Origin of the sequence: Bacillus sp. 37MA (assembly GCF_000372765.1) — a bacterium.
Taxonomy (GTDB): Bacteria; Bacillota; Bacilli; order Bacillales; family Domibacillaceae; genus Domibacillus; species Domibacillus aminovorans.
In genome coordinates this window covers 2891470-2949140 of the sequence record NZ_KB889752.1, presented here as the reverse complement: position 1 = coordinate 2949140, position 57671 = coordinate 2891470, and the positions used below count along the sequence as shown (strand labels likewise).

Sequence of the window (57671 nt, the reverse complement as noted above, 5' to 3'; positions counted from 1 at the left end):
CGTAGCTGAATGGCAATAAAGCGGTATATAGATCTTTAATGAGCGAAGGAGCGCGGACAGATAGGTCATCTTCATCGATTAAACGAATGAACTGGCGCACGAATAAACGACGACTGTACTCATCTTGAATGATTAAAATACCGTCACTGGCGAGAGCCGCTGATGCTTTTAATAGAGGAATCAATCGATCTGAACGTTTTGCATCTTGAAGCCAGTGAGTAAAATATAAGAAGAGTTCAGCCGGACCAGTGACAGCTACGTCTACAAATTTATCCATCTCGCCGAGCAAATACAGTTGATGCATGTGGGCGGCTGTCTGAATCGTTTTGCTGCCGGACACAGGAACAGTTCGTTCTAATTCTTCACGCCGCCAGTCCATTTTTGTGAATAGGGAGCCCCAAAGGAGACGGTACAGATCAAGACGTGCAGCGGGAAAATGCTCGTATGGAAAAGACAACAGTCTTCCGGTATCTGTTCGGATCAGGTCAATATATGGCTCGAAAGCAAATGGCATTGCGCCACCAGTCAGTTTCACTGCATCAAACGTTTCATCAGCTAAGTAAAACAGGATATCATATCCGGCGCGTTCTGCTATGTCATCGTCTAGTTCAGCTTCATCTAAACGTTCAGCCAAGCTAGAAAATGAATAAAAAGCCGCAAACATACGAAATAAAACTGCCCATTCTCGGTCAGCGGGTGCTTTTTTCAACAATGTCTTATACACATCTTTAGCAGCGTATTCAGTACTGTACGGCCGTTCTTTAATATCTTCAACTGTGAGCCGTTTATAAATGGCCGAGGTAATAGTTTCTTTCCATTGCTCTGGTGAAGGCCCGATCTCTTGCACAGGGCGTAAGTCAGATGCACGCATAACACCAGGAATGGAAAAAAGGTCCGCTCGATTAAAAGAAGATCGATCTGGAAAAAGCGTTTTCGCCTTCGTCAAAGTAGATGGCACCCTTTCAATTCTGTAAGATTTCTTCATTATAGCATGAATTGAACTACCCTCCACTTAACCCTCTTGCGAGTTGTTTGAAGTGGGGGATTCCTACGATCACCCGCGTATTCGCCGGTTATTTAGTAGGCGAGCCCCACAGTTCCTGCGGTTAGAAGTCGAATGGCTTCGTTTTGCTTGTTAAAAAAGCGATCAAACGAATCGGCAAGATGTTTTAAGGATGACTGCAAAGCGTGTGCGTCTACTTCTTTCAGCCAAGTTAATTCTTTCTTTAACTTAGGCAGTTGGGAAGAGCAAGCGCTATATGTTAAGCCTTTTCCTGTTCTCTCGTACGTTTCATTCCACAGGGAGAGGAAATGGTTAAAGACAAAGCAGGAGCAGCCAACGGTTTCCCCAATCAGCATTTCTTGTTCTTTATTTGGATATAAGCAAAACTTATAGGCTTTATGGATGACCATTCTTTTCACCTCATTCCTAAAAAACAAACATTTGTTCCTTTTGGATAATTATATCAAAAGCGCCATAAAAATCAAAGTCTTTTGCTTTGCAAAGCCGAAATTCACGCACTGCTTATCGTTGGGCTGTGCTCTTCACATGATTGAAGCAGGGGCACTCTTTCGGCAAAATCTGATAGGCCCGAATACGCAACGAAAAGGAACTATGTTCCTTTATTTCGTGATAATGACATGTGTTACAAAACTATTACATTTTTAGGGAAAATCTAACAAAATAGTAGTTTATTCGATAAATACAAAAAAAGAGAGGTGTTTAGATTAATATTTATATGCTAGACTAGAGTGGTAAATTTTAAGAAAGGAGGCAGAATGGTGAAAAAAAGGTTTTTCTTTGTCGTAATGGCATTTTTATTGACGGTTCCCCTATTCGGTTTTGGACAGAATGCTAGTGCAGCAGGCTTTGTCGACGTACCTAACCGTGCAGCGAAAGAAGTCAACTATCTGGCGGAAGGAGGAATTGCTAACGGATCGTCAGCGACTATTTTTGGCGCGGACAAAACGGTTACACGTATGGAAGCAGCGGCATTCATCGGACGTGCACTTCAGCTTGATGGCACGCAGCGTGTAACTAATTTTAAAGACGTCGGTTCTGGCAGTTTTGCATCAGGCTACATACAGTCTGCAGTTGAAAAAGGGATTCTCTCTGGCTACGAAGGTGGACGGTTTTTACCATATAATGAAGTATCACGCGGTGAAATGGCCGTAATGCTTTCAAAAGCATTTGATTATAAATTTGGCGGAACGTTATCCGGTGCTGCAAATGCATTAACATCACGTGGGATTGCGAGCGGTTTAGAAGATGGTTCCTTTGGCGCAGATCAGATCATTAAACGTGCTGACTTCGCGGTTTTCCTTGCCCGTGCGATTAATCCAGCGTTTCGCACAAAGGCGTTTTCAAGTTTTACAAAAACATTATGGACAAATGTCGGTGACTTAAATATCCGTTCAGGTCCATCTACATCATATGCTTCTGTAGGAAAGCTGGCGAAAGATATAAAAATTATTGGTGCGCATGAAATTGCGGGCTGGACGTATGTGAAATCTGGTAGCACAACTGGTTTTGTCAGTACATACTATCTTCGTAATACAGAACAGCAGACTGTAAAACCACCAATAGATAATCCGATTCAAGGAGCCGATTCACGTCTTTCCAGTCAAACGATCATTCTTGATCCAGGTCATGGCGGCACAGATCCAGGAGCGATTGGAAACGGGCTGAGAGAAAAAGATGTTGTGCTGAAAACGGGACTTCAAGTGAATAACTTATTGAAACAAACGCCATTTAATGTGAAAATGACTCGTTCTACTGATACGTTTATTCCATTGAAAGACCGGTCTACTTTTGCCAAAAACAATGGCGGTAATATTTTCGTCAGCATCCATGTGAATTCTGCATCAGCCAGTGCAAGTGGGACGGAAACGTATTATTATGCAGCAGGAAATCCGTATGTGGCAGACAGCAAATTGCTCGCGGCGAAAATTCAGGCACGAATGTTGGCCGCATGGAATTTAAATGATCGTGGAGTAAAACCAGGCGACTTATCTGTTCTTCGTGAAAATAATATGCCAGCAGCACTAGCCGAGCTTGGGTTCATTTCCAATGCAGGAGATGCAGCCAAAATGAAGTCGGATTATTCGATGAAGATCATGTCAAATGCGATTTACTACGGTATTTTGGACTATTATGATGCCAAAGGATATGAAGTATCACCGCTTTATGATGTTGCAAAATAGGTAAATATATAAATAGAATATTCATCGTGTAAACGGTACAATAAAGAGGGGCATACGGCCTCTCTTTATTTTTATTTAGAAGAAAGAGGTGATCGACATAGGTAATTCAAAATATCTACCTGCGCTGCTTTTCGCCGTTTTTTTCTTCTTCATTGAAACCCCTGCAATGTTCGAAGCAGACACAATTGACGGTAGACAGGCGGTAATTATGTTTGATGAGAAAGTGGACAATGAATTGCTTGAGCAATATTCGGAATCAATTGAGTACATATTTCAAGAAATTCCAGCTGCATCGATTACAGTAACAGATGTACAAAAAAAAGCATTGGAGATGTCACCGGATGTCGTCTCCATTACGTATGATATGCCGATTAAATCATCGGCACAGGCTATTCCGTACGGATACAAAATGGTTGGGACGCAAAGTCTTGTACCCGCCACATTGACTGGATCCGGCGTGAAAATTGGTGTGCTTGACTCCGGTATCGATGCAAGTCATCCTGATTTGCAAAATCGGATTGCCGGTGGCGCGTGTATGATGACAATCGTCGACAAAAGTGGCTGTCCTGACTCGTACAATGATGATTCGGGTCACGGTACACACGTAGCGGGCATTATCGCAGCGAATAACAATACATTCGGAACGATCGGTGTTGCGCCATCATCTAAACTTTATGCGATTAAAGTGCTTGATGAATACGGATATGGTACGACGAGTACGATGATTGCTGGCGTTGAATGGGCAATAAAACAAAAAATGGACATTTTAAATGTCAGTATTACAACGCCGGTGAACGAAATAGCGTTGCAGGAAGTAATGCAAAAAGCATATAACTCAGGCGTATTAATTGTAGCGGCGGCAGGTAATACAGGAGCACCTGTAAGCGGCTCTACATCATCAGTTGAATACCCGGCGAAATTTGAAAGTGTTATTGCAGTTTCATCTATTGATCAATATAAAAAGATTGACCCGCTATCATCACTCGGGAAAGAAGTCGAGTTAACAGCTCCAGGCGTGAAGATTTACAGCACTTATCCGCAGTCCATTCATGCATCCGGTTATCAATATTTAAGCGGAACTTCAATGGCGGCACCTTACGTAACAGGCCTTGCAGCACTTTATAAAGAAAAGTATCCTGAAATGACAAACGTTCAAATTCGATCACTTTTGCAAAAAAATGCGGTTGATTTAGGCGCGGCAGGCCGTGATGCTTATTTTGGCTTCGGTCTTGTACAGGTTGATAAAAATCCGATTAATCATGAAATTAATGTACCATATACAACGGATGCAAAAGGAAAAGTGATATTTGATACGAGCGTTCTTTCTGCTCGATTCGGCACTTTTAACGTATACCGTGGCGAAACGCTCGTCGGGAAAAACGAAACAGGAGACAAATGGATTGATTACGCATCGCAAGGAACGGTGACATATTATTTCCATCCGGTTGTCAATGGGATAGAGGACGAAGTATCGTTTATTACATTAAAAGCAACGATTGAGGAACCAAAAATAAGTGATTTACGCGCAACAAAATGGTATGACCGCTACATAATGTATTTATATCATGAAAAGATCATGACAGGTTTTAACGACGGCACCGTTCGTCCAGAAGCAGGTATTACACGCGGAGAAGCATCTGTGCTGATTGGACAGTCACTCGGTTTTGACGGCGCAGTGCGCGACACATCCTTTAAAGATGTGACCGCAAACGTTGCGTCTTCCGGCTACGTGCAAAGTTTGCTTGATGCCGGTATTGTTACGGGCTTCAGCGACGGCACATTCCGTCCGGGCACGCCTGTGACACGTTCTGAAATGGCGATCTTGATTGCCCGTGCCTATAAAGTAGCACCGGTGGAATCAGGAACAGTGAAAGACATCACGGCGAAAGTGACAGGTTATCAGTATATTAATGGCATCATTGCTGCGAATATAGCGGGTGGATACGCGGATGGCACATTCCGTCCGTCAGCCCACATAAACCGTGCAGAGTTCTCAGCATTCCTTGCTCGTGCCATAAATGAAGAAATACGCTAATAAAAAACAAGACCCGATTCGTGAGATATACGAATCGGGTCTTTTATAATGTGAATTTTCAGTTTTATTTCAGTTTTATTTCAATGTTACATAAATATGGAGAAAGACGAGGAAACGACATAATAAATGAACGGGAAAATGAAAATTTCATAGAAAAATGCTAGGGAATGCTGTCAAATCAGCGTAATATATCGATATTTGAATGTAATAGAAACGTAAAACTATTTAAAGTTTAAATTTGCTACAATTACGTCAGTGAGAAAATATGGAGAACGAAAGAGAAACTGGGAGGTTTATGGTGAACAGTTGTAAAAAAGTAATAACTGCTATAATGGCCGTAATCATGCTTTTCACTCTGTCCCCGTTGGCATCTGTTAAAACAGAAGCAGCGTCTGTCGGAGAATCAATCGTGACGTACGGTAAAAAATTTATGGGTGTCCCTTATGTCTTTGGTGGAACAACGCCAAATGGATTTGATTGTTCCGGATTTACACAATATATATATAAACATGCAGCAGGTGTTTCTCTGCCGCGTACAACAGATCAACAATATAAAGTAGGTACTTCAGTAGCAAAAAGTGATTTACAACCAGGCGATCTTGTTTTCTTCGCCAATACATATCGCCAAGGTATTTCACACGTTGGTGTATATGCAGGCGGTAATATGGTATTGAATGCGACATCTAGTGATGGTATTGCTCTAGTTTCATTGAACAACTCGTACTGGGGACCAAAATATGCAGGTGCGAAACGCATTGTAAACGAACCTGAATGGTTTACAGACGTAGCAAAAACAGAAACAACATACGAAGCAATTAAAACGTTAACAGATAAAGAAGTCATTACAGGTTTCGAAGATTACACGTTCCGTCCAGAAGCGAAAGTAACGCGTGGACAAGCAGCAGCAATCATCAACCGTGTTTTGAATATTAAACCAGAAGTGATGAGCCACTTTAAAGATGTACCAAAATCATATCGTTTCGCTTATGATATCGCAGCAATGCGTGAAGCAGGGATCATTACAGGATTTGCTGATAAAACATACCGTCCTGATGAAGAAATGACACGTAACGAAATGGCTTCAATCATCCAGCGTGCATTTGAACTAAAAATGTCACAAACAGCAGCAGCAAGCGTTACATACAAAGACATCAGTTCAAGTCATTGGGCATATGAAGGCGTCGTTACAATGGCATCCATCGATAAAACAGGCCTTTTCAAAGGTGAAAAATTCTACGGTACACACAATGCAACACGTGAAGCATTTACAGTTGCGATCTATAATGCTATGAATGCACAATAAGAAATATAAAAAAGCGGTCCCGGCTCTTACACCGGGGCTGTTTTTTTCATATAATAATAGCATCACCAAAAATAGGCCACCACCTTGAAGGGAGTTCCAATCTACGATGAAAAAAGCATTTTCAATTGTGATGGCGCTTGTTTTATTATTCCCAATCTTGCCATCATTAAACATGAAAGTACAGGCTGATGATGTAACCGGTATTAAACTTGAAGCAGAACTAAGGTCCATTATTGAAGCAGGCATTATGAGTGGATATGAGGACGGAACATTTCGACCGGGGAATAATGTGACTCGTGAAGAATTCGCGACGTTTTTAGCACGCGCACTTGAACTTCCGTCCGGCCCAGCTGTGTTCAAAGATGTATCGCCGGCTGGTAAACTAGCACCGTACATAAATGCAGCGGCAGCAGCGGGCATTATTAAGGGCGGTTCGGATGGGAATTTTCATCCGAAAGCGACAATTGTCCGCAAAGATATGGCGCTAATGATTGACAATGCACTCGCGTATTTGAACAAGACAGCAGAATACGTTGCACCAACGTTTTCGGATATGGATGGCTTGAGTTCAACGCATAAAATTGCGATTGGCAAGAGCGTTAACTTAGGGATTATTTCAGGATTCCCAGATAATACATTCCGCCCGGATGCGAATGCTCAACGTGATCAGGCAGCGGCGTTTATTTACCGGCTTCTTGAAGGTGATTTACCGGAGCCGCCGCCGGCGAAATTGTATCAAACAGCAAATATTGATGCAGCTGGCAATGTAACACGTTCTGCCGTATCCTATGAATCGTTTGATCTAGCAAAACAGGCGATGAACACGAGTGGCTCTGAGCTTGTGACAAAAGACGGGAAAATTATTTATATGAAATACAATGGCGGGATGGTATTTGCTAAACCGGCCAGCGGAGCGACGGTGAATCTGTACACGGATCCTGCGTTAAAAACAGCGAAAACATACGTGTCAGCAAATCCGAAAAATGCATCAAAGATCGTGTACACAACGACTGAATTGAAATATGTCACATCTACCGATCAATATGTGCAAGTATATATTGGTGGAGAAGATTACTATATGAAACCGGACGATGCAATGCTCGTTCCATTTGAAGGGGCGAAAGGACGCGGTTACTATCAAAATGTAAACGGGTCGCTCGTTCATTCCATTTATGGAATTGAAAACAATACGTACTCGTCTTATAATGCCGGTATTGCGCCATCATTTATGAGAAGCGGTCAAAAATATTATAGCTGGGATGGATTTAGTTTTTACAATGCGTCCGGTCATATCGTTGGACGGGAATATCAATATTTTCAATACTTAACGGCACGTACAACGACAAATTACACAGCAGCTGAACTGGATGCGTATATTAAGAAAGCGGTCGCTGAACGGGAAGCAATGGGCTATGCAAAATATAAAGATGCTTCAAAGAAAAGCAAAATTCTTGGTATTGGTGCTGCACTGAAAAAAGTAGAACGAGAGAAGCACGTTAATGCTTTAATGGTGCTGGCAATGGCTATTCATGAAAGTGATTACGGCACGAGCGATCATGCGTATAACAACAATAATATATTCGGCATTCAAGTGTATGACAACAATCCTGAAAAAGGAAAATCATTTGAAACAGTAGAAGAAGGCATCAACCATCTGGCAGATGAATATTTCACAGGTGCGGACGGAGATTGGAGAGGCGGTTACCTCACACCTGGCGACTGGCGTTCCTACGGGGCTGCACCGGGAACGAAATCAAACGGCATCAATGTGAAGTATGCATCAGATCCATTCTGGGGAGCGAAAGTCGGCGGTCATATGAGAACGATCGACAAAGAACTCGGATTAAAAGATTTTGGCCAATACACATTAGGCTTTACGAACACAACGGACTTAAATGTGCGTACAAGTGCGAATGGAAGCCTTCTATACACATACAATTTAAGTAGAATGCCAGTTGCAATCTTGCAGCAAGGCGAATGGACAAAAGTTGTATCAGACATTCCAACGAGTGTAGAAGGCTATATTTATAGCGATTATATTAATATTTTGCCTGTTGCAGGTAAAGAATAGAAACGGAGTCCCGCCTAGCAAACACGCTACGGCGGGATTACTGTATTTACGACGGGATGATCAATGACTGCAGCGAGATTCGCCCATTGTGAGTAGTTATTCCACTGTGCCGTCCGGCTCTCGCATGATAATTGAGAATAAGGTAAAATAAGTAGGGGAATTTAAGAGATATGGGGGTGTATATATATTATGTCATTGAAAAAAACAGCGCTCTGGCTCGGATTGCTGGCGCTCATTGTCAAATTGTCAGGCTTTTTGCGTGAAAGTATTATAGCCTATCAATTTGGTGTCAGCAGTTACACAGATGGCTATTTGCTAGCGTTTTCATTTATTACATTGGTGATCGCTATGATTGCAGGTGGATTCAATAATGTATTTTTGCCGATGTATGTAAAGAAACGAAAAGAAAATCCAGAACAAACAGACCGCAGTGCGAACGGAATTATGAATGTTACGTTCTTTTTGTTTATCGGTATTTCAATGATCGGCTTCTTTTTAGCACCGTGGTTCGTGCCGCTCATTTTCAGAAATATGCCATTATTGACAGAAGAAACGGCCGTTTCGATTACGCAGTTTTTTTTCGTGTTCATGTCATTTATTGCGTTAACAAGTATTTTAGATTCTTATTTGCAAGGAAGACGCGTTTTCGTTCCTTCACAGATTGCAAAGCTGCTTCAAACGATTGTCGGTGTCGCATTCGCTCTCCTTTTCTCAGAGCAGTGGGGCATTGCGAGCCTCGCTTACGGCTTTATCGTCGGTACGATTCTCGGCATTTGTATTCAATTTTTTTACCTATACAAAACGGACTATAGATGGAAGCCGGTTTTATCGGTCGATAAAGAGTTTCAGCACTCCTTCCTCGTACTGTTAGCGCCGGCACTCCTTAGCTCTGTCGTCGGTCAAATCAATGTGTTTGTTAATAAAGGTTTCGCAGCTGGGATAGGAGAAGGGCCTGTTTCATACTTGAATTACGCGCAGCTTTTATCGTCTATTCCGCATACGATTTATGCGACGACGATTGCCGTTATTATTTTCACTCTTTTAGCCGAACAAGTGAATGATCGCAAAAGCTTTCAAAATACGTTTTTCAGCGGTATGCAAATTTCATTGCTAACGCTCTCACCAATTGCAGCTGGTCTTTACGTCGTTGGAGAACCCGCATTGTCATTCATTTATGAGCGGGGTAAATTTACAGCTGAAGATACACATTATACATACATTGCACTCGTTTTTTACTTGCCAATGATTGTAACACAGGGGATGCAATACATCGTTGCAAAAGCGATGTATGCGCAAGGGAAAACGAAAATCGTCTTCCGGATCAGCGTGTTTACGATCGCCATTAATGTGCTTTTGAACTGGCTTTTCATCGGTCCATTCGGCTATCCGGGGCTCGCGCTCACAAGCTCACTCGTTTCGCTTTATTATTTAACGGCCTGCACCATTTTTGTTTATAAAGATTTCGATAAGTCAGAGCCTGCGAGACTTATTGGATTACTGGCCCGTACGGCGATTGTGACTGCGTTTATGGTTGTGCCCCTTTATTTCATCCGTCCACTCATTGATGAATGGTATTCATTATGGCAACTTGCTATTCTCGTTCCAATTGGCGTCATTTTATACGTAGTTGGACTGTTTTTCTTCTATAAAGAAGGATTCCGTAAATTGCTCAGTATGATTAGGCGAAACCGGAGCAGTATATCGTGAGAAAATGGTACTTCATCTTAGCTGTGTTGATACTGGCAGGCTGCAAGGCAAGTTCGGAAGCAGCACCTATTACGGAATCGCAAATTATTTCGATTGGTAACAAATCACTCCTTCTTGAAGCAGATCATTTATCTTTGAAAAAAGAATCGAATCCAGAAGGACTCGATTTTATTTATAAAGATACAAACTATCGTTATAACGTCGGAAACAAGGCTGCATTAACAGTGAAAGTCCGGAAAATGAACAATGGCGATCGGTTCGTTATGCTGCGTATGAGCGGTGAAGGGACCGTAACAGGCAAGGTGCAAATTCCATCTGCCGATGACTATTATTTTGTTGATTGGACGAAAAACATTCCGGAACGGGTACACGACGATGTTACCGGTGTGGATGAAACGAAGCCGCCGGCCGGTCTGTTCCGCTACACGAACAATCGTGAATTTATTAACGAGCTGGTCATGAGCCACACGTTTACGTCGCGTGAATTGAATGAGTTGTACGGAAGCGGCCGTGAAAGTACGGTGCGCGAGCTGCTGACGGAAAAAAATACATTGCAGCATTCAAAAGAAGGTGTTGAATTTACGATGACTGCCGGCCGTGGTGAAATAAGCGAGCAATGGTTTTTACTCGCAGAAGCACCGCTGTTTGAACGAACCGATAACTTGAATGACTGGATTACATTCCAGCAGACAAATTATAAGGAAGTAAACAACTGGTTTACAGTGGATGGCTCATTGAAAAAACTGCCGTGGTCTGTGGAGCCGTTTGCAAAAGATGGATACGGCCGTCATATGGGTACACTCATTGAAAAAGAAGCCATCGATCGCTATTTTAAATACAAAGAACGCTATTTTTACAATTTAACCGTTCAATCAGCAGCGAATGTATGGTCATACCGTGAATCAAAAAAAGATGTAATCTGGAAAACAGAATATACGAGCACGTGGCTAAAGAAAAAGTATAATATTACAGCGCCATATGTGGATACGCGTCATAATGAGTTAATCGTGATTTATTTGCACCGGATCGGCAAAGAACTCGGTGTGCCAGAGCTTGAAAAAGCATTACCTGAATACAGCGATTATCTGCTTAATTTAATTAGCATTGACAACGTTGTACGGGCTGAAAAAGGATACTTGCCCGCTGATTATTATTCGCCGCAGCAAGGCAAACAGCGCATTCATGCGTCCCTTAACCACGCGCTAGGTGAAGCAAATATGCTTATCGACGCGTATCATGCGACCGGTCATAAAAAGTACTTGCTTGCTGTCCGTGAAATCCGCGGGGGCATTGAATCCGTTGGTAGTGATTGGATCCGGCCGAACGGCGATCTCTGGTACCAGATTAATCGCGATGGAACGTTTGATGGCAATGATTATGAATATTTGACGCTGAACGATTTAGAAGGACATGAAAAAAAATGGGCGGCACTTGGTGGAAATCCAAGTCCGGTGCTTCAAAAATTGATCAAAAGTAAAAAAGCATATTTAAAATCACGATAATATTGACATAAATCGATATATTTTTTGAAAATTGACATAAATCGATATATTTTTTGCAGGAAAACAAATAAGGTTTGGCGAAATAATAGTGAAGTAGAAAAATGACGAAAGAACGGAAGTTGCCCTATATTCAAAGGCATGCTTTATCAGAAGTTTTAGATAAGTCGAAAAGCAGGCAGGAAGTTCATTCGTAACATCTGCTTTAAAAAAAATCAACGGGAGTGGAAAGGAAGGAAATTCGTATGACGAAACAACAATTTGGCGTAGTCGGCCTTGCTGTAATGGGGAAAAATCTGGCATTAAACATTGAAAGCAGAGGATACTCTGTTGCTGTTTATAACCGCTCAGCTGATAAAACGACTGCATTTCTTCAACAAGAAGCAGAAGGAAAGAATTTCAAAGGTACGTACAGCGCAGAAGAATTTGTGGCCTCTCTTGAGAAGCCGCGTAAAATTTTACTTATGGTTAAAGCAGGTGGCGCAACAGATGCAACAATCGATTCATTAAAGCCGTATCTGGATAAAGGGGACATTTTGATCGACGGTGGAAACACATTTTTCGAAGATACGGTCCGCCGCAATAAAGAACTTGCAGGACTTGGCCTTCATTTCGTTGGAACAGGAGTATCAGGCGGAGAAGAAGGAGCACTGAAAGGTCCTTCCATTATGCCAGGCGGTCAGCGTGAGGCGTTTGAACTTGTCCGTCCGATTTTAGAAGCCATTTCCGCAAAAGTAGGCGATGACGCATGCTGCACATACATCGGTCCGGATGGTGCTGGTCATTACGTAAAAATGGTGCATAACGGCATCGAGTACGGTGACATGCAGCTGATTTCAGAAGCATACTTCATCATGAAGCATATGCTCGATCTTTCAACAGACGAACTGCATGAAGTATTCGCAGAATGGAATCAAGGCGAACTTGATAGCTATTTAGTCGAAATTACAGCCGACATTTTCAAGAAAAAAGACGATGAAACAGGTCAACCGCTTATCGATGTCATTTTAGATGCTGCTGGCCAAAAAGGCACAGGTAAGTGGACAAGTCAAAATGCGCTTGATCTAGGCGTACCGCTTTCTATTATTACGGAGTCTGTATTTGCTCGCTTTATTTCTGCGTTAAAAGACGAACGTGTACAAGCAAGCAAACAATTAACAGGCCCTGAAGTCACACCGTTTGACGGTGATAAGAAAGAAATGATCGAAGCAGTCCGTGAGGCGCTTTACATGAGTAAAATTTGCTCATATGCGCAAGGATTTGCTCAAATGAAAGCTGCCTCAGAAGAATATGGATGGGATCTTCACTACGGTGACATCGCCATGATTTTCCGCGGAGGCTGCATCATCCGTGCGCAATTCCTGCAAAAAATCAAAGAAGCATTCGACCGCGATCCGAACCTTGCGAACTTGCTTCTTGATGAATATTTCCAAGATATCGTGCAAAACTATCAATCAGCGCTTCGCCGCGTCGTGACAATGGCTGTGGAACGTGGTATTCCGGTACCGTCATTCTCAAGCGCAATTATTTATTTCGACAGCTACCGTACAGAAACACTGCCTGCGAACTTGATTCAAGCGCAACGTGATTACTTCGGTGCTCATACGTATAAACGAATTGATAAAGAAGGCACATTCCATACAGAGTGGATGAGTAAATAACATGCAAAGAGCCGTCTCTAATATAGAGATGGCTCTTTCATTTTATTGATTTTGTATCCTTTCGCTAACTGTTACATCGGCGCTCGTTTCACTTTTAATAAGTGATAGATTCATAGACGGTACATCCCAAAAATGTTTAATACCAAGCGCACAGGCTCCTAAGACACAGGCCTTTGTACCAAGCTTTGAAATAGATAATTCTCGGTATTGACTGATAGTGGACTTTAAATTGCATTCAATTTGTTCAATGGATTGAGGATTGAGCTGAAGTAGTTCACTGCTTAAAACGATGACTTCCGGATTATATGCATTAATCAAATTATTTAAGCCGATCGTCAAAAAATAAATGAATTGTTCCATCATTTCGACGACGACTTTATCTCCTGATTGCATCCATTGGTGCACGTCTTCATAAGAAATAGTTGATTGCCCCTTCTTTTCCGACAACTCTCTGAAAAAAGAGGATTCCGATGCATATTGTTCCCAGCAGCCATAGTTGCCGCAATTACACGGTTTTCCATCCGGCATAATGATTGTATGACCGACTTCACCCGCAAAGCCATCATGCCCTTTGAAAAATTCTTCGTTCATCATCACACCGAGTCCGATTCCAGAATAAAGGCTTGCGCATAATAAGTTTTCAGTTTCATGGTGCTCATAAACGCGTTCTGCGAAAGAACACAAATTAGCGTTGTTCTCGATGCAAATAGGAAGTCCAGTCGCTTTTTCTAGGTCATTTTTTATATGAATATCCCGCCACCCGAAACGGGGGACATAATGAATGATTTCATCTTTTGTCACCAAACCGTGAATCCCAATGACGACACCGACTAAACCGTAGCGGCTTTGCGCACATTCTTTTTCGAAAAGTTGAATGTGTTTCACTAAAAGATGGAGAATCGTTTCGTACTCAGTCGCTTCTATCTTTACTGTACGGGTCGACACCGGCTGACCGAGCAAGTCAGATAAAGCAAACGTTAACAGCCCATAATCGAGATCAATGCCAAGCGTGTAACCGGCTGATCGGTTTACAGATAGCATAATTGGACGTCTTCCAACACCGTGGTGTTCAAGATGCGTTTCCACAATAAGTTCATCTTCAAGCAAATCCGCTGCTTGAGCAGAAATAGTCGCTCTTGTTAAAGAGGTTAGTTTTGATAAATCAGCACGAGAAATCATCTTTCTTTCGATAATTTTTTGAACAATAAGTGAACGATTTATTTTTTTAATGTAAGCAGCATCACCGGCAGCCATGTATAATCCTCCTTTATAGGTACATTCTTTTATTATACTTTTATTATATAGGTTTTTTTCTCTGAGCAAGGTTTATTGACGTATAATACAGAGACATGATAAATTAAATATCATAGTTAATTTGTTTAGTAAACAAATTAACAAGATGAGTTTTTTAAATAAATTATGTTGCTTTGAAAAGGTTTACAATTTTTTACTTCAAAAATACACTATCATAAAATCGGAGGGGACACAACATGAAAAAATTTTTACAGGATGATTTTCTTTTAAATAATGAGACAGCTGTACACTTGTATGAAAAAGCGGCAAAAGATACGCCGATTTTCGACTTCCACTGTCACCTCAGTCCGAAAGAAGTGTGGGAAAATAAACCGTTTGAAAACATTACGCAGCTCTGGCTTGCAGGTGATCATTATAAGTGGCGATTGATGCGTATGCACGGCGTGAGCGAGTCACTTATTACGGGTGATGCAAGTGATTGGGAAAAATTTCAGGCGTGGGCAGATACAGTGCCACATTTAATTGGCAATCCACTTTTCCACTGGACGCATATGGAATTAAAAAAATACTTTGGCATCGACAAATTGCTTACACCGGAAACGGCGAAAGAAATTTGGGATGAATGTAATGAAAAGCTTCAGTCACCTGGGTATGATCCAAGATCGTTTATTGAAAAATCAAACGTGTTATTCATCGGCACAACAGATGATCCAGCATCGGATCTTCGTTATCATAAGCTGCTGAAAGAAGACGATTCATTTAAAGCAACCATTGCGCCGACATTCCGTCCAGACGGAGCGCTTTTTATTGATCGCCCTGCATTTGCAGACTGGCTTGGCAAATTGGCTGGCGTTTCCGGCTTGAAAGTGGAATCATTCGACGATCTTTTGGCAGGACTTCAAAACCGGGTTGATTTCTTCCATGAAAATGGCGGACGTGCCTCGGATCATGATATGCCGAAAATGGTGTATAAAGAAACAACGAAAGACGAAGCGGAAGCGGTCTTTAACAAACGGATCAGCGGAGAAGAGCTGACGGGTGAGGACTTGCTTGCTTACCGTTCATTCCTTTTAAAAGAACTCGGCAAGATGTACGCTGACAAAGAGTGGGTTATGCAGCTTCATATGGGTGCGATCCGGAATAATAATACGGCGATGAAAGAAAAAATCGGCCCGGATACAGGATTTGATTCGATCGGTGATGGTGATGTAGCAGAAGGATTGTCTTATTTCCTTGATGCACTCGAACAAGAAGGTGCTTTGCCAAGAACAGTTCTCTTTAACTTAAATCGCAAAGACAACGATGTGCTTGCGACGATGATGGGGAACTTTTTTGAAGAAGGGACTCCGGGGAAAGTTCAATTAGGTTCTGCCTGGTGGTTTAATGACCATATTGATGGAATGGAACAGCAAATGAAGACATTTGCAAGTGTCGGTTTGCTTAGTCATTTCATTGGAATGTTGACGGATTCCCGCAGTTTTATATCGTATACGCGACATGATTATTTCCGCCGCATTTTATGCAACATTCTCGGGGAATGGGTTGAACAAGGAAAAGCACCAGATAACTCTGCATTCCTTGAGCAGATGGTACGCAATATCGGGTATGATAATGCTAAGAATTACTTTTTGGAGCGAAAAGGAGGAAGATAACAATGGGGATCATTCAAGATCTTGTTAAAGACATTCCTGTACCCAAAATGGTGAAAGTGAGACAAAAGTTTGATAATCAAAAAATCGATGATCTGGCTGCTGTTTTTAAAAAAGAATTTGAGCGCGAGGTTATCCGCCAAAAAATCAAACCAGGCATGTCGATTGCCATTGCAGTCGGAAGCCGCGGGGTAGACCGGATTGTTGAAATTACAGCGATGACTGTTGCCTTTTTAAAAGAAATGGGCGCAAATCCGTTTATCGTACCGAGCATGGGCAGCCACGGCGGTGCAACAGCGGAAGGGCAAATTGACGTGTTGAAACACCTTGGTGTAACCGAAGAAAGTACCGGTGCTGAAATTCGTTCTTCAATGGAAGTTATTAAAGTCGGCGAGCTGCCAAATGGCCTGCCGGTTTACGTAGATAAATACGCATCTGAAGCGGATGGCATTGTCGTTATTAACCGCATTAAGCCGCATACCGCTTTTCGCGGACCGGTTGAAAGTGGCATTATGAAAATGATCAGTATCGGTCTCGGTAAGCAAAAAGGAGCGGAAGCGTGCCACCAGCTTGGCTTTAAACATATGGCTGTGCACGTGCCGGCGATGGCGAAAATGATTATGGAGCATCTGCCTGTGTTGTTCGGTGTTGCAACGGTCGAAAATGCCTTTGATAAAGTTGCGGTCGTTGAAGTGCTAGCAGCAGAAGAAATTGAAGAAAAAGAAGTGGGGCTTCAAGTGAAAGCAAAAGAGCTGCTGCCAAAACTGTTTTTTGAGCAGCTTGATGTACTTGTTATTGATCAGATTGGCAAAAATATCAGCGGTGATGGCATGGATCCGAATATTACGGGCCGTTATCCGACACCATATGCGCACGGTGGGCCGGATGTGAATAAAATGCTCGTGCTTGACTTGACAGACGAGACAGAAGGAAATGCGAACGGTGTCGGCACAGCCGATTTTACGACACAGCGCCTTGTCGACAAAATGGATCGCGAAGTAACGTATGCGAATGGGTTGACATCAACAGTTGTTGCGCCAACAAAAATTGCGACTACACTTGCGAATGACAAAGAAGCCATTCAAGCGGCTATTAAAACGAGCAACATCCTTGATTTTACAAAAGTAAAAATGGTTCGCATAAAAAATACACTTGAAGTAAGTGAAATTGAAGTATCCGAAGCACTCCTTCCCTACGTGCAGGAACATGCACAGCTTGAAGCGATGACAGAAGCGGAAGAACTTTCATTTGATCAAAAAGGAAATTTAGTTTAAAAAATATATAGGAAACAGGGAGGATCTACTGTGAATACATTATTTGATTTAACTGGAAAAACAGCCGTCGCAATTGGAGGGAACAGTGTTCTTGGTTCTTCCATGGCAAAAGGGCTTGCCAATCATGGCGCAAAAGTGGCGATTGTTGGCCGCAACCTTGATAAAGCGAACGAAGTCGTTAAAGAAATTGAAGCATTAGGTGGTATAGCGAAAGCATTTCAGGCAGATGTCATCTCGAAAGAATCGCTTGAAGCATCGGCAGCAGCTATTGAAGAATGGTCTGGTGGATGGGATATTTTGTTAAATGCACCTGGTACAAATAGCGCAACACCGTTTTTTGACCTTGACATGGACGAATGGGACAAGATCATGGACGTAAACTTAAAAGGTATTGTTGTAACATGCCAGGTTTTCGCTAAAAAAATGATCGAGCAGGGCAGACAGGGAAGCATTATTAATATTTCATCTGTTTCATCGACAACACCGTTGTCAAAAGTGTTCACGTATTCCGTTTCAAAAGCAGGATTAAACAGCGTAACGCAATTTTTAGCACGTGAATTTGCGCAAGATGGAATCCGTGTGAACGCGATTATTCCAGGCTTTTTCCCGGCTGAACAAAACCGAAAGATTTTAAGTGAAGAACGTATTGCTTCTATTATGAATCACACACCGATGAACCGTTTCGGCGATCCGGATGAATTGCAGGGAGCAACCGTGTGGCTCGCATCTGATAAAGCATCAAGTTTTGTGACGGGTACGCTGATCCGCGTTGATGGCGGATTTGGCAGCATGACGATTTAACAGAAAGGATGAACCGTAATGGTAAATGAAAAATACGGGAAACTGCAGTCGATTCTCCGCGAGATGGAATCTGTTGTTGTCGCGTTTTCAGGTGGAGTGGACAGCACATTTTTGCTAAAAGCAGCTGTCGATACACTTGGTCCAGAGCGGGTACTCGCCGTTACAGCGGATTCCGAAACATATCCGTCCACTGAACTGGAAGAAGCAAAGAAGCTGGCTAAACATATTGGCGTGAAGCACACAGTCATTGAAACGTCGGAATTAGCGATTCCAGGATATACAGAAAACGATAAGAACCGATGCTATTTTTGCAAAAGCAGCTTGTTTGATCATCTTATTCCGATTTTGAACAAGCAAGGGTATAATAATATCGTGTATGGCGTGATTGCGGACGACATGAATGAATTCCGTCCGGGGATGAAAGCGGCGAAAGAAAAAAATATTCGTGGTCCGCTGCAGGAAGCGAACTTATTTAAGGAAGAAATAAGAGAGCTGTCCCGTAATTTTGATTTACCGACGTGGGATAAACCATCTTTTGCCTGCTTGTCTTCCCGCATTGCCTATGGTGAAACGATCACAAAAGAAAAGCTGACAAAAGTGGAAAAGGCAGAGGCTTATATAAAATCGTTATCAATTCGGCAAGTACGAGTACGGACGCATGGAGATACAGCCCGTATTGAAGTGGAGCCTGGGGATATGCTACGTGTACTTGAGTATCACGCGGCCATAGCCAAAAGACTGCAGCAATTCGGCTATAAATATGTGTCACTCGATCTTGTCGGTTATATAAGTGGCAGTATGAACAAAGCACTAGAAAAGGATGAACAACATGTCTAAAGAATACGTTATAGGACTGGATATCGGCACGACCAGTGTCAAAGCAGTCGTCTTTGACCGATGCGGAAAAGTGACTGTCGAATCCGAACAGTTAACTAAATCATTTTATCCGCAGCCAAACCACGTTGAGCAGGATCCAGAAGCACTTACATCCGCTTCTGTTTTCGTTTTAAAAGATGCGATTCAAAAAGCGGGTGTGACGCCAGATCAAGTGGCGGGTATCGGCTTTTCATGCGCGATGCATTCCCTTATTTGTGTCGATGAAAACGGCCGGGCGCTATCACGTGCCATTATTTGGGCGGACGGACGCGGCAGTGATCAAGCAGAACGTCTAATGAGTGAGAATGGGTTGGCACTATATGAAAAAACAGGTACGCCCATTCATCCGATGTCTCCCCTTGTCAAGCTTCTGTGGATGAATGAAACGGGTTACGAACCGTTCCAGGGAGCGACTTATTTTATGTCTGTAAAAGAATATTTGCTTTTACAATGGTTTGGCAAGCGCATTGTCGATTATTCGATGGCTTCTGCTACTGGTTTGTTCAATGGTGAAACACTCGATTGGGACATGGAAATTCTTGAATTAGTGAACGTGAAAAAAGAGCAGTTGTCACGTCCTGTGCCTCCGACAGAAATATTGACAGGCTTAAATAAAATCATTGCCGACTATATCGGCATACCTGAAGATATTCCATTTGTCATTGGTGCAGCAGACGGACAGCTTGCCAATCTCGGCAGCGGCGCCATTTTGCCAGGCGAGGTGGCGATCACCGCCGGCACAAGTGGAGCAGTCCGTCAGTGGGCGAATGGGTTCCGTGCAAATGAAAAACATGAAACGTTTTGCTACATGTTTACAGAAGAAACATCGATTATTGGCGGTCCGACAAATAACGGCGGAATCGCGCTTGAATGGCTAAAAAACTTGTTAAACTATCAAGGAACGTACGAAGAGTTTACGAAAGAAGCGGGACGCGTCGGACCGGGTGCAGATGGTATTCTATTCCTGCCATACATTAATGGTGAGCGGGCACCACTTTGGAATCAGCACGCACGTGGGAACTTTTTCGGAATGTCTATTACGCATCAGAAAGAACATTTCGTTCGCGCGGTACTAGAAGGAATTACATTTAATTTATATCAAATTAGCGAGGCGCTTGAACGCTTGGCAGGTCCTTCTGAGAAGATTTATGTAAACGGAGGTCTTGCACGGTCGCCGATCTGGCTTCAAATGATGGCTGATGTATTTGGGAAAAATATTTATGTATCTGAAAGCCACCATAATGCAGCCTGGGGAGCAGCATGGACAGCGCTTGTAGCAGTCGGAGAAGCTGATTCCTTTGAAGACATTAAGAACAACTTGCCAATGGGTGAAGTAATTGTACCGAATGCAGAGAACCATAAAGTGTATCAGAGCATTTACGAAAAGTACGTACGACTCGCTGCGGATGTAACGAAGTATTTCTAAAAAAGGTGTGTGGTCCAAATAATCGATCGTATTTTAGAACAGGTCCAGAATGGGACGTTAACGGCAGCAGAAGCAAAGGAAAAGCTGTCAACGTATGAAAACTTAGGATTCGTGAAAATTGACCACCATCGGAAAAACAGACAGGGATTTCCAGAAATCGTATTCGGTGAAGGGAAGTCAGCTGAACAGATTTTAACGATTGTCCAGTCACTCCGGGCGCGTAATGACGCTGTGCTCGTGACGCGTATTTCGTCTGAAAAAGCAGCATTTGTGCAAAAGAAATGCCCGGAGTTTGAATATAATGAAATCGCAAAGACACTTGCCTGGACGGAAGAAAAGCCGAAAACAAATGGATACATAGCGATTGTGTGCGCAGGCACATCCGATTTATCGGTAGCCGAAGAAGCAGCCGTGACAGCTGAAACGCTTGGCGTCAATGTTCGGCGTATTTACGATGTCGGAGTGGCTGGACTGCACCGTCTGCTTGATAATATTGAAGAAATTCAAAACGCAGACGTCTCTGTTTGTGTCGCCGGCATGGAAGGCGCGTTGCCGAGCGTGCTCGGTGGACTTGTCACAAATCCAATTATTGCGGTGCCGACAAGTGTCGGTTACGGAGCGAACTTTAACGGTTTATCCGCTCTTTTATCGATGCTCAATTCATGCGCGTCAGGTGTTAGTGTTGTGAACATAGACAATGGATTTGGAGCGGCTTATAACGCCGTGCTTATTCACCGCCTGGCGCATAAAGGGGAGAAATAATATGACGACACTTTATTTTGACTGCTTCTCTGGCATGAGTGGAGACATGGTCATCGGTGCGCTCCTTGATGCGGGCGCTGATCCAGTAAAAATGGAAGCTGAATTAAAGAAACTGCAAATAGAAGAAGAATATACATTATCGTGGGAAAAAGTTGTGAAAAATGGCATTACGGCGACAAAGTTTGATGTGAAGTTGACAGCTGAAATTAGTCATAGCCACGCACATGACCACGATCACACACACAGTCATGATGATCACAGCCACGACCACAGCCACGATCACGCACATACGCATAGTCATCATCACGCCCACCGCTCGTACAAGGATATTGTCGAGATGATTAAAGTGGCAGGCTTTAATGAAGAGGTTACACGTATGTCACTTGCAATTTTTAAAAAGATTGGTGAAGCAGAAGGGCACATTCATAGTATGCCGCTTGAAAAAGTTCATTTTCATGAAGTCGGTGCGATCGATTCAATTATCGATATTATTGGCGCCGCGATTCTTATTGATCAGATGGGTATCACATCAATTAAATCGTCGCCGGTACCTGTAGGCACAGGCAACATCCAAATTGATCATGGCGTCTATCCGGTTCCTGCTCCTGCGACACTCGAAATGTTAAAAGGGGTGCCAATCGCAAAAAGTGATATTCGTTTCGAGTTGACAACACCGACGGGTGCCGCGATCGCATCTGTTCTCGCAGATGCGTTTTGTTCGATGCCATCGATGACGATCGATGCGATCGGTTATGGCGCTGGGACAAAAACATTTAAAGATTACCCGAATGTATTGCGTGTAGTCATTGGAAAAGAATAATTCAGATGACTAATCAGCGTCCTCCAGATCAGGAGCATATCGATGATCAAATGGTTAAAATGGAAGTGAATCTTGACGATATTTCAGGTGAATGGCTCGGTTACGTAATGGAGTTGTTATTTGAGGCGGGCGCGAATGATGTCTACTACACACCTATCTTTATGAAAAAAAATCGTCCGGGTGTGCTGCTTCAGCTGCTTTGTTCAAGTGGTTCAGTCGAGAAAATGAAGGACATTTTATTTACTGAAACGACGACACTCGGTGTGCGTTATTATCCATTGGTGGTACACCGGCTCGAGCGGGCGTTTATAAAAGTGGAGACGCCGTGGGGACCGGTGACGGTAAAAGAAGGTTCTCATAACGGAGAGACGGTACAGCGAGCGCCAGAGTTTGACGAGTGCCGGCGAATTGCTGAGGAACAAGGAATTCCACTCAAGCGTGTGTACGAGGAAGTGTGGAAGCGTCTTGACGGGAAGTACGGTTGAAAATGCTTTGAAGCAATTTAAAGAAATTTTAAACTAACATAAAAGAGGGTCGTGTCCCAAACGTCGGTGAATAATTGACTGGGGCAGCCCTGTTTTTTTGTTTGAAAAAGACATTTTAGTCTTTTTTATAATGAGTTCGTCGCGAAAATGAAACGTTCACGGCTGCAATCATCTTATCCAGAATGATGAGCTCTCTTCAGAAGGTGCATAGGATTGAATTATACGTTGAATACTTATTGAATAGTGAATGGGGCTTATCTTAAATTTGCCTTGTATGAAGTTCTATTTTATTTAGGTTTTTTGAATTGAAAGAAGGAGGGGCACTAAATGAATGATCAACAGTTGGCTAAGAAAATCCTTCAACACGTTGGGGGAGAGCAAAATGTGTCGAGTCTTCACCCCAGTGCAACACAGTTAGGAATTGAGGTGAAAGACAAGACAAAAGTAAATAAATCCGCATTGGAAAATATGAAAGCTATTATAAATGTAGAAGAAAGCAACGAACAATTTCAAATAAAAATTGAGGGTTCCGTCGAAGATCTTTATAAAGAAATCAAAAAATTAGGGGACTTTACGAACGATTCTACTTCAGAAGAGAAAGAAAAAGAGTCGATGATGTCAAAGATTTTAGGAATAATCTCAGGAAGTTTTGCCCCTATACTAGGTGTGCTTGCTGGGTCCGGGCTGTTAAAAGCATTATTAACTGTTTTAACTATGTTAGGATGGATGTCTACTGAAAGCAGTACATATGCGATTTTGTCTGCTGCGGGACATGCCATTTTTTATTTCCTGCCTATATTTCTCGGGATTACGCTTTCGATTAAACTCGGTGCCAGTCCATATGTCGGTGGAACCATTGGTGCAGCACTTTTGGAGCCGAGCTTTACGAATTTAGCAGCGAATGGAGCGAAAAGCGTAGATTTCTTAGGGATTCCTGTTGTGTTAATGAGCTATTCTTCTACAGTTTTCCCAATCTTCATTGCTGTTGCTATTTATGCAGTATTAGATAAATTCTTGAAAAAGGTTATTTATAAAGACATTCAAATGTTTGTGAATCCGATGATCTCATTACTCATTATTGTTCCGTTAACGGTGCTCATTTTCGGTCCTTTTGGTGTGTATGTCGGAGAGGCAATCGGCGCAGGTATCGAATTCTTAAGCTCAAAAAGCGGTCTTTTAACAGGAGCAGTGTTAGGAAGCGCTTGGACCTTTCTTACTATTATGGGGCTTCACTGGGCGATTATCCCTATCGCCATCGCCAATCTTGCCATTGGTGAAGACCCTATCATCGGGATGGCAGCGGCAGCGCCATTTGCTCAAATCGGGATGGCACTCGGAATTTTCTTGAAAACAAAAGATAAAGATTTAAAAGGTCTTTCTGCAACGGCGATTTTGCCAAGTGTACTGGCAGGTACGACAGAACTGATCAACTATGGAATCATCTTACGCTATAAACGAACGATGCTTTATGTAGCGATTGCAGGAGCTGTAGGCGGCGCTATTAATGGCAGCTTGGGAGTAAAAATGACCGTATTTTCTTTCCCGAGTTTATTGACTATCCCTGCATTTTCGCCGATGTTACAATATGTAATCGGTATCGCAGTTGCCTTAGTTTTAGGAATGGTTCTTACGTATATATTCGGATATGAAGATAAAAACGAAAAAGCTTCTTCAAAAGTAAAGTTCGACACAGGTCAGATTAGTGTGAAAAGGGAAACGATTGGAAGTCCGTTAAGTGGGGAAATCATTCCGTTATACAAGATCAGTGAGCCGCTTTTCGCTACACAAACAGTAGGGAAAGGGATTGCGATTGAACCAGAGAAAGGTGAGGTCGTTTCACCAATGGACGGGGTCGTCACCACCTTATTTCCAACAGAACATGCGGTTGGAATCACATCAGAGGGTGGTGCAGAAATTTTAATTAATATCGGGATTGACACAGTGAATCTGAAAGGCCAATTTTTTACCTCTCATGTCAAACAAGGGGATAAAGTGCGACAAGGTGACTTGCTTATTGAATTTGATATTGAAAAAATTAAAGCTGCCGGGTATCAAGTGATAACACCGGTTGTGATCACGAATACAAGTCAATACCTTGATGTTGTAAAGACAAAGAATTCATTTGTAAACGTTAAAGATGATTTATTAACAGTCATTGTATAATACACAAGGAGAACTCAAATCCTGCCGGCTTTGTAGCAGGATTTTTGCAAGGTTTAGTCATGGATTGAAAAATCAAAAAAGAAGAAAGATTTTATATTGACAAAAAGAAAATAGGATGATATGCTACCTTTAATTAGTTTGTTTAGTAAATGAACTAACTAGCTGATTAAAAAAACCACACACATATTATGTCTTTTCCTCCTCGAAGATCACGTTTTCAGAAAGGAGGAAAAAGATTAGAGCGTTTTGAAAACGCATACTAATGCCGATAAAATGAAATGGCTGTTCCACTGGTAGAATAAAAATAAAGAGAGTGTCCCTACCTCGTCAGTGACAACTGACGAGGTAGGGACACTCTTCTTTTTCGTCGTTATGACCAAGGTGACTTGCTTAAGAGACAGATTTTTATCTGACATGAATGAGCAGTAAGACCCCGACTTCAACATATTGCAAAGAAATGAAGTTTCACTTTATTATACGGTTCGATCGTTTCGCCAATCACTAGGTGTCTGTCCAGTTATTTTTTTAAAAACACGTGCGAAATAAGAAGCATCTTCAAATCCGACAGCACCGGCAATCCAGTCGATTGATGAATGCTCTTTTTTCAGCAGCCGCTTCGCTTCCTTGATGCGCAGATTCTGAAGATAAGTGGTCATCGTCATATTGGTTTCTTTTTTGAATTGGCGAGAAAGATGAGAGGGATGGGTATGTAGCGAATCCGCAATTGCCTGTGCATCAAATGGATCTTTCAAATGAACATGTAAATACCGAATTGCTCGTTGAATGAACTGGGAGTAGCGAGACAACTCATTTTCTTTCACGAGTGTACAATACTCAGCGCCCATCGACTCACTGAGCTTCGTCAAAGCATTGATACTGTCAATTCGTTCAATGGCGAGTGAGAATTTTTCCGATAATTGATGCAGTAAAAAAGGAGGTACACCGCCCCGCTCCGCTGCAATCCGGAAAGTCGTATTTAAAATGATCATCATATTTTTTGTTGCACGCACAGGACGGTTCGGAAACCGCTCGGAGAAATCGAATAAAATCTCGCTTTCTTTTCTGATTTCAAGCAGTTTTTGGGCATTCCCGTGTTCAATTGCATGCATCATGTCATTATTCAGCTCATAGCGCAAATTCACCAGTTCCACATGGGCAGACTCTGCAAATAAATTAGCCGTTTGATCAGGAATGTCATGATGTTCAATAAATGAAATTGGTGCTTGCTGTAAAGACCGGACCTGATGCAGGATGTTGGCCAAACTTTGCTGTTTCGGTCTGCTCATCAGTGGCAGATCGCGGATGAACGTTTCATCTAGCTGAAAGGACGTACGTAATGTAGAGAGGTTGGGCATCTCGATGAGAAAAGGTCCAGCGATTATCGCCGTCTCATCATCGAAAATAGTTGCCGCAAAGGTGAGTCTGGCTGCGTTTGTATGAAAGTGACAGCGCTCCGGATGTTGAAAAGCGGCTTCGCTCAATAAACGAAAGGATTGCGTCTGCAAGGGAATGGGTCCTCCCGAAGGCACATGGGGCTCGTGTGACGTCACCACTATCCCAGAACGCTCGACTGCAAATACATTCATATTCGTTAAATGAAATAATGTCATAAGGGCGGAAGATAGACGGACTGGCGGCTGTCTCATATTTTCCCTCTTTCTTTTTTATGAACAGGTGTTAATCGTGTCCTTATAAAGCAATTATAGTCCTTTTTATAAAAAGAGAAAAGTCATATGATCTACATGTAATCACTTACAAAAGGAGTGCTGAAAACATGTTATATCCAATCATCACAGATACGAGAAGCATTATTGACCTTAACGGTATCTGGAATTTTAAATTAGATACAGGCAATGGCCTTGAAGAAAAATGGTATGAAAATGCATTGACAGACACGATGAATATGGCTGTGCCATCTTCTTATAACGATATCGGCGTAACAGCGGAAATCCGCAATCATGTCGGATGGGTGTGGTACGAGCGTGAATTTACCGTACCATCTATTTTTTCATCCGAACGTACTGTGCTTCGTTTCGGATCCGCGACACATCAAGCAAAAGTATATGTAAACGGCGAACTCGTTATGGAACATTCTGGCGGATTTATGCCGTTTGAAGCGGATCTTAAAGGGTATTTGCAAAGCGGAAAAAACCGTTTGACGGTCGCAGTAGATAACATTCTTGATGAAACAACGCTTCCGGTTGGAAAATATGTGGAACGCGATGTGCCAGGTGTCGGTAAAGTGATCCGCAATCAGCCGAACTTCGACTTTTTCAACTATGCAGGTCTCCATCGTCCGGTGAAAATTTATACAACACCAAACACGTATGTACAAGACGTAACAGTCGTGCCAAATATCGACGGTGCTGTTCAGTACAAAATCGACGTGGCAGGAGAAGCCGATGTGAAAGTAAGCGCGGTGGATGAAGAAGGTGTCATCGTAGCGGAAGCATTCGGTGCAGAAGGAACGATCCAGATTCCAGACGTAAAACTGTGGGAGCCGATGAACGCATACTTGTACACATTTAAAGTAGAGTTGACAAAAGACGGCAGCACTGTGGATGTATATGAACAGCCAGTCGGCGTTCGCTCGGTGGAAGTAAAAGACAGCCAATTCCTCATCAACAACAAACCGTTTTATTTCAAAGGATTTGGTAAACATGAAGACACAGCCGTTCATGGCAGAGGATTTGATGAAGCGGTTAACGTAATGGACTTTGAATTGATGAAATGGATCGGTGCCAACTCATTCCGTACTGCTCATTATCCGTACTCTGAAGAAATTATGCGTCTTGCGGACCGTGAAGGCATTGTCGTGATTGATGAGACTCCAGCTGTCGGTGTTCATTTAAACTTTGCGGCAACATTGTTTGGTGCCAGTGAAAAACGCAACACATGGGAACACATTGGGACTCACGAACAGCATCGTCAAGTGATTCAAGAACTCGTTGCCCGCGATAAAAATCATCCATGTGTCGTCATGTGGTCTGTAGCCAATGAACCGGCATCTGAAGAAGAAGGAGCACGCGAATACTTTGAACCGCTCGTTCAATTAACAAGAGAATGTGATCCACAAAAACGTCCAGTCACCATTGTTACGCATTTATGGTCCACACCGGACACGTGCCACATCGCTGAAATTGTGGATGTACTCGCATTGAATCGTTACTACGGCTGGTACGTCGAAGCAGGCGAGTGGGACATCGTCAAAGCACAGCTACGTGAAGAATTTGACGGCTGGCTGAAACGCTGCCCGGGCAAACCAATCATGTTCACTGAATACGGTGCTGACACCGTTGCCGGCTTGCATGATGTTGCACCGGTTATGTTTACGGAAGAATTCCAGGTTGAATACTACCGCGCGAATCACGAAGTTTTTGACGAATACAAAGAATTCGTCGGAGAACAAGTATGGAACTTCGCAGACTTCGCTACAAGCCAGGGCGTTATGCGTGTACAAGGGAACAAAAAAGGGATTTTCACACGTGATCGTAAACCAAAAGCATCTGCACATGAACTACGCCAGCGCTGGACAGAAATTCCAGACTTCGGATATAAATCGAAATAAGCAAAACACTTATATGTAAAGGAAGCATCCGAAAGAATAAGGTCTCTTTCGGGTGTTTTTCTTTTGATCTTTTTTTATGTACTAAAATAGTTTAAGAGATTAGTCCACTCATTGAAGAGATTACGAACGATTATTTGGCACCGTCCCAGCAAGCCGTAATCGTTGCCTTAAAAGTCGCTCATCAGCGCTATAAAGATCGTTTGGAAGTAAGAAAACAAAAGGATTAGGTAACAACGATCATACAGAAAAAAGCTTCCCCTTAAAGGGAAGCTTTATAAATGGCTTCATATTTCTCAGCTGCAGCTAAATGAGAGTATTCCTCTTCAATTTTCTTTCGGGCAGCGGCCGCAAACTGCTTGCCTTTTTCTGGATTGTCGAGCAAATCAATCATTGCGTCAGACAATTCTTCTACATTTTTCTCCGCTACGAGCAATCCATCAACACCGTGATTGACGATTTCTTTCAATCCGCCAACGGCACACGCAATTAAAGGAGAACCGGAGCCCATTGCTTCAAGTGCTGAAATCGATGTCGCTTCTTCCACGCCTTCTGAATATACACTTGGCACTAATACAACGTCCGCCAGCGCATAATATTCTTTAATGACGTGATGAGGGATCGCGCCTAACAATTCAACGCTCGCACCAATGCCGCGTTCAGCGATTAATTTTTTCATTTCATCCATCGCTTCACCCGTTCCTGCATAAATAAGCTTCGCATTCGGGTATTTCTCAAGCACGGCAGGCAAAGATAAAATCGGGTAAATGACCCCATTTTTCTTCGTTAAACGGCGCGGGACAAAAAACACAGGCGCATCAGCCGGCACATGATGCTTCTCGCGATAAGCTAATTTATTTTCCGCATCCGGTTTAAAATCATCGACATTAATAAAATTACGAATCGCTGTTCCCTGAATGCCAGCTTCACGCTTCACATAATCTTTAATGCGTGTATCGACTGTAATGATCGAGCGCGTTTTTCGGTACGCTTCAATTTCCTGAGCAAGCAAAAACGTCTCTTCCGGGCTGCCTTTTAAAATATTCCCAGCCGATAACGCTTCATATGTCAAATAGCCATGAACCGTTGACACAACAGGAAGTCCTGCATCAAGTGCCGCGAATGTCGCATACACTTCCTGTGCATTCACGATGTCATAATTTTTCTCTTTTTGCGCTTCCATCAGCTTTTGAAGCATTTTCTTGCGCTGCTTCAAGCCGTATACAAATCCTTTTCCTTTTGACACTTTATTCATTAAAAAGCCCGGTCCGCGCACAGCTGCTTTTTGTTGAAATTCTGGAATATCGGTAAACGATAAAATATCGACTTCGTGTCCGCGTGCTTCAAGCCCGGCTTTCAGCGTCGCCACGTGCACAGACAGCCCGCCCGTATGCGGATAATGGTACACCGTTGCAAGCAAAATCTTCATTCCGACATCTCCCTACATGAAATACTTTTTCAGTAATTCAATATTTTCAATCGCTTCATCCCGCATAACCGCCGCATTTTGGGCAACTTTCGTACTCAACTCGGCCCGGTTATTCAATACATAACGCGTATTTTCGACCAATTGATCCCGGTCAAGATCTTCTAAACGGAACGAATACTCCCACATTCCGCTCCGCTTTAATAAACTTTCCACCTTTTTATCATAACTGATTCCGACGTGTGGAACCGCTGTGAGCGCCGAGAAAATTAACGAATGCAAACGCAAACCAACCGTTGCAGCGCATCCTCCAATAAAGTTCAAATACTGATTTGGCGTAAAATCACCCGCTAGTAAATGACACAGGGATGCGTTCTTCATCTTTTGAAGCACTCGCTTCGACGCGTCCACATCGTGATGACCTTCCATCGGCACAAACACAGGCGTCACACCATCGCTCTCGATCAATTCATCAAGTGCAGATGCGAGCTTGTCCTCATAATCACTATGTTCAAACCATGGTCGAACGGACACAGCGAGGAGCTTTTCACTGCCTGTCAAATTCAAACTTTGCAAACAAGCTTGATCTTCTTTTTTCTGAAAAGCAAACACGATATCTGCGGTCACAACCGTTTTCGGGCGAGTGACGCCAAGTTCATGAAGATAGTCTTTTGAATATTGGTCGCGCACAGTAATGAAGTCCGCTTTGTTCGCGAAACGTCTCATTAAAAACTTGCCCCATGAGGACGTGACAGGACCGATGCCTTGCGAGAAAAACATAACGCGTGCGCCACATATTTTCGCGAGCATGGCGATGATTAAATAGTAGGGAAGAGGGCCGAACAAAAACTTCGTCGGATACGTATCCTGTAATAATCCGCCGCCGCCGGAAATTAAGACATCCGCATTCCGGAGCACTTTTATTTTTTCTTTGTTTTCACGCCGCCACGCACGGTACACGGTCTTTACATTGTGTTCACGTGCGGTTTGTTCAGGTGATAGGGAAAATACTGTTATATCAATATTGGGAACTTCTGAACGTAAATTATCGACAATCGACTCAAGAATTGCTTCATCCCCAGTGTTGCCGAGTCCGTAAAAACCAGAAATCACTACTTTCAAACGGGTATTCCTCCTCGTTGATACTTGAAAACTAACCTTCATTTTATCACCGAAACGTGGCGTATTCAAATCGAATTTGCTATACTATGAAAAGCTATTGAAGAAAAGAGAGGGTCCTTAGAGATGCAGAAAATATGTATTATTGGATTAGGATATATCGGACTGCCGACTGCAGCCGTCTTTGCCCGCGCCGGTTATGATGTTGTAGGTGTGGACATAAATGCACAAGTGATTGAGCTGTTAAACAAAGGTGAAATTATAATAGAAGAAAACGGTTTACCAGAAGTCGTGAAAGAAGCAGTTGAATCTGGTAAATTGCGTGCAGCACTCGCACCGGAAGCAGCGGATGCGTTTATCATTGCCGTGCCGACACCGGTTCATGAAGATCATAGAGCGAATGTTGACTATGTTGTGAGCGCAGTGAAACAAATTGTGCCACACGTGAAAAAAGGCGATGTTATCATCGTTGAATCGACGATCCCGCCGCGGACAATTGATGACGTTGTTGCACCGATTTTTAAAGAAGCCGGCTTTGATCCGGAAAAAGACATTCATCTGGCACATTGTCCGGAACGCGTATTGCCAGGCCGCATTTTGATCGAGCTCGTTGAAAATGCGCGCATTGTCGGTGGTCTTACTCCTGAGGCCGCTGAAAAAGCGGCAGACGTCTACCGCCGAGTTGTGACAGGTGATATTTTAGTAACTGAAGCGGTGACGGCTGAAATGTCGAAGCTAATGGAAAATACATTCCGCGATGTAAACATTGCGCTTGCGAATGAATTGTCAAAAATTTGCGGTGCACTCGGTGTTGATGCGCATAAAGTAATCGAACTTGCGAACCGCCACCCGCGTGTGAATTTGCACCAGCCGGGTCCAGGTGTTGGCGGGCACTGTTTGGCCGTCGATCCGTATTTTATCGTGGAAAAAGCGCCAGAAGAAGCGCAAATAATTAAATTGTCACGTGACATTAATAACTCGATGCCAGATTACGTCGTCGATCAAGTGCTGCGCATGACAGGCGATATTGAAAAGCCCACTGTTGCGCTATTTGGTTTAACATATAAAGGAAACATCGATGACGTCCGTGAAAGCCCAGCCATCGAAATCGTTGAAAAAATGATCGAGAACCCGCGCTTTGACGTGCGCGTCCACGATCCACACGTCCGCGGGGAACAAGTCAAATTCCCGCTCGTTTCATTTAAAGATGCGATCGCAGGCGCCCATTTAGTCGTTGTGCTCGCGGATCATAATGAATTTAAAGAATTGGACAACGAAACATTAGTCACCCGGATGGCCCGTCCAGTCGTGTTTGATACGAAAAACTGCACAGGCTTAAGCAGCGAAAGTGGCCTAACTGTACACAAAATCGGTGACCTCCGCGGTTTGTAAATGTTCGCAAACGGAGTAAATGATCAATGAAAAAGGTGAGATAAACGGTGAAAAAGGAACAATATTTAGGTGTGTCGGTATCGCCGCTCACGTATGATCAAATTATCAGAGATATGAAGACACGCATCCAAGCAGGCGAACAGTCGACGGTCATCGCTGTTAACCCTGAAAAAGTGATGACCGCAAGACGCGACCCGCTCGTCAAAGATCTTATTAACAATTCAACGTACCAGATCGCAGACGGCGTCGGTATGATCATTGCCGCTAAATTAAAAAAAGGCGAGCTGACAGAACGGGTGACAGGCGTTGATATGATGGGACGCATTCTTAAGATGGCAGCGGCCGAAAACCTTGGTGTCTTTTTCTATGGCGCGAAAGAAGCGACAGTGAAGAAAGCGAAAGAAAATTTAGAAGCCACGATTCCAGAATTACGCGTCGTCGGATATGAAAATGGCTACGTAAAAGATCAGGACGCTCTTCTCGAAAAAATTCGTGAGTCCGGTGCACACATCATTTTTGTTGCCCTCGGCAGCCCTCGCCAAGAACTATGGATTCGTGAAAATATGCCGAAATTGCCAAAAGTAAAAGTATTCCAAGGTGTCGGCGGCAGCTTCGATGTGTATTCCGGTAACGTACAGCGCGCACCGGAATTTTACCGGAGAGCGGGGCTCGAATGGCTGTACCGGCTCATGAAAGAACCGAAACGTCTAAAACGTCAAATGGCGTTGCCGAAATTTCTTGTAGCAGTCATCACGTCGCGGGAGGACAAAAAATGAAGGTGCTTCATTTAATTAGCGGGGGCGAAACAGGCGGATCGCGCAAACACGTCATTACGCTTCTTGAACAATTTGAGCCGTCAGAAGTGACGCTTGCCGTTTTTCAAGAAGGTTCACTCGCAGAAGAAGCACGTGCAGCCGGTATTCGTACTGAACTGTTCGCGCAAAAATCACGCTACGATCTGTCCGTTCTAAAAAGACTTGCGAATTTCATTCAAGCGGAGCAGTTTGACATTTTGCATTCGCATGGCCCGCGCGCCAACCTGTTTGGCATTTATTTGAAGAAAAAAACAGGCATTCGCTGGGTGACGACTGTCCATAGCGATCCAGCGCTTGATTTTGTGAAAGGCGGCGTCAAAGGCACGATTTTTACAAAATTAAGCATGTACGCGATCCGGCAAATGGATCATTATTTCGCTGTATCAGACCGTTTTAAACAAAACTTAGTCTCGCTCGGGATTTCAGCTGGGAAGGTACAGACTGTATATAATGGGATTCATTTTACGGAAGAACCAGCCGAATCCGCCCTGCTGCATGTGCCGGATCACGCATTTGTCATCGCGATGGTGGCAAGACTTCACCCGATTAAAGGACATGAAATCGTGTTTGACGCTTTACGCCAGTTAGAAATGAAGCCTCACGTCCTTTTAATAGGAGATGGGCCGATTGAAGACGAACTGCACGCGAAAGCGCAAGACTTGCGAGAACACGTTCACTTTTTAGGCTTCCGGAAAGATGTCGCGAATATATATGCGGCGTCCGATGTAGCCTTGCTCGCATCGTACAGCGAAAGCTTTCCGCTCGCGCTGCTCGAAGCGGCGAACGAACGAATTCCGCTCATTTCGACTGATGTCGGAGGTGTGGGCGAGTTGATCACACCGGGCGAAACGGGCTGGATCATCCCAACAGGCGACGCACATGCACTCGCCGCCGCCATTCGCGGGGCGATGCAAGCAGATGTAAAATTGATGGGCGAAAAATTGTACGAACATGCTTCAAATAACTTTTCATTAGACCAACTTCATAAAGCAACGAAAGAAGTATACGTTAAAATCGCGTCCCGTTAACCGGCACGCGATTTTTTGTTGTGGAAACGGAGTATATGGTTTGGAAGCTGAGTAAAACGCTTATAAAATGAGTAACGCTCCGATAAATAAAATCCAATTTATGGATTGTCACAAAATTTTAATAAAATAAATAAACATTACACATAAGGCAACTGAGATAAACATAGACTTGATTTATCGTGCTTTTAAGGTTGTTTTTATTACATCCGAAACCAAAATGTAATGCTTTTTAAACGGTTTCGAACCTAGTGAGGGCGCCTTTTGCTACAAAAATGACAAAATAAAAAAGCAAAATCCTTTAATTTTATCTAGTATATGGTATATAATGAATAAGCTGTTGAACAAATAATCTATTTTAACCGTTTTTTGCTAATAGTTTTACATATATTTTTCATAATGATAACAAACATTACGTTTCTAATAAATTATGGAAATATACAAAAAAAGGTTGAAAAAATTACTTTGTTTGATAGAATATTACTTGAGTTGTAATCCTGTTAAATTCTCCTTGTCTTACATAATGATTCATCTAGTGAGAAATTCAACCAGGTACTCGTATTATGTTTTACGGAACGATTGGCCACAAGCTGATCGGTTTCAAATATAAAAAAACCTTTACAAAACGGGAGGAACTTATTACATGGCTTACCAACCAAAGTCTTATCGTAAATTCGTTGCTACAGCAGCAACAGCTACACTCGTAGCATCAGCAGTAACTCCTGCTTTCGCAGCGTCATTCACAGATGTGGGTGATCGTTATAAAGAAGCAGTAGACTACTTAGTAGCAAATAACCTTACTCAAGGTGTTAGCGAAACTCAATTTGGTGTTGACCAACAAATCAAGCGTGTTGACTTCGCAGTTATGGTAGCGAAAGCGGTTCTTACACAAGAACAAATCGACAGCGCGAAAGATTCTGGCTTCACTGATGTTCCAGATCGCGGTGTGAAATACGTAAACGCGCTTAAAGAAGCAGGCATTGCGAACGGTAAATCAGATACACGTTTTGGCGCAAGTGATGAAATCACTCGTGGTGAAGCAGCATTAATGTTTGCAAAAGCTTATAAAATTACAGGCAACACTGCAAACATTGCATTCTCAGATGTGTCTGAGCGTTACGCAGCTGCAGTTGCTGCACTTGTTGACAACAAAATTACATCAGGTAAAACACCGACTAAATTCGGTACAACTGATCCAATTAAACGCGGCGAGTTTGCTATTTTCCTACACAAATTAGAAACTCTTAATCCAGTAGATCCAGGACAAACTGCGAAAAAAATCACTGATGTAAAAGCAATCAATGATACAAAAATCGATATCACTTTTGACGGTGCATTCGACGCTGACATTGCGGACGAAATCGAAAAAGATCCAGAACGCATTGTTGTGTTCCATGGCGGACAAACAGCAAACAGCGAAGAAGTTATTAAATCATCATTCATTAGCTTCAATGCGGACCGTACAGGCGCATCTGTTATTTTGGCGGATGATGTTGCGACAGTTGAAGCAGGTATCGAGTACACAGTTGCTTTGATGAATGGTACTGATAACGAGGTTGCAGATGTTGTTCTTAAATCTCAACCGACTGTATTAAAAGCAGGCGCAGATAAGCCAACAGTTGAAGTAAACAAAGACCAAGATAAATTTGTTCTTAACTTCAAAAAGAAAATGAGTGCAGAAGCACTTGATCTTAGCAACTACACACTTTATGACGAAAATGATAAAGAGTTGGGTGAGCTAACAGACTTCGCAGATGAAGCATCTAAGTGGGTTGACTCTACTGAAAAAACAGCAGTTGAGTTCAAAATTGCACCAGGTACATTACTAGCTGGTAAAACATACAAAGTAAAAGTTGATGTAGCTGTTGAAACAGATAAAGGCGATACGCTTTCTAGCAGCCAACGTACAATTACAGTGAAAACACCTTCTGTTTCTGAAGCGCAACCAGTAGCGAAAGTAGCACGTATTGTTGGTGAAAGCATCATTGTTACATTCGATAAAGATTTAGATGGCGAAGTGAATTTCAATAGAAGCTTAATCACAATTAAGAGCCCTACTGGTAAAACACTTACAATCGGAGCTGGATTGTCAACTTCTGGAAATGAATTAATCATTCCTATTGAGCAGGGTGCAGGCGATGTGGTGTTGGATAAAGATTTAACGTATACAATTAATCTTCCAGCAAACGGTGTTGCAAATGAAGTATTCACAAATGCAACAAACAAAGAAGTAACAGGTCTTAAAGCGGTTGCTCAAAAAGACATTGAAGTAAAAAGCGTTAAAGCTGAACTTGTACGTCAATCAGATGAGAAAACAAAAGCAGATCTACTTCTTACATTTGATCAACGTGTAAACTTGGATACACTTGTTGCGGATGGAGTGACGATTGAAGAGTCTGGTAAAGAATACACACTTCAAGCAGGCGCAGACATCGAAATCTATTCTGGTGATACAACAGGTAAAACAATCAAAATTAAAGATGTTCGAGATGCATTTGATAATGACTTCACACCTGAATCTGGAGAAACGTACACAGTTGTTATCGCAGTTGGAGCGGTTCAAACAGACGCTGGTGATGGTGCAAAATTCAACCGTTCTAAACTTAAAGCAAGTTTGACAGGTGTTGACGTTGTTGCTCCTAAGATCGACAAAGTAACAGTTGAATCTGCAGAGAAGATCGTGGTTGAGTTTGACCAAGCTATCGATGCGAAAAACTTGAAAGCATCTGATATTAAAGTTCTAGGTTTTGAAAAATACCGTGGTGGACGTTTTGAAGAACTTACTCTTCAAGGTTCTACACAACTTAAATTCAGTGCAAGCGGTGATACATTAACAATCACACCTGCTGACAGCTCTGTGAAATTCCAAACGGGTGCTGGTGATGATGCACTTGCTCTCGTAACAATTGCAGGGGCTGCAATTAAAGGCACGAATGGCGTTGTTGCAGAAGATTTACTTGCACTTGAAGATGAATCTGACTTCATCGATAACGCTGCGCCAATCATGATCGGTGCAGACGCAACTGTACCAGATGGCCTTACTGTTACTTACAGTGAACCAGTTGATTTCGACAGTGCTGACGCTGCTAACGCTGGAAGCCAGTACACTGTAGAAGGTGCAGAACGTGACTCTTACGGTACAACTGCAACAGTAGCTGACAATGAAGTATCTGTAACATTCAAAGATAATGTATTCGAAGATGGTGAAGATTACTCTCAAACAAAAGTAATCTACAAACGTAATTCTACATCTGCGGTACAAGATGCTGACGGTAACGAGCAAGCAAATGCAACTCTTACTGGTGTATCTAACTCTAACTAATAAAGCAACATGCTGCTTTATAAGCTGAGTGATTCAGTAGCATAAAGGGAAATGCCCGGTGAAGTTAAACTTCACCGGGCATTTTGTTATATTCAAAGGGAAACTTCATAGAAAGCGTCTGCTACTCTCTACTATCTTTATCAAACAAATGTTTAGAAAGCATTATTGAACGGACCTGTAAAAAAGAGACTTAGAAAAAGCATCTATAATGCTTGATTGCCAAATTTGATTGGCGCCAGGTCATTTAATGAATGGAGAGGTCTTTGAATCTTCTTTGCTTTAGCGAGAGTGAAAGAATTTGATGAAGCAATATTTGTGTAGTTAATTAAAAAATACACATTTACTTAATTGGTTATTATTTAAAAGTAAAGTAAAGTTAGGAAGGGTATCATGTCCGGTACGAGAGCAGGCACATTTAATCCGAATGAATTGACAAAACGCGACCAAATGGCCCGCATCCTTGCTGAATTCCTAATTAAAGCGGAATTAATGGAAGCCATTAAAAAATAAGAACGATATCTAGAAGGCCTGATCCAGGCAACAGCTGGATCAGGCCTTCTTTAGTACATAATTTTATGGTGGAAAAAATAATTAGCCAGCATGAGGGGATGCGTGTATTTATTGTCATCTTGCGCATAGGTTTATACAAGGTACTATTACTACTTTATAGGAAGAGGGGAGTTATGTGGGTGTTAAGTTGATTAAAATTTCTGTTGTGTATTTAGTCATTGGTGTACTGCTCGGTTATTACATGTCCATCGCTCATGATTATCAGCTTACGGGTGTTCATGTGCACATCAATCTTTTCGGTTGGACGGCGCTGACTCTTATCGGTATTTTATATCATTTATTCCCGGCGCTTACTTCGAACGGTTTGGCGAAAACACATTTCTGGCTTCATAACATCGGTCTTCCCATTATGATGATTGCTTTGTTTCTGATCCTCACGATTGGGGAAAGCACTGTGCTGACCACGAGTGTCGCTACCGGAGCCACGTTAACAGTTCTTGCTATTTTCACTTTTGCGGTAAATGTATTGAAAAATTTAAGAGCTTGAATGAAGAAAACAGTCCGGCTTCAGCCGGACTGCTTTTTTATGTGTATGCAGAGAACTATGCGTGGTGCTTCGCTTCATATTCTTCACGAATCGTATCGTAAAAATGGGCGAATGTAACACTAATATACGGAACGATCCAGAGGAAACCAATCCCGAGTGTAACCAGACCAAGTAAGAACCAGCCGATAAATGTCAGCCCGAGAACGAAGGCTTCTCCTTTATGACCATCCATCATTTTGCGTGACTCTGTAATCACTTGCAGCGGTGACAATTCTGGACGATCGCGTAAAATGTAAAACGTCATCATGTAAGAAAACGATTTTATGATACCAGGAACAATGAATAGCAACGTCCATAATAGGAGGAATAGTCCTTGTAAGAATGAAACGAAAATCGTTTTAGTAAATATCGTTTGAAACGGATGGACCAAATGGCCAAAACGAATGTCTTTCCCGCGTGACAGATCAATCCATGCCCAAATTAATCCAACCGACATCGGAGTGAGCAGCCAAGTTGCAAGGATCACAGCGATATCTCTCCATGAAAAGTTGTATTCATTCGGATTAAAAATGAAATCAGGTAATGTGAAAATAATAGTCGTAACGACGAACAATCCAATCGCAATCAGCCAATTGCCTTTCAATGATTCGCGTGCCTTTGCCCGCAATTTACTGTAGTACATGTGTAATCACCTCCCTCTATACTCTTTTATACGTGACGAGGCTGGAAAAGATTCATCCAATGAGAAACTTACGTAATAACACGTCTAAAGAAAGACGTTTTGCAAAAACAAGAAGTAACGCTTGATCTATCTAAACCGAGTTATTCGAAGAGAGGCAACGGCCGGTTAGTATTTGACGGCGGTGATTTTACAGCTGAATTTCCCAGGGAATATAATGCAGGCTCACAAATCAATATTAGTCTCATGCTCGATTCAGGAGAGACATACACTCAATATAAATCCCAGTACTTTGACTTTACGTCTTCCGTTAAAAAAGAAACTAGTAGAAAAGCCCATTCTATATTGATGCGTGTAAAAGGAGAGGGAATTTTGAGCTTTTGTAGACAATGCGGGCATAAACTAGACGATACCACTTTGAAGTTCTGTCCATCATGCGGTATGTCCTTTCATCCAGATCCAACAGAGACGAATCATAAACCGGTACCACCCGTCACACGTGCAAAGGCACCGGCGCAAAAAAGCAAAGGGAAGCAGCTTGCTTCACTATTGATCATTTGGCTTGTTGTGGCAGGATCTGTTTTCGTCTGGTACGGAAAAAAACAAACGGATCCGATGAATCAAGTGGAAGCATTTGAAGAAGCGGCAGCTCAAAAGGACGGAAAAGCCATGGCGGCCTTACTCACCCCGGCGGTTAAAGAGATGAAGATCACGGATGATACCGGCCAGCAGCTTGTCGACTATTTAAATGAAAATCCAGATGTGAAAGAGGAGATGGTCAAGCTTTTTAAAGAGCAGGCCGTGACAAAGCGCACGGCGGATATTCCGGAAGAGCATCCACAGCTTATATTGAAAAAGGGAGAAAAGAAATGGTTTTTCTTTGACACGTATCAATATGAAGTGCAGCCATATTATGCGAATATCCATGTGAATTTTAAAGAAACGGCCATCACGCTGGACGGTAAATCGTACGGGACAACAAAAGAAGATGAAGCTGTCATCAAAGCAGGGCCGTTTGCGCCGGGTGCGTATATGCTTGTCGCCGATTACAAAGGTGAATACGGGAAGGAAAAAACAGAGAGGACGATTGATTTTTATGAATCGCTTTCTGCAGAAGCCTCATTTTATGTTGAAATGACCGGCAATGGTGTCGCGGTTACGTCGAACAGGCCAGAAGCTATTTTGTATGTTAACGGGGAGAGTACAGGCAAAACGATTAGAGAAATGAGAAAATACGGTCCAGTAAAACGGGATGGATCCGTTGAATTGTCTGCTGTGTATGACTATCCATTTGGTTCGGGAAACGCGGAGCCGGTTCAGGTAAAAGATCAGGAGAAGATTCACTTTGACGTACATCCTGATCGACAAGATGTATATGAAGGACTGCGGAAAACGATTGTTGACCATACGCATGAATGGATTCAAGCTTTTGAAAATCAAGACACATCTTATTTTACGCACGTTCAAGATGATGCTTATTTTGCGCGGCAACGGGGCTATTACAACGAATCTTCAAGTGAAGGAAAGCAATGGACAGGTTCGTTTAATTATCTTCGTTTTGATCTTGATTCACTGGTCATATCAGAAGAAAACGGCATCACGTATGCGTCCGTTGATGCAGAAGTAAATATTACGGGAAGAACGTATAGCGCCTCTTCGTATGACGGTGATTATATTGATGATACTTCTGATTTTTGGACGTATGGATTGAAGTATGATGAAACAGCGGAGAACTGGTACATTGTCAATACGACGAAAATAGACGGGTTGTCAGGCAGCAATATCGAAACCATTCGATAAAAAGAAGACAGTGGAGGGGACAAAATGAAATGCAATCAGTGTGGACATGAGCAGGCGAGCGGGAAATTTTGCGGCAACTGCGGTACATCAATGGAAGTAACAGCAGCAGACCAGCCAATTGCTGCAGAAACAACGCCAGCGAATGAACTTGTCCACCGGGAAGAACCGAATATGCACGTGGAGAAAGTGAAGAACCGCTCCAGGCAATATTGGGATTATTTTGTACAATATATAAAAAAACCTTCTCTCGTTTTCGGACACGGCGAAAGAGAATTTATAAACGGACTTATTTCAATGGCGATTCTCGCCATTTTAATCGGATTGACGGGTTATACGATGACACGCAATTTCACGGAAAGCATGGGCGAGCTCTTGGGGAGTGACTATTATACGGGTCCAGGCTTTTCCTCCATCTTGAGCAGCGGTGTTATTTTTACTGCGCTGTTTACTGCCTGTGCGCTGTTTGTCCTATTTTTGATCAACCGTTTTTTCGGATCAGGACATTCGCTTAAAGAAATAACCGGTGTGTATGGTGTTCACCTTCTTCCTTCTATTACGTTAATGGCTATTTCACTCTTGCTGGTTTTATTAAAAGCGTACGTGTACAGCAGTGTATTAATGAGTTTGTCTCTTAGCATAGCGCTGTTCGTCATGCCTCTATATTTAATCAGTGCACTATTAACGAAAAAAGCGAACGTGATTGACCCGCTGTATAGCTATTTTCTCTCTATTATTTTCTCGGTTATCTTGTTTGCGATCCTTGTTGGTATACTAGCTGATTCCGCCATGGGAGAGATGTTGCACGGATTATTTTATATGTAACACGAAAGAAAAAACAGTGCTCCTACTCGAGCACTGTTTTTTTCCTCCAATTGATCAGGAAGTCCGATAGTTTGGAGACAACAACCCGATCGCAATCGCCCTCGTTACCCTTCAATAATTTATGCGCTTTTGCCCGTAATTTACTGTAGTATATGTTGTCTTCATACTCTTCTCCACATGAGAGATTCAGCCAACGCGAATTTTCTTACTGTGTCAGGAAGAAAATCAGACCGGCTCGGCCGGACTGATTCGGTGTGAGCGAATCGAATGAATGGTGCGCAAGTCTGTCTAGTGCAATGCCTAAGTGGAAAGAGTCTTGACGACTGTCACAAATTGTCGTACGTTGTAAGCGGGTCATATCATTTACAAAGGAGAATCGTATTGGACAATAGAAATTTAGTATATCCGAAAGAAACGATTTATTTTATTTTATGCTGTATAGTCAGCATCGGGCTGTATATTGCCGCTGCATTTTCGATCATCTTTCTTCTTATTAGTATAGGTCTCTTTCTGGTCTCATTATTTTTTCATGCGGTCTCAATCGGTTCGATTCGTGGCAATGGGGTGCGGGTAAGTGAGCGGCAGTTTCCGGATGTGTATGAGCGCATTCAAGCGCTATCATATGATATGAGATTATCCCGCGTGCCGGATGTATTCATTTTGCAATCAGGCGGTGCACTTAATGCATTTGCGACACGTTTCTTTGGCCGAAATGTCGTCGTTCTTTATTCAGAAGTGTTCGAACTGGCCCGTCAAAAAGGCGATAAAGAGCTTGAATTCATTATCGCCCACGAACTGGCACATGTGAAACGCCGTCACATCTGGAAAAACTGGCTGATACTGCCGGCGATGTGGGTGCCATTCCTCGGTGAAGCATATTCGCGTGCTGCTGAATACACATGTGACCGGCACGCTGCTTATTACACAAATGATGGACAAGCCGCAAAAAATGCTTTAACGATTTTAGGCATTGGCAAAGTCCTTTACCGTGAAGTGAATGAAGATGCGTACTTGCAACAAATTCAGCAAGAATCCAATCTGTTCGTCTGGCTGAGCGAGAAGTGGTCTACACATCCGAATCTACCAAAACGCATTCAGCACGTCGGCCAATTTATGAGAATAGCAGATACACCAACCTATCAAGCTAATAAAGGAAAGATTATCGGCGGCATTATCGTGCTGTTCCTTACTGCGGGCCTGTTGTACGGTGGAATCGCAGCGGGATTTGGGTATGCGCTGACGAAAATGGAATCATCGGATCTATTTGCTTCACTGATGGCATCAGACGATTACATGCTTCAAGACGAGGAAATGACGTATGATGACAGTGAAAGTGAAGTAACAAACTACACCGATTTAATGGATGCTGCTTCTGTCGGTGACATGGAAAAAGTCACACAGCTTCTGGGCAGTGGCGCTGTCATTGATGAACAAGACAGCGAAGGTACACCGGCGCTCCATTATGCTATTTACAATTCTCAATATGAAGTGGTTGAGCAGTTATTAAAGAAGAAGGCGGATCCGAATAGTGAAGACTCAACCGGCTATACACCTTTATTTCTTGCATATGACTATGGCGATACGAAAATGGCAGAGTTACTAATGAAATATGGGGCTGATCCGGATCAGGAAGACATGTATGGCGACACGCCGAGGGATCTTGCTGAACAAGATGGAAACAAGCAATTTCTGACTATTTATAATCAATAATGACTTCACACCTTGCTTACAAGCAAGGTGTTTTTTGCATAAAAGGGATTATTATCACTTAAATCTATTTACTTGTATCCATTTAAGATATATATTGTAAGTAATATGAATAAAAAGGTTTAGGAGTATAGGCCATGAGGAAAATGTTAATATTGATGGCGGTTTTTCTTTTGTTTATCACACTCATTCCTGCAAAGCAGGTTGAAGCAAGTACTGGACACCACACGGTTAATGTCAAAACAACATTAAACGTACGTGAAAATCCAAGCCCAAGAGCAAAAGTAGTCGGTTCTCTTAAAAATGGGGCGGTCGTGTATGTGTATAATACAGAACCAGGCGGCTGGTCAAAAATTAAATACAACAACAAAGCGGGTTATGTGGCATCGGGTTATTTAACGCCGAATGGATCTTCTTCATCGGACAACTCCGGCGGTGAGAAAGCAACGGTCACAGCATCTCCAAGCTTAAATGTAAGAGCGAATCCGAGCCCGAAAGCCAAAATAATTGGCTCATTGAAAAAAGGAGCAATAGTATACATATACGGAACGGAGCCAGGCGGCTGGTCAAAAATCATGTATAATGGCCGATACGCGTATGTGGCATCAAGCTATCTGAAAAAAGAAGCACAGGAATCTACCTACTATTCTTATGATGGGTATGCTTCCGCTGACGCGAATAACTTGAACGTACGGGCGACTGCGAGCAAAAAGGGGAAAGTGATCGGCCAGGTTAATAGAGGATATGAGTTTTACGTTTATGGCACAATGTCGAACGGATGGGCAGAAGTCGATTACAACGGGCGGACAGCTTATGTCGCAACAGAATATTTGTATTTCTATTAAAAAACAATCCGCCATGCATTTACTGCACGGCGGGTTCATCTCATCTAGTCATAAACAGTTGTGTAAAATATGACCCGTAGTCGCCGCCTTCTACGTAACCAATTCCGATTTCAGTAAAATCCGGATTCAGTATGTTTTGACGGTGGCCGAGGCTGTTCATCCAGCTGTTCATGACATGTATGGCTGTATCTTGTCCGGCTGCGATATTTTCTCCGGCAGACGTATAGTCAAGACCGAAGTCATCCATCATCTTAAACGGTGATCCGTATGTAGGTGAAGTGTGGTCAAAGTAATCAAGATCCCGCATATCTTTTGATTTCACGCGTGCCACATGGGAAAGATCGTTGGCTAGCTTAAGAGGTTGCACACCAGCGTTAATCCGTTCGTTATTTACAAGAAGGAAAATTTGCTGTTCGGTCGCATTGGATGTGAAATGCGGGTCGATATCATAAATGGGTTGATGTTCCGGTTCTTGGTCAGGGCCGATGAAATTATCAATGTTGAGCATGAATATGGCCATCTGTCCACGCGTTACAATGCCATCAGGGTCATACTTATTATGTCCAACTCCGGATGTTAGTCCGTTTGCAGCAAGAGCATGAATATAGACGGCATCAGGATGAGTGCTAGGTACATCTGAAAAAGGCTTGTCCGGCGTACCGTTCAGTGCTAAAGCTTTCACAACGGTTCGAGCCATTTCAGCGCGTGTCAATGGACGATTTGGATAAAAATGTTCGCTCAAATCAAATACACCGTTATTTACATAGTAGGCAATGTACGGGTAAGCGGCTTGCTTCGGCGACAAGTCTTTAAAGGGCAGCTCTATCTGATCGTTTACGTTAATTCCGTGTACTCGCCCAACGAAGATCGCGCTTTGAGCACGTGTCACCGGTTCGTTTTGTCGGAATGTACCGTCCGGGAACCCGGAAATTAAATCTCTGTCTAGTAATTCTTCAACAGCTGTATAGGCTTTCTCATTCGGATAAACATCGGGAAACGAAGCAGCTTCTGTTGTTGGAGCCAGCAAGGAACCTGTTAAAAGAACGGTCATCGTCATAGAAAAAATATGCCTTCTTTTTTTCATCTATACTCTCCTTTACCATTATTTTCTTTTACTATATCATAAGATTAATGCTAAAAAACTCGATTTTTGGGAAAAGAATAATTAAGGTAAAGAGGAAGAGGTGATTTTCTTTGACAAAACTATTAATTGATGCAGACGGATGCCCTGTTGTTGACATTGCTTGTGAAACGGCGAAAAAGTTTGGCCTGCCCGTCATCTTAATTTGCGATACAGCACATGAAATGTCACGCCCCGGAGCGGAAACGATTATCGTCTCAAAAGGAATGGACGCGGTCGATTTTGTTCTCGTGAACCGCGTGCAAAAAGGAGATATCGTTGTGACGCAGGATTACGGACTGGCGGCGATGGTGCTTGCTAAACAAGGTCTCGCTATCGACCAAAACGGCAGGCAGTATACCCCGGGAAATATCGATCAACTTTTATTAAGCCGCCATACAGCGAAAAAGATCCGGCAGGCGGGCGGTCGTTTGAAAGGGCCAAAGAAACGCAGAAAAGAAGACGATGCAAAGTTTGAACAAAGTTTAACGTTCATGCTTTCTGACAACTAGTAAAAGTAACCTTATGAGGGTTTTGAAGGATTTCGGTAGGGTAAATGTAGGGGTACTATTTGTGTCTTTCGGTATTTGTAGCGACTAGTCAGTCTATGAGAAAATAAAAGAGTAATTGACAAATATTATTTCATTTGGAGGAATCATATAAATGGCTTATCAATCAAAATCATATCGTAAATTCATCGCAACAGCGGCAACAGCAACGCTTGTGGCATCAGCTGTTACACCAGCGTTTGCGGCTGGATTTACAGATGTATCCGATCGCTACAAAGAAGCGGTTGATTATTTAGTAGAGCAAGAGATTACAAACGGAATCAGTGAAACGAAATATGGCACAGCCCAAACGATTACACGTGTAGATGCAGCTGTATTGATCGCAAAAGCACTTGATCTTAATGTAGAAAATGCGAAAGATGCCGGATTCACAGATGTACCAGGCCGTGCTGTATCATACGTGAATGCATTGAAACAAGAAGGTATTATTAACGGGAAAACAGCGACAACATTTGGCTCATCGCAAAACATTACACGCGGCGAAATGGCCCTTATTATTGCTAGAGCATATGACTTGGAAGGCAATAAGGCAAACTTAGCCTTTACAGATGTATCCGATCGTTATGATGAAGCGGTTGCAGCACTTGTTGACAACAAAGTGACATTTGGTAAAACGGAAACGAAGTTTGGTACAAACGATTCCGTCACACGTGGTGAATTTGCTCTCTTCCTTTACCGTTTAGCGACACCTGAAGAAGTTCAGGCTCCAGCTGTAGCAAAAGTGGAATCCGTAAACGCAAAACAAGTCGTGATCACATTCAACACAGCATTGAATAAAGAGGCAGCGGCACAAAAAACGCTTTATACAGTGAATGGTGCAAACCCAATAGCGGTGAAATTATCTGATGATCAAAAATCAATCACTCTTACATACGCTGACAGCATTGAAGCAACAGACGGCGTCGTTGTCGTTAATCCGATTACAACCGAGCAAAAAGATGAAAATGGAGCGGCGCTGAAAACAGCGAAGTATACATCCGTTTTCACGTATAAAGATACGGTGAAACCTGTCGTAACGGATACGTCTTATACAAATGGTGTCATCACGCTTACGTTCTCTGAAGAAATCGGAACGAAACCGACTGTTGTTCGCGTAAACGGTACCCCAGTGACAGGAGATTCAGTCAGCATCGATTCATCTAATAAAACAGAAGTAAACATTACGAGCGATCTGTCTGCAGGTTCATCTGCATCATTATACGTAGCGGGTGCGACAGATACAGCAGATGCGGCAAATGAAATGGACCTATACAACGGTTTCGTATCAGCACCGACAGCAGATACGAATAAACCGCATGTGACAGACGTACAAGTAACAGGCCAAAACAAAGCGAAAATTACGCTAAGCGAATCTGTTACGGAAGCGGAAATTAATGCAACGGTACAGCGCAGCGCGGACCAAACAGCAGTGAAACTTGTGAAAGATGTTGCAGATACGAGCGGTAAAACGTATACGTTAACCGTTGATTTAAATGGTGCGGCTGCAGGCGATGGCATTTTTGCTGGTTCATCTGTGAGCGAAACGTTCACATTATACATTCAAAAAGATGCAATGACAGATCGTTCTGGTTTGAAAAATGATCTATACAGCACACCGCTTACATTTAAGAAAGATACACAAGCACCATCACTTGTTTCTTCAAAGGTAACAGCCGGTAACAAAAAATTGGCCTTTACATTTGATGAAGCTGTGACAGTGAGCGGTTCTATTAACGCGATCGATGTTCGCGACGAAGACGGTGTGAAATTCACAGCGGTTGCGGCTGAAACATCTTTAACAGAAGATAAAAAAACATTCGAAGTGGACATTAAATCAGGAGACACAGCAATGGACGCAGGTACGTATGCCGTCACTCTTCCTGCTAATTTCTTCTCGGATGCGTATGGAAATAAAACCGGTGCTGTGACAGACAAATTCACAGTAGGAACATCAACAAATGAAGATACGGAAAAACCGACAGCAACTGTTAAAACAACAGGCAAAAATGAGTTTACCGTGACGTATAACGAAGAAGTAACATCTTCAGCGATTAAGTTGTCTAACTACCGTCTTGACGGCCAAGCGCTCCCTAGCAAAACGGATATTTATTTTAAAGACTCTTTGAAAAAAGAAGTGGTCATTACACTTCAGGAAGGATCCGTGAATATCGGTGATCAAACAACTGGCGCACCGGCAGTACTTGGAGTTTCAGGTGTTGCGGATAAAGCAGGAAACGTCAGCACAGCCGAACACTTTGTCGTAACCGTGAAGGACAATACGCCAGCTACTGTAACGGGTGTGGAAGTATATGGAACGACCGTCGTCGTTGAATTCTCCGACGCAATTGAACTACCAGCTGCGCCAACAGATGCCAACGATGTATTAGATGTAACCGTTAATGGAACAGCCGCGGAAGCACAAAACATGACAGCTGTTGCTGGAAATGTGAAGGCATTACAATTTACACTAACATCAGCTCCAGCAGCGAAACCAGTTGTAAAAGTAAAAGAGGGCCAAGAAGCATTGAAAGATGCGAATGGTGTCATCGTAAAATAATGGTTTAGAAGCTGAGTAAATTGCTCAGAAACGGAGTAACACACCGCTCCATAATCTAGACAACAAAACAGCAGCCATCCCGATTCAAAGGATGGCTGCTGTTTTTTATTGTTTATAAGCCTGTTACTTTGCTAAGCAACTCGCTGCGGCGGCTTTCTTTCATTGCTTCATAATCTGCTTTATATTGATTCGCATGAGATTCACTGAAGCCATTTGCTTTTAGCTCGCTTGTAAGGCCCGTGTATAACGAGTTAAAGGCAGCATCTGTTTTAGATTCAACGTTCGCAGCGGCACCGTTGTATTTTTGATAAAAATAAGCGGGATTGACCGTTTCACCGGCTGCTTTTTTCTCTACATATTCGCCTTTCGCCTGGCTAATTAACGAGCCAAGCTGTGAATCTACTTGGCCTTCTAAACTTTGAAAGGAAGACTCATAGCGGGATTTAATCGCATCGACAGTCATCGTAGCAGGTGCTTCATTAGTACCGCCTGTTTCACCGTTCGATCCTGAACCAGAACCGGCATCCGTATTACCGGAACCGCCATTCGTATTACTAGATCCATCAGAACCAGTACCTGTACTACCAGTGCCGCCGTTAGAAGAAGCGGGATCACTAGAACTCGAACCGCCATTATTTTTACCGCCTGTTCCTGTTGACACGGCAGCCGCATATTCCGGCGAAGCAAACCAATCATCAGGACTCATAACGGATCCACCTTCTAATAGAAAGTTGCCGTCTTTATCGACAATGACAAGACCTTCTTCATCTTTTTGCGCGTCTTCTGGGATCGGTGTTCCTTCAGGATAAGCAATCGAATAAGGCGAATCAATAATTTCATCTACGTTCTCATCAGCTACATCGTATGTCTTCACTTTGGTAAAATAATACAAAGTTCCGCCCCCGACTAGGGCAAGAAATAAAACAACAAGGAGCGCTATTTTAATCAACTTTCTCAATCTACCATCCTCCATCAATGAATTGTCATTTTTACCAGTATATCACGAAAAAAATAAAAATAAATATTGACTGAACAATCTGACAAAATATGAATATTTTATTAACAATTGTTAAAGTTTTCAAATGAAGTATTGATTTACTCTATGTAATTCTGTATGATTTTAACTAACATGACAGAAAAGTACTCTATCAGCCTAGACTTAATAAAATGAAGAGGTGACGACATTGGTAAAAAAATATCCACTCAGCAACAAAGCAGTAAAAGCCATGATTGCAGCAACAATCGCATTTACTCCCCTTGCAACAACGGCACTCGTGTTCGATGCCAACCAAGTGGAAGCGGCACAAGTACAAGACACAGCCCATTTTAACAGTATATCTACATTCGAGAAATATGCACTTGAGGTAAGAAATGATTCGAATATAGATAGTGAAGTGGCAGACGCGTTAGACAGTCTTAATTGGACCGCTGCGGTTAATCCCGTATTTGATGCAGGCGCAAGCGCTGGGCAAAAAGCGGCTGTAGCAGCTCTTCTTGAGTTACAGACAAGTATTTACACCGGTACGTATAAAAAAGGCGATTTACGAAAATTTATTGACGACCATAAGCAATACTTGGGTAACTTGCCTGATAAAGATTACATTACATATTTGGGAGTGGTAGAAAAATTTGCTTATGATGAAATAAGCAATATTGCTGATGATGACGTAGACTATACGCATGCCATTTTTAATAGCATTGTCAATGCCGTGAAAGAAGCAGACCACAAGGGGATTCGTCAACATGTATCAGACGTGCTCGTGATTACCGACCCTAAAATGAAACAGGTCGTTTCCAATATTGAAGGCCATTTTGCTGCCAATGGTGTAACAAGAGCAGAACTGAAAACAGCGATGATGTTTGCTGGAGCGGCTTGGCTAGCAAACTATGGAAAACAACCCGGCGGCAATAATGGTGGCGGTGGTGAAACAACACCTCCAGGTCCAGTCATCGATGAAAGCGGCTCAACTGTGACAGTAACCCTTCCATCGGATTTTCAAGAGCAAATTATAGCGAGCTTAACAGCCCAAACGCCTGAAGTGGTAATTACGGTTCCGGCAAATCCTGATGGCAAACCAGTCGCTGTTGATATTCCAGGATCGTTTGCAGCAGCGATTAAATCAGCAGCACCGAATGCGGATCTCGTGATCCAAGTAGGTGGAACAAGCTATGTTCTTCCATTATCACAAGTGAGTCTTGCTACTCTTACAGCCGTTCTTGGTGGAGATTTATCGCAAATTTCATTGCGAGTGACAATTGATCAGTTAACGGATACGGAGAACACAGCTCTTCTTGCGAAAATGCAAGCTAGCCTAACAGCACCAACAGCCGCTTCTTCACAAACAAAAGCAGCAGCACAAGGTATTGCACAGGTTGCACCAGCAGCAAAAATGAAAGTGGAACTCGTTTCAGGCAATAAGGTGACTGAAATTAAAACGTTTGGCGATATTTATGTTGAGCGTGAATTTGTTCTAAATAAAACAGTGAATAAGAACCGAGCAACAGGTGTGGCAGTCGAAGCAGAAGGTTCATTTACATCACTTCCAACAACCTTTAAAACAGAAAACGGCAAGCGAATCGCGGTAGTCCGTGCACTGGCTAACTCGGATGAAGTATACACAGTGATTGAAAGCAATATCACATTCCCTGACGTAGACAACAAGAAAAACTGGGCGGAAGATTACATTGAAGCACTTGCGTCTAAATACATTATCTCAGGTTCAACAGCTGGGACGTACAAGCCGAATGATTACATGACACGTGCGCAATTCGCGCTACTGTTAAGCCGTTCGCTTGGTTTACCGGAAGTCGCATACGATAACCGTTTTAAAGATGTAAAAGGTGATGAGTGGTTCAATGTGAATGGTGCATTAATGGCAGCTGTAAAAAGCGGCATCGTTGCCGGGAAAGCAGACGGCACATTCGCACCGAACGCTCACATCACGCGTGCAGAAGCAGCGGCGATGATCGGACGTGCTCTTAATCTTAAGAGTATCAAATTCGATTCTTCTAAATTGAACACAGCGAAAAAATTGACAGACTTCAAAGATGCGAAATCAATCGGTGCCTCTACACGTGCAGACGTATTAAAAGTCTACCAAGCTGGCATCATGTCTGGTGCAAGCAATGGCACATTCCAGCCAAACGAGTTCACAAAACGCGATCAAATGGCCCGTATTTTGGGTGAATTCTTGATCAAAGCAAATTTAATCGAAAACATTAAATAAAAATAAATGGAAAGGGTCTGATCCAGGCAACAGGCTGGATCAGACCCTTTTTTTTGAAGTAACTAAATTGAAATGATAAAAGAACACTATATTATGGTATAATGCCAAAGACTATTCGTATTAGGAGGCTTTATATGGAAGAAACGATCAGCCTGAAAGAACTGGCGGAAACACTGAAAAAAAGGCTGAAATTGATCGTGCTCATTACGATCGCAGCAGCACTCATCAGCGGACTTATTAGTTACTTTCTATTAACGCCAATCTATCAAACGTCGACTCAGTTGCTTGTGAATCAGACAAAAACGGAGCAACAATTGTACAACACAGGCGAAGTGCAGACGAACCTTCAACTGATCAGTACGTACAACGTGATCATGAAATCACCGGCTATTTTAGACAAAGTATCTGAAAATCTGGCACTTGATCTAACAGCCGCCCAGCTTTCTTCTAAAATCACCGTTCAAAGTGAACAAGATTCACAAGTTGTCAATGTGACGGTGCAAGATGAAGACCCTGGCATCGCTGCGGACATCGCCAATGAAACAGCGCGCGTATTCCAAGCAGAGATCGTCAAAATTATGAATGTCGACAACGTGAGCATTCTTGCACCAGCCGAAGTAAAAGAAAACATGTCTCCTGTGAAACCACAGCCAATGCTGAATATCGCGATTGCCATTGTCGTCGGTTTAATGGCAGGTGTCGGCCTTGCGTTCTTACTAGAATACTTGGATAACACCGTGAAAACAGAACAAGACGTAGAGAAGTTACTCGATCTACCTGTCCTTGGCAGTGTCACGACAATCGAGATAAAGGAAGGACCATCATCTAAACCAGCTTCACAAAAAAAACAAGCAGTAAGAGGTGAAACGATTGGCTCTTAAACGGAAAAAGAAGACAATAGCAGCACCCGGTTCTGCGAAACGAAAGCTTATTACATATACCGATCCGAAATCGCCCATTTCCGAGCAATACCGGACGATCCGGACGAACATATTGTTCTCCTCTGTTGACCAGTCGCTTCGCTCCATTCTTGTCACATCCACAAGCCCGGGAGAAGGGAAGTCGACAACGATCGCGAATCTTGCGGTTGTCTTTGCCGATCAAGGCAAAAAAGTGCTGCTCGTGGACGCGGATATGCGCAAGCCGACGATGCACTACACATTCGGTCTTCAAAACACATTCGGCTTAACTAATATTTTAACGAAGCAAACAACATTGGATGCAACTGCGGTGCAGTCAGACATTGAAAACCTATCTATTTTAACATCAGGTCCGATTCCACCAAATCCAGCTGAACTGCTCGGTTCGGTCTCAATGAAAGAATTTCTGGAACATTCACTCGAAAAATATGATTTTGTGTTATTCGATACACCGCCCGTTCTTGCCGTGACAGATGCGCAAGTGCTTGCTAATCAATGCGATGGAACAATCCTCGTCGTGAACAGCGGCAAAACGGAAATCGAAGGTGTACAAAAAGCGAAAGACTTGCTGCAGTCCGTCAAAGCGAAGCTGCTCGGTGTCGTCTTAAATAACCGCACGATGAAAGATTCAAGTTATTATTATTATTACGGAAAAGAATGACAATTGTATCATTTGTGTAAATTTTCTAAAAAATTCTACAAAATGCTACAAAATACCAAAATCCTATGATATAATTGGTCTATATTGGAATGGGGGGTTGTAATCATCATGGTTGATCTTCACAGTCACGTTTTGCCGGGTCTTGACGACGGAGCGGCGGACATAGTCGAAAGTGTCGAAATGGCGAAACAGGCGGAGAAGGAAGGCATTCGAATGATTGTCGCAACGCCTCATCATAAAAACGGACAGTATGAAAATGAAAAAGCAGCTGTGGAAGCAGCTGTTTTAACCTTGAATAAACACCTTTATGAATCTGGCATTGACGTCACCATTTATGCAGGACAAGAAGTACGCATGTATGGGGAATTGTTGGAAGATTATGAAAATAATAAGCTGTTGCCTGTTGGCCAATCAACGTGTATGCTGATTGAGTTCCCATCGAATGGGATTCCGGCGTTTGCGGAACAGGTACTGTTTGACATGCAATTACATGGAATTACCCCGATTATCGTGCACCCGGAGCGCAATATAGCGATCAGTGAAAACCCGGACAAGCTGTACAAGCTTATTAAAAACGGTGCGCTTTCACAAATCACCGCAGCGTCTATTAACGGTCAATTTGGTAAAAAGATCAAACATTTATCGATGCAGCTCATCGAAGCAAACTTAACACACTTTATCGCATCAGACGCACACAACACGACAACACGTGCTTTCGGGCTTAGGCAAGCATACGACGCAATCGATCCTGATTACGCCGAATACTTTAAAGAAAACGCAGAAATCGTTTTAAACGGAGGCTACATCGCGAAAGAACAACCACACCACGTTGCCCACAAAAAGAAATTCCTTGGTCTATTTTGATTCACTCGTTCATTTAATGACAAGTACGCTAAAAAGAGATCGGTAATGTCTCCTCACCGTTATCAATGGAGGCACTCGGTCACACTGTGGGTTCAGCAGCAAGACAGACCTGAACCTTAGACGCATCCGTCGTCAATAGTGTGGTGTGAGGGCGGGTTAGATGCCCGATTTATTAATACACACAAACCATATAGAAAAGACAGCTAATAAAAGCGCATTCATAATGTGTGTGTTTTTATTAGCTGTTTTTTGTTTTCTATCTATATATATGAAAGAGGTGGAGCGTATTGGCGTATCAAAAGAGAATGTCCTTTTTAATCGGACTTGATTCAGCCATCGTATTATTTTCCATTTATATCGGCTACTTTATTTTGCATCCGTATATGAATATATACAGTCCAAGCACACTATTGATCAGTTCCATCGCGCTGCTCGCCAGCCACCATTTCTTTGCAGGGATTTACCGGCTTTATCATAAAGCATGGGAATATGCCAGTGTTCGGGAACTGATTGCCATCGCCAAAGCGGTCACGTTTTCCGTTTCAGCGACAGCGGTCGTCCAGCTCGCCGCGTTTCAAGATGTTTATGTTCGTGTGCTTCTCGTTACGTGGATGCTACACATATTGCTCATTGGCGGTTCACGATTCTCGTGGAGAGTATACCGCGACCGATACATACGCAAAAGTCACGACGAAAGAAAGCGGACGATGATCGTCGGCGCCGGATCAGGTGGTTCCATGGTCGTCCGTCAGCTGTTAACGAATGAAGCAGAATTTGAACCGATTCTTTTTGTCGACGATGACCCGAACAAGCAGCGCCTCGAAATTCACGGTCTTACCGTTGAAGGCACGACACGCAACATTCCATTGCTCGTGAAAGAACACGATATCGATCACGTTATCATTGCGATTCCGTCACTGAAGCGCCAGCAAATCAATCACATTTACGAGCAGTGCGCCAAAACCGATGCGAAAGTGCAAATCATGCCGCTTATTGAAGATGTCATCACTGGAAAACTGTCTGTCAGTAGCCTTCGCGACGTTGCGGTAGAAGACTTACTCGGCCGTGACCCCATTGAACTCGACATCGAATCGATTGCAGAAAAGATTACGAGCAAAACCGTTCTCGTCACCGGTGCAGGCGGCTCAATCGGCTCAGAAATTTGCCGGCAAATTAGCATTTTTAAGCCGAAAAAACTCGTCCTCGTTGGCCACGGTGAAAACAGCATTTACCAGATTGATATGGAAATGCGCAACAGTCACGGAGATTCGATTGAAATTGTCCCGGTGATCGCAGACGTCCAAGACCGCGAGCGCATGTTTGACGTACTGGGCACACACCGTCCGGACGTCGTTTACCATGCAGCTGCACATAAACATGTGCCACTCATGGAATACAACCCGAAAGAAGCAGTCAAAAACAACATTTTCGGCACGAAAAACACAGCCGAAGCAGCGGCTGCAGCAGGCGTGAAACGATTTGTACTCGTCTCAACCGACAAAGCGGTGAACCCAACGAACGTCATGGGTGCCACAAAACGTGTCGCCGAAATGGTCATCCAGCAGCTCGACCGCGAATACGACACAACATTCACCGCCGTCCGGTTCGGAAACGTACTCGGCTCACGCGGCTCGGTCATTCCGCTCTTCAAAAAGCAAATCGAAGCAGGCGGACCGCTTACCGTCACACATGAAGACATGACACGGTACTTTATGACGATCCCAGAAGCATCCAGACTGGTCATACAATCAAGCACACTGGCACGCGGAGGAGAAATTTTCGTCCTTGACATGGGCGAACCCGTCAAAATCGTCGACCTCGCCCGCAACTTAATCCGACTATCCGGATATACAGAGGATGAAATCGAAATCAAATTCTCAGGACTCCGACCAGGTGAGAAAATGTTTGAGGAACTGCTTAATGAGAATGAAGTTCATTCTGAACAAATCTTTCCGAAGATTCATATTGGGAAAGCAGGGGTTGTGGAAGGGGTCGTTCTTTGGCAGTTCATTAACACACTTACAGATAAAGAGTGTGATGTGATGAGAGAGAAATTGATCGAGATTGCTAATACGAAAGAGAACTTGCGGGCGGTAATGGAGGAAGCGATAGTTTAAATAATATGATGATTTAAATATTGGAATAGATAGGTAGAAACTTATTACGATTTTAAGAATTTAACAAAATGCTCATAGAAGTTATTGAGAATCGGAAAACGAGGAGTGCCAATTAAATGGAGATTTATGAAAAAATAATAAATAAGAATGCACGTATTGCCGTCATTGGTATGGGTTATGTTGGTATGCCTTTAGCTGTTGCTTTAGCGAAAAAAGTTAATGTTATTGGCTTTGATTTAAATGAGAAAAAAATAGAATTATATAAAAGTGGTGTAGATCCTACTGATGAAGTGGGGAACGAAGCCATTGAAAGTACCTCAGTGGAATTTACTTCAGATCCCATCAGATTACGGGAAGCGAAATTTCATATTGTGGCTGTACCTACTCCTATTAATATGGATAAAACGCCAGATCTTACACCTGTTGAAGGGGCAAGTAAAATTATTGGTCGATATTTGACTAAAGATTCTATTGTGGTATATGAATCGACTGTTTATCCGGGTGTAACTGAAGATATTTGTGTACCTATTCTGGAAAAAGAATCAGGTTTAAAATGCGGAGTTGATTTTAAGGTCGGTTATTCACCTGAACGTATCAATCCAGGTGATAAAGTTCATCGGTTGGAAACTATCAAAAAGATTGTATCAGGCATGGATGAAAAAAGTTTGGAAGAAATCGCAAAGGTTTACGAACTTGTTATTAAAGCGGGTGTACATAAAACTTCCTCAATTAAAGTAGCAGAAGCTGCGAAAGTCGTAGAGAACAGTCAGCGTGATATTAATATCGCATTTATGAACGAATTGGCAATGGTATTTGATCGCATGGGTATTGATACGCAGGAAGTTGTCAACGCAATGAACACAAAGTGGAACGCGCTGAAATTTTACCCAGGATTAGTCGGCGGACATTGCATCGGTGTAGACCCTTATTACTTTGTATATGAGGCAGAGCGCTTAGGTTATCACAGTCAGATTATCCTTTCGGGCAGAAAAATAAATGACGGTATGGGTAAGTTCATTGCTGATGCAATTATCAAGCAACTAATTCTTGCAAATAAAACAGTTAAGCAATCTAAGATTGTTATATTAGGACT

At 42.8% G+C, this 57671-nt stretch carries 44 protein-coding genes and 1 pseudogene (2 of these 45 only partly in view); 36 read left to right on the top strand and 9 right to left on the bottom strand.

The annotated features are described in order from the left end of the window. Nucleotides 1-946: the 5' portion of a hypothetical protein gene (locus A3M5_RS0116175; RefSeq protein WP_026221768.1), read on the bottom strand. Its footprint begins 356 nt before the window's first position; the window shows 946 of its 1302 coding nt (coding positions 1-946); it begins with the start codon at nt 944-946; its stop codon lies off the left edge, out of view. A gap of 167 nt (nt 947-1113) precedes the next feature. Next, nucleotides 1114-1413, bottom strand: a pseudogene (locus A3M5_RS0116170) (helix-turn-helix domain-containing protein); the annotation flags it as partial. A 366-nt stretch (nt 1414-1779) separates the two neighbouring features. Between A3M5_RS0116170 and A3M5_RS0116165 the strand changes: the two are divergent. The 7 genes from A3M5_RS0116165 (at nt 1780) to gnd (ending at nt 13480) form a co-directional block, all read left to right on the top strand. Next, nucleotides 1780-3204, top strand: coding sequence for an N-acetylmuramoyl-L-alanine amidase (locus A3M5_RS0116165; protein ID WP_018394828.1), 1425 nt, complete (start codon nt 1780-1782; stop codon nt 3202-3204). A gap of 88 nt (nt 3205-3292) precedes the next feature. Beyond that, nucleotides 3293-5239: a S8 family peptidase gene (locus A3M5_RS23885; protein WP_018394827.1), complete on the top strand. Its 1947-nt coding sequence runs from the start codon at nt 3293-3295 to the stop codon at nt 5237-5239. A gap of 295 nt (nt 5240-5534) precedes the next feature. Further along, nucleotides 5535-6542 (top strand): C40 family peptidase, encoded by a 1008-nt coding sequence (locus A3M5_RS0116155; protein ID WP_034298704.1) that lies wholly within the window; start codon nt 5535-5537, stop codon nt 6540-6542. Between the two features lie 106 nt (nt 6543-6648). Then, on the top strand, nt 6649-8613 hold the full coding sequence (locus A3M5_RS0116150) for an S-layer homology domain-containing protein (protein WP_018394825.1): 1965 nt from the start codon (nt 6649-6651) through the stop codon (nt 8611-8613). Between the two features lie 189 nt (nt 8614-8802). Further along, nucleotides 8803-10320 (top strand): murein biosynthesis integral membrane protein MurJ, encoded by a 1518-nt coding sequence (gene murJ, locus A3M5_RS0116145; protein ID WP_018394824.1) that lies wholly within the window; start codon nt 8803-8805, stop codon nt 10318-10320. After that, nucleotides 10317-11822 carry a hypothetical protein gene (locus tag A3M5_RS0116140; protein WP_018394823.1) on the top strand — a complete coding sequence of 502 codons (1506 nt, stop codon included), beginning with the start codon at nt 10317-10319 and terminating at the stop codon, nt 11820-11822. The genes murJ and A3M5_RS0116140 overlap by 4 nt, the downstream gene beginning before the upstream one ends. A gap of 242 nt (nt 11823-12064) precedes the next feature. Continuing rightward, complete coding sequence (gene gnd / locus A3M5_RS0116135) at nt 12065-13480, top strand: NADP-dependent phosphogluconate dehydrogenase (protein ID WP_018394822.1); 1416 nt, start codon at nt 12065-12067, stop codon at nt 13478-13480. A 42-nt stretch (nt 13481-13522) separates the two neighbouring features. Here gnd and A3M5_RS0116130 read toward each other — a convergent pair whose 3' ends face one another. Further along, entirely contained in the window at nt 13523-14734 is a 1212-nt protein-coding gene (locus A3M5_RS0116130) for an ROK family protein (RefSeq protein WP_018394821.1), read from the bottom strand. Between the two features lie 236 nt (nt 14735-14970). Between A3M5_RS0116130 and uxaC the strand changes: the two genes are divergently transcribed. The 9 genes from uxaC (at nt 14971) to A3M5_RS0116085 (ending at nt 24990) form a co-directional block, all read left to right on the top strand. Continuing rightward, entirely contained in the window at nt 14971-16386 is a 1416-nt protein-coding gene (gene uxaC / locus A3M5_RS0116125) for a glucuronate isomerase (RefSeq protein WP_018394820.1), read from the top strand. Between the two features lie 2 nt (nt 16387-16388). Then, a complete protein-coding gene (locus A3M5_RS0116120; RefSeq protein WP_018394819.1) occupies nt 16389-17657 on the top strand; it encodes a nickel pincer cofactor-dependent isomerase, group 22 in 1269 nt (422 codons plus the stop codon). A 30-nt stretch (nt 17658-17687) separates the two neighbouring features. Then, complete coding sequence (locus A3M5_RS0116115; RefSeq protein ID WP_018394818.1) at nt 17688-18458, top strand: SDR family oxidoreductase; 771 nt, start codon at nt 17688-17690, stop codon at nt 18456-18458. Between the two features lie 18 nt (nt 18459-18476). Continuing rightward, entirely contained in the window at nt 18477-19295 is an 819-nt protein-coding gene (gene larE / locus A3M5_RS0116110) for an ATP-dependent sacrificial sulfur transferase LarE (protein WP_018394817.1), read from the top strand. After that, entirely contained in the window at nt 19288-20760 is a 1473-nt protein-coding gene (locus A3M5_RS0116105; protein ID WP_018394816.1) for a gluconokinase, read from the top strand. Before larE ends, A3M5_RS0116105 begins: the two co-directional genes overlap by 8 nt. An 18-nt stretch (nt 20761-20778) precedes the next feature. Further along, nucleotides 20779-21522: a nickel pincer cofactor biosynthesis protein LarB gene (gene larB / locus A3M5_RS0116100; RefSeq protein WP_026221764.1), complete on the top strand. Its 744-nt coding sequence runs from the start codon at nt 20779-20781 to the stop codon at nt 21520-21522. 1 nt (nt 21523) lies between these two features. Further along, nucleotides 21524-22342: a nickel pincer cofactor biosynthesis protein LarC gene (gene larC, locus A3M5_RS26500; protein ID WP_018394814.1), complete on the top strand. Its 819-nt coding sequence runs from the start codon at nt 21524-21526 to the stop codon at nt 22340-22342. 5 nt (nt 22343-22347) lie between these two features. Further along, on the top strand, nt 22348-22827 hold the full coding sequence (gene larC2, locus A3M5_RS26495; RefSeq protein ID WP_018394813.1) for a nickel pincer cofactor biosynthesis protein LarC2: 480 nt from the start codon (nt 22348-22350) through the stop codon (nt 22825-22827). 327 nt (nt 22828-23154) lie between these two features. Next, entirely contained in the window at nt 23155-24990 is a 1836-nt protein-coding gene (locus A3M5_RS0116085; protein WP_018394812.1) for a beta-glucoside-specific PTS transporter subunit IIABC, read from the top strand. A gap of 473 nt (nt 24991-25463) precedes the next feature. Here A3M5_RS0116085 and A3M5_RS0116080 read toward each other — a convergent pair whose 3' ends face one another. Further along, a complete protein-coding gene (locus tag A3M5_RS0116080) occupies nt 25464-26636 on the bottom strand; it encodes an AraC family transcriptional regulator (protein ID WP_018394811.1) in 1173 nt (390 codons plus the stop codon). A gap of 128 nt (nt 26637-26764) precedes the next feature. On the opposite strand from A3M5_RS0116080, the gene uidA reads away from it, so the two are divergent. After that, nucleotides 26765-28558 (top strand): beta-glucuronidase, encoded by a 1794-nt coding sequence (gene uidA / locus A3M5_RS0116075; RefSeq protein ID WP_018394810.1) that lies wholly within the window; start codon nt 26765-26767, stop codon nt 28556-28558. A 98-nt stretch (nt 28559-28656) separates the two neighbouring features. Next, nucleotides 28657-28785, top strand: coding sequence for a DUF3870 domain-containing protein (locus A3M5_RS25530; protein WP_152333473.1), 129 nt, complete (start codon nt 28657-28659; stop codon nt 28783-28785). A gap of 32 nt (nt 28786-28817) precedes the next feature. On the opposite strand, the gene A3M5_RS0116070 is transcribed toward A3M5_RS25530, so the two are convergent. Next, complete coding sequence (locus tag A3M5_RS0116070) at nt 28818-29984, bottom strand: glycosyltransferase family 4 protein (protein WP_018394809.1); 1167 nt, start codon at nt 29982-29984, stop codon at nt 28818-28820. A gap of 12 nt (nt 29985-29996) precedes the next feature. Then, nucleotides 29997-31103: a polysaccharide pyruvyl transferase CsaB gene (csaB, locus tag A3M5_RS0116065; protein WP_018394808.1), complete on the bottom strand. Its 1107-nt coding sequence runs from the start codon at nt 31101-31103 to the stop codon at nt 29997-29999. A gap of 123 nt (nt 31104-31226) precedes the next feature. On the opposite strand from csaB, the gene A3M5_RS0116060 reads away from it, so the two are divergent. The 6 genes from A3M5_RS0116060 to A3M5_RS0116035 all read left to right on the top strand — a co-directional run bounded on the left by A3M5_RS0116060 (nt 31227) and on the right by A3M5_RS0116035 (nt 38711). Further along, complete coding sequence (locus A3M5_RS0116060; protein ID WP_018394807.1) at nt 31227-32492, top strand: nucleotide sugar dehydrogenase; 1266 nt, start codon at nt 31227-31229, stop codon at nt 32490-32492. A gap of 47 nt (nt 32493-32539) precedes the next feature. Continuing rightward, a complete protein-coding gene (locus tag A3M5_RS0116055) occupies nt 32540-33268 on the top strand; it encodes a WecB/TagA/CpsF family glycosyltransferase (RefSeq protein WP_018394806.1) in 729 nt (242 codons plus the stop codon). Continuing rightward, the gene (locus A3M5_RS0116050; RefSeq protein WP_018394805.1) at nt 33265-34335 is read left to right on the top strand and encodes a glycosyltransferase family 4 protein; all 1071 of its coding nucleotides are present in this window, start codon (nt 33265-33267) and stop codon (nt 34333-34335) included. The genes A3M5_RS0116055 and A3M5_RS0116050 overlap by 4 nt, the downstream gene beginning before the upstream one ends. A gap of 640 nt (nt 34336-34975) precedes the next feature. Continuing rightward, nucleotides 34976-37654, top strand: a complete 2679-nt coding sequence (locus tag A3M5_RS23880; RefSeq protein ID WP_018394804.1) for an S-layer homology domain-containing protein — start codon at nt 34976-34978, stop codon at nt 37652-37654. A 387-nt stretch (nt 37655-38041) separates the two neighbouring features. Continuing rightward, entirely contained in the window at nt 38042-38164 is a 123-nt protein-coding gene (locus tag A3M5_RS24880; RefSeq protein ID WP_269765909.1) for a hypothetical protein, read from the top strand. Nucleotides 38165-38339: 175 nt separating this feature from the next. Then, nucleotides 38340-38711, top strand: coding sequence for a hypothetical protein (locus tag A3M5_RS0116035; protein ID WP_018394802.1), 372 nt, complete (start codon nt 38340-38342; stop codon nt 38709-38711). Between the two features lie 55 nt (nt 38712-38766). On the opposite strand, the gene A3M5_RS0116030 is transcribed toward A3M5_RS0116035, so the two are convergent. Further along, a complete protein-coding gene (locus A3M5_RS0116030) occupies nt 38767-39393 on the bottom strand; it encodes a DUF975 family protein (protein ID WP_018394801.1) in 627 nt (208 codons plus the stop codon). A gap of 99 nt (nt 39394-39492) precedes the next feature. On the opposite strand from A3M5_RS0116030, the gene A3M5_RS0116025 reads away from it, so the two are divergent. The 4 genes from A3M5_RS0116025 (at nt 39493) to A3M5_RS23195 (ending at nt 44564) form a co-directional block, all read left to right on the top strand. Then, complete coding sequence (locus tag A3M5_RS0116025) at nt 39493-41190, top strand: zinc ribbon domain-containing protein (RefSeq protein WP_018394800.1); 1698 nt, start codon at nt 39493-39495, stop codon at nt 41188-41190. Nucleotides 41191-41214: 24 nt separating this feature from the next. After that, on the top strand, nt 41215-42012 hold the full coding sequence (locus tag A3M5_RS0116020; RefSeq protein WP_018394799.1) for a CHY zinc finger protein: 798 nt from the start codon (nt 41215-41217) through the stop codon (nt 42010-42012). Nucleotides 42013-42393: 381 nt separating this feature from the next. After that, the gene (locus tag A3M5_RS0116015; protein ID WP_018394798.1) at nt 42394-43722 is read left to right on the top strand and encodes a M48 family metallopeptidase; all 1329 of its coding nucleotides are present in this window, start codon (nt 42394-42396) and stop codon (nt 43720-43722) included. Nucleotides 43723-43856: 134 nt separating this feature from the next. After that, nucleotides 43857-44564, top strand: a complete 708-nt coding sequence (locus A3M5_RS23195) for an SH3 domain-containing protein (RefSeq protein WP_018394797.1) — start codon at nt 43857-43859, stop codon at nt 44562-44564. Between the two features lie 40 nt (nt 44565-44604). Here A3M5_RS23195 and A3M5_RS23875 read toward each other — a convergent pair whose 3' ends face one another. Then, nucleotides 44605-45648, bottom strand: coding sequence for an S-layer homology domain-containing protein (locus A3M5_RS23875; protein WP_018394796.1), 1044 nt, complete (start codon nt 45646-45648; stop codon nt 44605-44607). A 110-nt stretch (nt 45649-45758) separates the two neighbouring features. Here A3M5_RS23875 and A3M5_RS0116000 point away from each other — a divergent pair, with 110 nt between their 5' ends. Both A3M5_RS0116000 and A3M5_RS0115995 read left to right on the top strand, forming a co-directional pair. Beyond that, nucleotides 45759-46196, top strand: a complete 438-nt coding sequence (locus A3M5_RS0116000) for a YaiI/YqxD family protein (RefSeq protein WP_018394795.1) — start codon at nt 45759-45761, stop codon at nt 46194-46196. Nucleotides 46197-46347: 151 nt separating this feature from the next. Then, nucleotides 46348-48789 carry an S-layer homology domain-containing protein gene (locus A3M5_RS0115995; protein WP_018394794.1) on the top strand — a complete coding sequence of 814 codons (2442 nt, stop codon included), beginning with the start codon at nt 46348-46350 and terminating at the stop codon, nt 48787-48789. Between the two features lie 112 nt (nt 48790-48901). On the opposite strand, the gene A3M5_RS0115990 is transcribed toward A3M5_RS0115995, so the two are convergent. Continuing rightward, the gene (locus tag A3M5_RS0115990; RefSeq protein ID WP_018394793.1) at nt 48902-49747 is read right to left on the bottom strand and encodes a hypothetical protein; all 846 of its coding nucleotides are present in this window, start codon (nt 49745-49747) and stop codon (nt 48902-48904) included. A gap of 226 nt (nt 49748-49973) precedes the next feature. Here A3M5_RS0115990 and A3M5_RS0115985 point away from each other — a divergent pair, with 226 nt between their 5' ends. The 6 genes from A3M5_RS0115985 to A3M5_RS0115960 form a co-directional block, all read left to right on the top strand. Further along, a complete protein-coding gene (locus A3M5_RS0115985) occupies nt 49974-52016 on the top strand; it encodes an S-layer homology domain-containing protein (RefSeq protein WP_018394792.1) in 2043 nt (680 codons plus the stop codon). 134 nt (nt 52017-52150) lie between these two features. Beyond that, nucleotides 52151-52897, top strand: a complete 747-nt coding sequence (locus tag A3M5_RS0115980) for a YveK family protein (protein ID WP_018394791.1) — start codon at nt 52151-52153, stop codon at nt 52895-52897. After that, the gene (locus A3M5_RS0115975; RefSeq protein ID WP_018394790.1) at nt 52887-53597 is read left to right on the top strand and encodes a CpsD/CapB family tyrosine-protein kinase; all 711 of its coding nucleotides are present in this window, start codon (nt 52887-52889) and stop codon (nt 53595-53597) included. Before A3M5_RS0115980 ends, A3M5_RS0115975 begins: the two co-directional genes overlap by 11 nt. Nucleotides 53598-53705: 108 nt before the next feature. After that, a complete protein-coding gene (locus A3M5_RS0115970) occupies nt 53706-54461 on the top strand; it encodes a tyrosine-protein phosphatase (protein WP_018394789.1) in 756 nt (251 codons plus the stop codon). Between the two features lie 287 nt (nt 54462-54748). Further along, nucleotides 54749-56578 carry a polysaccharide biosynthesis protein gene (locus A3M5_RS0115965; protein WP_018394788.1) on the top strand — a complete coding sequence of 610 codons (1830 nt, stop codon included), beginning with the start codon at nt 54749-54751 and terminating at the stop codon, nt 56576-56578. Between the two features lie 116 nt (nt 56579-56694). Then, nucleotides 56695-57671, top strand: the 5' portion of a protein-coding gene (locus tag A3M5_RS0115960; RefSeq protein ID WP_018394787.1) for a nucleotide sugar dehydrogenase. Its footprint extends 343 nt past the window's final position; only the first 977 of its 1320 coding nucleotides appear in the window; the start codon lies at nt 56695-56697; its stop codon lies off the right edge, out of view.

Coding starts and splice junctions, on each gene's coding strand:
- A3M5_RS0116165 (WP_018394828.1), top strand. CDS start 1,780: ATGGTGAAAAAAAGGTTTTTCTTTGTCGTAATGGCATTTTTATTGACG.
- A3M5_RS0116155 (WP_034298704.1), top strand. CDS start 5,535: ATGGTGAACAGTTGTAAAAAAGTAATAACTGCTATAATGGCCGTAATC.
- A3M5_RS0116150 (WP_018394825.1), top strand. CDS start 6,649: ATGAAAAAAGCATTTTCAATTGTGATGGCGCTTGTTTTATTATTCCCA.
- murJ (WP_018394824.1), top strand. CDS start 8,803: ATGTCATTGAAAAAAACAGCGCTCTGGCTCGGATTGCTGGCGCTCATT.
- gnd (WP_018394822.1), top strand. CDS start 12,065: ATGACGAAACAACAATTTGGCGTAGTCGGCCTTGCTGTAATGGGGAAA.
- A3M5_RS0116130 (WP_018394821.1), bottom strand. CDS start 14,734: ATGGCTGCCGGTGATGCTGCTTACATTAAAAAAATAAATCGTTCACTT.
- uxaC (WP_018394820.1), top strand. CDS start 14,971: ATGAAAAAATTTTTACAGGATGATTTTCTTTTAAATAATGAGACAGCT.
- A3M5_RS0116120 (WP_018394819.1), top strand. CDS start 16,389: ATGGGGATCATTCAAGATCTTGTTAAAGACATTCCTGTACCCAAAATG.
- larE (WP_018394817.1), top strand. CDS start 18,477: ATGGTAAATGAAAAATACGGGAAACTGCAGTCGATTCTCCGCGAGATG.
- A3M5_RS0116105 (WP_018394816.1), top strand. CDS start 19,288: ATGTCTAAAGAATACGTTATAGGACTGGATATCGGCACGACCAGTGTC.
- larC (WP_018394814.1), top strand. CDS start 21,524: ATGACGACACTTTATTTTGACTGCTTCTCTGGCATGAGTGGAGACATG.
- larC2 (WP_018394813.1), top strand. CDS start 22,348: ATGACTAATCAGCGTCCTCCAGATCAGGAGCATATCGATGATCAAATG.
- A3M5_RS0116085 (WP_018394812.1), top strand. CDS start 23,155: ATGAATGATCAACAGTTGGCTAAGAAAATCCTTCAACACGTTGGGGGA.
- A3M5_RS0116080 (WP_018394811.1), bottom strand. CDS start 26,636: ATGAGACAGCCGCCAGTCCGTCTATCTTCCGCCCTTATGACATTATTT.
- uidA (WP_018394810.1), top strand. CDS start 26,765: ATGTTATATCCAATCATCACAGATACGAGAAGCATTATTGACCTTAAC.
- A3M5_RS0116070 (WP_018394809.1), bottom strand. CDS start 29,984: ATGAAGATTTTGCTTGCAACGGTGTACCATTATCCGCATACGGGCGGG.
- A3M5_RS0116060 (WP_018394807.1), top strand. CDS start 31,227: ATGCAGAAAATATGTATTATTGGATTAGGATATATCGGACTGCCGACT.
- A3M5_RS0116050 (WP_018394805.1), top strand. CDS start 33,265: ATGAAGGTGCTTCATTTAATTAGCGGGGGCGAAACAGGCGGATCGCGC.
- A3M5_RS23880 (WP_018394804.1), top strand. CDS start 34,976: ATGGCTTACCAACCAAAGTCTTATCGTAAATTCGTTGCTACAGCAGCA.
- A3M5_RS0116030 (WP_018394801.1), bottom strand. CDS start 39,393: ATGTACTACAGTAAATTGCGGGCAAAGGCACGCGAATCATTGAAAGGC.
- A3M5_RS0116020 (WP_018394799.1), top strand. CDS start 41,215: ATGAAATGCAATCAGTGTGGACATGAGCAGGCGAGCGGGAAATTTTGC.
- A3M5_RS23195 (WP_018394797.1), top strand. CDS start 43,857: ATGAGGAAAATGTTAATATTGATGGCGGTTTTTCTTTTGTTTATCACA.
- A3M5_RS23875 (WP_018394796.1), bottom strand. CDS start 45,648: ATGAAAAAAAGAAGGCATATTTTTTCTATGACGATGACCGTTCTTTTA.
- A3M5_RS0115995 (WP_018394794.1), top strand. CDS start 46,348: ATGGCTTATCAATCAAAATCATATCGTAAATTCATCGCAACAGCGGCA.
- A3M5_RS0115980 (WP_018394791.1), top strand. CDS start 52,151: ATGGAAGAAACGATCAGCCTGAAAGAACTGGCGGAAACACTGAAAAAA.
- A3M5_RS0115970 (WP_018394789.1), top strand. CDS start 53,706: ATGGTTGATCTTCACAGTCACGTTTTGCCGGGTCTTGACGACGGAGCG.